The following is a 56,898-nucleotide window of genomic DNA, read 5'->3' as shown; positions in this document are numbered from 1 at the left end:
CCGAGCTTCGACCCGAGCTCTCGCCCGAGCTTCGACCCGAGCTCTGGCCCGAGCTCTTGGTATCGCGGCGCTTGACCGGCGACTTACGCGGCGTGCCGACCTTGCCGCCTGCCTCGGCAGGGATGCCGAGCTCGGCGTACAGGTGCGGTGAGTTGGAGTAGGTCTCGGCCGGGTCGGGGGTGTCCAGGCCCAGCGCCTTGTTGATCATCGACCAGCGGGGCAGCTCGTCCCAGTCCACCAGGGTGACCGCGACGCCGGCCTTGCCGGCGCGGCCGGTGCGGCCGATCCGATGCACGTATGCCTGTTCGTCCTCGGGAATCTGGTAGTTGATGACGTGGGTGACGTCGTCGATGTCGATGCCGCGGGCGGCCACGTCGGTGGCGACCAGCACGTCGATGTCGCCGGTCCGGAATGCCTTGAGCGCCTTCTCGCGCGCTATCTGCCCGAGGTCGCCGTGCACCGCGCCGACCTTGAAGCCCCGTTCGGCCAGCTCGTCGGCAACCTTCTGCGCGGTGCGCTTGGTGCGGGTGAAGATCATGGTGGCGCCGCGGTCGTTCGCCTGCAACACCCGGCTGACCAGCTCCACCTTGTCCAGCGCGTGGGCGCGGTAGACGAACTGTTCGGTGGTGTCGTGGGTGGCGGCCGAGTGCGGGGCCTCGGCGCGGATGTGGGTGGGCTGGTTCATGAACGTGCGGGCCAGCGTGATGATCGGGTCCGGCATGGTCGCCGAGAACAGCATCGATTGCCGGTCGGCCGGAATCTGGCGCAGAATGCGCTCGATGTCGGGCAGGAAGCCCAGGTCGAGCATCTCGTCGGCCTCGTCGAGCACCAGCACCGAGAGCCCGCCGAGCTGCAGGTGACCCTGCTGGCATAGGTCGAGCAGCCGGCCCGGGGTGCCCACGACGACGTCGGCGCCGGTGCGCAGCGCCTCGATCTGCGGCTCGTAGGCCCGGCCGCCGTAGATCGACACCACCGACAGCGGGCGGCCGCCTTCGGCGGTCAGGTACTTGGCCGCCGTGGCCAGGTCGCCGGTGACCTGCAGGCAGAGCTCGCGGGTCGGCACGACGACCAGCGCGCGAGGCGTGCCGTTGAGCGGCCGGGCTTGAGCGTTCGAGCCGCCGGCGGTGATCCGCTGCAGCAGCGGCACGCCGAACGCGAAGGTTTTGCCCATGCCGGTGCGGGCCTGGCCGATCACGTCGTCGCCGGCCAGAGCCAGCGGCAAGGTCAATTCTTGGATGGCAAAAGGACTTTCGATGCCTTCTTCGGCAAGCGCGCGCACGACTTCGTCGCGGACGCCGAGCTTGGCAAACGTATTTTGGGGGGTCAGTTCAGTTGCGCTTGTGAGTGCGGTCATACGGGGGTGTTGTGCCTTTCGGTGACGTCTTCGGTTGGTCGGTTTTTCTGTCGCGGTCACGCGCGCACGAATTCCGACTCCACGTCGCCGAGTCGCGGGCCCCTGCTTCGTTTAGGGCGGGCCAGCTGTGCACGCACATTTCGCCGGTGGCAACGGCAGAAGAAATACCGCCACCACCTCCAAGCATGATAGCTGGTCAACAGCCGGCACCCATCTTCCGCCAGGTCCGGCGACTAGAGTGTTGCCCATGTCCCCGCCCCTTCCCGGGCCCTCCTCCGCCGATCAGGTGGACGATTCGCCTACCCCACGCCTCACCGCGGACCACCCCGGCGTCAACGAACTGTTCGCGGTGCTCGCCTACGGCGAGATAGCCGCGTTCTACCGCCTGACCGACGAGGCTCGCATGGCCCCTGACCTGCGGGGCCGGATCTCGATGGCGAGCATGGCCGCGGCCGAGATGCAGCACTACGAGTTGCTGCGCGACGCCCTGGAAAGCCGCGGCGTGGACGTGGTGTCGGCGATGTCGAGGTACGCGTCGACATTGGAGAACTACCACCGGCTGACGACGCCGAGCACCTGGCTGGAAGCCCTGGTGAAGACGTACGTCGGCGACGCTTTGGCCGCCGACCTCTACCTGGAAATCGCCGACGTGCTGCCCGACGAAGTCGCCGATGTGGTGCGGGAGGCCCTGTCGGAGACCGGGCATTCCCAGTTCGTCGTCGCGGAGGTGCGCGCGGCCGTGACCGGCAGCAGCAAGCAGCGCAGCCGGCTCGCGCTGTGGGCGCGTCGCCTGTTCGGCGAGGCCATCACCCAGGCGCAATACCTGCTGGCCGATCACGACGAGCTGGTCGACCTGGTGGTCTCCGGTGCCGGCGGCCTGAGCCAGCTCGGCGCGTTCTTCGACCGGCTACAGCAAACCCACGACCGGCGGATGCACGAGCTCGGCCTCAGCTGACCCTCAACGGGTGCAGGTCGCCATGATCGAGTTGGTGGCCGACACCGCCACCGCTTGACCCTCGGCGTTGACGATCGAGCAATTCAGCCGGCCGTAAATGCTGGTCGCGACGACCGACTCGGTCTGCACGCCCGGATTCAATACAACGACCTTGGACCAGGGCAGCGACACGTTGAACTCGGTCTGCGGGTAGCCCTGGGCATCGGTGTAGACGACGTTCACCAGGTCGAGGAGCTGCTTCGTCCCGGTGACGGTGTAGAGGACGGTACGTGGGTTCACCGCGATCGGTGGCGGCGCGGCCGTGGCGGGCGGCGCGGCCGTCGGCGCCAGGGTCGGCGCGGTGGTCGGCGGCTGTGTCGGTGCCGCGCGGGGCGTCGTCACGGTGGTGACCGTTTCCTGCGGCAGCGGCGATTGGCTCGGCGCCGCGCTGGGCGGGCTCGTGGTCCGCGGCGCGGAGGTCAGCGTTTGCGGGGCGGGTCCCACCGTCGCCTTGGTCGACGCGCTGTCGCCGCTGTTGAGGACGACAGCGGTCGCGATCGCTCCGAGCGCGACCACGGCGGCGAGAATCGCCGTGACGGGGCGCACGCGAAAGTCGGCCGGCCAGCCCGTCCAGCTGTAGTCGCCGTCGGATCCGGCCCGGTACAACTCCTCGGTGTCGCCGTCGGCGTCACGGTCAAAGTCGTAGTCACGGTCGTAGTCACGGTCGTAGTCGTCGTATTCGTCGTAGTTCAGGTCGTAGTCGTCGCGGCCCGGGCGGGCGCGAACCCTGTCGATAGGGGGCAGTGTGGTACCCATGGTGCCGAAGTTAGCCATGTGAAAACACGGATCCGGCGTCGAACCCGGGGGTAGGCCCAGCTGGTAGCCAATCGTTACCTCTCCGCGATCGACGTTTCGCTCACCGCGTAGCCCGCCGTGGGCCCGGGGCGCGCCGCGCGCTTGGCGCATCCACTAGCCTGCTGCTGACACGCCTGCGACTTCACCGCTACCGCAAGCTGCTACTGGAACCGCTCATGGAAGGGGCCACTGTGGAGGTCAAAATCGGTATCTCGGACAGTCCGCGCGAGCTGGTCTTCTCCAGCGCGCAGACACCGGGTGAAGTCGAAGATGTCGTAGCCGCCGCGCTGCGGGAGGGCGCGGGCCTGGTCAGCCTGAGCGACGACAAGGGCCGTCGCTTCCTGGTTCAGACCGACAAGATCGCCTACGTCGAGATCGGCGCGGCCGACGCGCGCCGGGTCGGCTTCGGAATCGGGGCGGAGTCTGCCGCCAAAATCGTTGGGAAGGCCGCTAAGAGCGAGTGAGCGGCACGTGTGACAGACCGCCCCACGCGAACTGAACGGTGCCCTCGACGGCGTCCGACTTGGAGATCGGGCGATCGGAGTCCAGCCAGTACCTGGCGCAGTCCACGCTGATCCCGACCAGTCCCACCGCGATCATCCGGGCGCGGTGCGGATCGAGGCCGGAGTCCTCGCTGATCAGTGCGAACACCGCGTCGATGCACGACTCGGTGGCGACGCGCACCTGCGCGGCGACCTCGGGTTCGGTGACGTAGTCGTTCTCGAAAATCAGCCGGTAGCCCTGGCTGTCGTGCTCGATGAAGTCGAAGAACGCCTGCACCGCCGAATGCAGCCGCCGCCGGTTGTCGGTGGTGGTGCTCAGCGCCTGCTGCACTCCCGACACCAGGTTGTCCACGTGCCGATGAAGCACGGCGAGGTACAGCTCCAGCTTGCTTGAAAAATGTTGGTACAGAACGGGTTTGCTGACACCTGCCCGTTCGGCGATCTCGTCCATGCCGGCCGCGTGGTAGCCACGGTTGACAAAGACGTCGCTGGCCACGACGAGCAATTGGCCGCGACGCTCATCGCGGGGAAGCCTGTTGCCGCGCCGGTTCGGGGTCGCCACGCCGTCTCCCGGCCGAGGGGCGCCCGGTTTGACGGCACGTCGTGCCGCCGCCTTGGCGAGTTCGCTCATCGAGTCCTCATCTAGTTGGTGGCATCTCGTTGGTGGCAAATCTGTTGGGTGGCAACTGACTCCTCGGATGCCCCGGGTCAGCCGCGCGCGGCTCGTCGCACAGACATTACTACCCGTGGCGTCCCCGCGGCCGTCATCGGCGCCGCATTCGGGCGCGCCAGGGACAACCTCCGTGCGGGCTGTGCCATTCTGGGGCAATGACGTCCCAGCAGCCCGGGCGCGGCACCGGCCAGGTTCCCGTGCTGCGTGACGAGTGGCGAGAACCACTGCGGGCCCAGCGGGATCCGATTGGGCGCGATCCGATCGGGCGGGGATCCGGGCGGGCTCGGGCCGATCGTGGACGGCGCCAGTGGCGCAAACAAACATGGTTGGGACGGTTCGTGTCCACCTACGGCTGGCGAGCATACGCGCTGCCCGTCCTGGTGGCGCTCACCGCGGTGGTCATCTACCAGACGGTCACCGGCACGGGCGCGCCGAAGCCGACGGCGAGCCAGCCCATCCAGGGGCCGCCGGACATCGGCGCGGTGGGCACCGCGATCATCGACGCGCCGCCGCGCGGGTTGGCCACGTTCGACGCCGACCTGCCGGCCGGGACGCTGCCCGACGGCGGCCCCTTCTCCGAGGCGGGCGACAAGACCTGGCACGTCGTGCCCGGAACCACCCCGCAGCTCGGCCAGGGCACCGCGAAGGTGTTCAAGTACACCGTCGAGGTCGAGAACGGCATCGACCCCTCGATGTTCGGCGGCGACATGGCATTCGCCCAAATGGTCGACCAGACACTGGCCAATCCCAAGGGCTGGACACACAACCCGCAATTCGCGTTTGTCCGGGTCGACGGCGGCAATGGGGTCAAGCCCGACTTGCGGATTTCGCTGGTGTCCCCGGTGACCGTGCGCGAGGGATGCGGCTACGAATTCCGGCTGGAGACGTCGTGCTACAACCCGGTATACGGGCCGGAACGGCAGGCGCGGGTTTTCATCAACGAGGCGCGCTGGGTGCGCGGAGCCGTACCTTTCGAAGGCGACGTCGGCTCCTACCGGCAGTACGTGATCAATCACGAGGTCGGCCACGCCATCGGGTACGTGCGTCACGAGCCGTGCGACAAGCAAGGTGGCCTGGCGCCGGTGATGATGCAGCAGACGTTCTCCACATCCAACGACGACGCCGCCAAGTTCGACCCCGACTACGTCAAGGCGGACGGCAAGACCTGCCGATTCAATCCCTGGCCCTACCCGATCGCATAGTCGCGGGCGGGTACTGCGCGGCCCGGGGAAGCAACCGTCGGTGTTTGCCGTTGTTTCGGGCAACTGCTGTGATGGATAGAGCTAACGAAAGCCAACCGAGGAGATATTCGGTGTCGACGTCCCAGGCGTCCCAGACCTCCCAGGCGTCCCAGACCTCCCAGGCGTCGTTGCCGCCGCTGGTCGAGCCCGCACCCCAGCTGAGTCGCGATGAGGTGGCCCGCTACAGCCGTCATCTGATCATTCCCGACCTGGGCGTCGACGGGCAGAAGCGGCTGAAGAACGCGCGGGTGCTGGTGATCGGTGCCGGCGGGCTCGGGGCACCGGCGTTGCTGTATCTGGCCGCGGCCGGCGTCGGCACCATCGGCATCGTCGACTTCGACGTGGTCGACGAGTCGAACCTGCAGCGCCAGATCATCCACGGCGTCGCCGACATCGGGCGGTCCAAGGCCCAGTCGGCACGCGACTCGATCGCCGCGATCAACCCGCTCGTCGACGTGCGATTGCACGAATTCAGGCTGGAGCCCGACAACGCCGTCGACCTGTTCACGCAGTACGACCTGATCCTGGACGGCACCGACAATTTCGCCACCCGGTATCTCGTCAACGACGCCGCGGTGCTGGCCGGGAAGCCGTACGTGTGGGGCTCGATCTACCGCTTCGAGGGCCAGGTGTCGGTGTTCTGGGAGGACGCCCCCGACGGGCGTGGCCTCAACTACCGCGACCTGTACCCGGAGCCCCCGCCGCCCGGCATGGTGCCGTCCTGCGCCGAAGGCGGTGTGCTGGGCATCATCTGCGCTTCCATCGCGTCCGTCATGGGCACCGAGGCAATCAAGCTGATCACCGGAATCGGCGAACCGCTGCTGGGCCGGCTGATGATCTACGACGCGCTCGAGATGAGCTACCGCACGATCAACATCCGCAAAGACCCGTCGACGCCCAAGATCACCGAGCTGATCGACTACGAGGATTTCTGCGGCGTGGTGTCCGAGGATGCCGCCGAGGCGACCGCCGGCTCCACCATCACCCCGCGGGAATTGCGCGAGCTCCTCGACTCCGGCAAGAAGCTGGCGCTGATCGACGTCCGCGAGCCGGTGGAATGGGACATCAATCACATCGAGGGCGCGCAGCTGATCCCGCAGTCGTTGATCAACTCCGGGGAGGGTCTGGCGAAGCTGCCGCAGGACCGGATGCCGGTGCTGTATTGCAAGACGGGGGTGCGCTCGGCCGAGGCGCTGGCCGCCCTGAAGAAGGCCGGATTCTCCGACGCAGTGCATCTGCAGGGCGGAATCGTGGCCTGGGCCCAGCAAATGCAGCCCGACATGGTGATGTACTGACGCAATTCCGCAGGTGGGCTCGTTTAGGCTGGTTTGCGTGACCCTCGAGCCGCCGCCCGAACTTGTGCTGACGGCGTTCGGTTTGACCGGTGTCAAGCCCGTCGCCCTCGGCGCCGGCTGGGAAGGCGGCTGGCGATGCGGCGAAGTCGTGTTGTCGATAGTGGCCGACCACGCCCGCGCCGCCTGGTCGGCGCGGGTCCGCGAGACGCTGTTCGTCGACGGGGTGCGCCTGGCCCGGCCGGTCCGCTCCACCGACGGACGCTACGTCGTCTCGGGGTGGCGAGCCGACACGTTCGTCGCCGGCACACCGGAAGCCCGGCACGACGAGGTGGTCTCGGCGGCGGTGCGGCTGCACGAGGCCACCGGCAAACTGGAACGCCCGCGATTCCTGACTCAGGGGCCCACCGCGCCGTGGGGAGACGTCGACGTCTTCATCGCCGCGGACCGCGCCGCGTGGGAGGAGCGGCCGCTGGCCTCGGTGCCGCCGGGAGCACGCACCGCGCCGCCGAGCGCGGACGCCCAGCGGTCGGTCGAGCTGATTCACCAGCTCGCCACCCTGCGCCGGCCCACCAAGAGCCCCAACCAGCTGGTGCACGGAGACCTTTACGGCACAGTGCTTTTCATCGGCACGGCCGCACCGGGGATCACCGACATCACGCCGTACTGGCGGCCCGCGTCGTGGGCCGCCGGCGTCGTTGTCGTCGACGCGTTGTCCTGGGGCGAGGCCGACGACGGACTGATCGAACGCTGGAGCGCGCTGCCGGAGTGGCCGCAGATGTTGTTGCGCGCGTTGATGTTTCGCCTCGCGGTGCATGCCCTGCATCCGCGGTCGACGGCGGAAGCCTTCCCGGGCCTGGCCCGCACCGCGGCGCTGGTCCGGTTGGTGCTCTGAGTCTCTAACTCCCGGACGGGAAGTCGTAGCGCACCTCGCGCAACGGAATCTTGCCGTCGACGGCCAGAATCCCCTCGGCGCGCAGCAGTTCCAGCTGCCGGCTGGTCAGGTGCCGCGCGGGACGCCCGGATGCGGTGATCACGCGGTGCCAGGGCAGGTCGGAGGAGTCGATCCGCATGATCCACCCGACTATGCGTGGACTGGAAAGCCCTGCGACGGCAGCGATGTCGCCGTAGGTAGCCACTCTTCCGGACGGAATGGACGCGACCAGCGAGCGGACCCGCTCGACCTGCTCGTCGGTCACCTGCGCCATGATCAGCGACCTTCCAACTGCGCGCGGGCAAGCGCGGCCACTTCCGCGTGCTTGGCGTAGGGCACCATGTGATTGCACTCGAAATCGAGCAACCGGAAATCGGGTCCCAAACGTTGTCGAAGCCCCGCGATGAGTCGGTCGGTGACGTAGGGCGGCGTGGTCCACATCGCCCGCACCAGCGTCGTCGCCGTTCCCGCCGGCGGAAACACGATGTCGCGGGCCAACTCGCTCCAATACGACATCATCGCCGGCAGGCTGACGCGCCAGCCGTACCGTCCGCTCGGCAGTTCGACCAGGTGCTCGTCGAGCTCGGCGTCCAGCAGGGCGGGATCCACATCCGACCACGAGCCGGTCGTCTTTTCCATGCGGGCTTCGGCGGCGTCCGGATAGTCGGGCGAGGAAAGCATGGCGTCGGCGATCTCCCGCATCCAGGTTCCGTCCAGGCCGACCGCCGGATCGAGCAGCAGCAGGCCCGCTACCCGGTCGGGTCGGGCCGCCGCCAGATGCATTGCCAGCGCGCCGCCGAACGAGTGCCCGACCACCAGCACCGGCGCCCCACCTTTGGCGGCCTCGGCGTCGAGGAGCGCCGCGAACGCCGAGACGTTGGCCTCGATGTTCCACGGCGCGGCCCACGACGATCTGCCGTGGCCGAGCAGATCGGGTGCCGCGACGGCGATTTCGGGCAGCGCGTCGGCCAGTTTCTGCCAGCGCTGCCCGTGGCCGGTCAACCCATGCAGGGCGAGCATCCGCACCGGGCCGGCGGGGCCGTAGCGGTGCACGTGAAGGTCGCCGGTCACGCGTCGATCGGTCACGCGTCGATCGGTCACGCGTCGATCGGTCACGCGTCGATCGGTCACGCGTCGATGATGCCAGGCCGGACCGTCGCGGTCCGCGGGCGCGGCCGACTTGTCGGACCCTCGTGATCTCATGCCGCTATGTCGTTCACGTCGGGGTCATTCGCCTGGGACGCCGACGCGGGTGCCGTGCTGGCGCCCGGCGCACGCGGGGTGATCCGCGTCCTGGGCGGGCCCGGCACCGGCAAGAGCAGCCTGCTCGTCGATGCCGCGGCCGCTCGGATCGGCGCCGGTGCCGATCCGGAATCGGTTCTGCTGCTTACCGGTTCCGGCCGGCCGGGGATGCGGGAGCGCAGCACCTTGACGAGGGCGCTGCTGCGGTCGCATACCGCCGGCGCGCGCCGCGCCGCGGTTCGCGAGCCCATGGTCCGCACCGTGCACAGCTACGCCTACGCGGTGTTGCGCCGGGCCGCCGACCGTGCCGGCGACGCGCCGCCCCGCCTGGTTACCAGCGCCGAACAGGACGCCATCATTCGCGAACTGCTGGCCGGCGACCTCGACGACGGTCCGGGCGCCGCGGTCGCGTGGCCGGCGCACCTGCGGCCGGCGCTGCGCACCGCCGGCTTTGCCGCCGAATTGCGAAACCTGTTGGCGCGCTGCGCCGAACGTGGCGTGGACGCTCAGGAGCTGCAGCGGCTGGGCCGCCGGTGCCGGCGCCCGGACTGGAGCGCCGCCGGCCAGTTCGCCCAGCAGTACGAGCAGGTGATGTTGCTGCGGGCGGCGGTCGGGATGGCGGCGCCGCAGGCGACGACGCCGGCGCTGGGCGCGGCCGAACTCGTGGGTGCGGCGCTGGAGGCGTTCGCGGTCGATCCCGAGCTGCTGGCGGCCGAGCGCGCCCGGGTGCGGGTGCTGTTGGTCGACGACGCCCAGCAGCTCGACCCGCAGGCGGCGCGGCTGGTTCGGGTGCTTGCGGCGGGAACCGAGCTGACGCTGGTCGCCGGCGATCCCAACCAGGCGGTGTTCGGCTTCCGCGGCGGTGAACCGGCGGGCCTGCTCGACGGCGACACGCCGTCGGTGACGCTGACGGCATCGCATCGCTGCGCTCCCGCGATCGCGCGCGCCGTCAGCGGCATCGCGCGGCGGCTGCCCGGCAGCACCGGCGGCAGGCAGATCGACGGCACCGGGCCCGACGGCGGCGCGGTCGCGGTGCGCGTGGCCGCCTCGGCGCACGCGGAGGCCGCGATAATCGCCGACGCGCTGCGCCGCGCGCACCTCGTCGACGGCGTGCCGTGGTCGCAGATGGCAGTCATCGTCCGGTCGGTGCCCCGGGTCGGTGCGCGGCTGCAGCGTGCCCTGGCCGCCGCCGGGGTTCCGGTGGCGCTACCGGCGGTCGGCGGGTCGTTGTCCGAGGAGCCGGCGGCCCGGGCGCTGTTGACGGTGTTGGCCGCCACCGCCGAGGGGCTCGACGGCGACCGGGCGCTGGCGTTGGTGACCGGGCCGATCGGCCGCGTCGACCCGGTATCGCTGCGGCAGCTGCGCCGAACGCTGCAGCGCGGATCAGACGGCGCGGCAGGAAATTTCGGGGACCTGGTGGCGGACGCCCTGCGCAGCGATGCGCAGCTTTCCGGCGTGCACGCCCGCCCGCTGCGACGGGTCCGTGCGGTGCTGGACGCGGCCGCCGGCTGCCACCGCGACGGCCAGGATCCGCGCTTCACCCTGTGGGCGGCGTGGCATCGGTCCGGCTTGCAACGCCGCTGGCTCACGGCCAGCGAGCGCGGCGGTCCCGCCGGGGCCCAGGCCGCCAGGGACCTGGAGGCGGTCACGGCGTTGTTCGACGTCACCGATCAGTACGTGTCCCGCACGTCCGGCGCGTCGTTGCGCGGATTGCTAGAGCACGTCGAGGCGCTCCAGCTGCCCGGCGCCAACCCCGAGCCGGCGTCGACGGCGGAACAGGTCAGGGTGCTCAGCGCACACGCCGCGCTCGGACACGAATGGGATCAGGTCGTCATCGCGGGCCTGCAGGATGGGTTGTGGCCCAACACGATTCCGCGCGGCGGGGTGCTGGGCACCCAACGGCTGCTCGACGCGCTGGACGGCATCACCGAGGACGCCTCGGCCACCGCGCCGCTGCTGGCCGAGGAGCGCCGGCTGCTGGTCGCCGCGATGGGCCGGGCCCGGCGGGCGTTGTTGGTGACCGCCGTGGACGGCGACGTGGGCGGGGCGGGCGACGACGCCGCGCTACCTTCGGCGTTCTTCTTCGAGATCGCACAGTGGGCTACCGATGATCCCATTGCGGCGCAGCCGATTTCATCCCCGCGTGTGTTGTCGGCGGCCGCGCTGGTGGGACGATTGCGCGGCGTCGTGTGTGCACCCGACGGCGCCGTGGACGACGTAGCTCGCGATTGTGCGGCAACGCAATTGGCCCGGCTGGCGAAGGCGGGTGTGCCGGGCGCCGACCCGTCGGACTGGCAGGGCCTCACCCCGATCAGCACCGCCGACCCGCTCCGCGGCCCCGACGAGCCGGTCACGTTGACGCCGTCGACGCTGCAGACCCTCACCGACTGCCCGCTGCGCTGGCTCGCCGAACGGCACGGCGGCACCAACGCTCGTGATCTGCGGTCCACGATCGGCTCGGTGCTGCACGCGCTGATCGCCGAGCCCGGTAAAAGCGAAGCGCAACTGCTGGCCGAGCTGGAACGGGCGTGGGAGCAGCTGCCCTTCGACGCCCCCTGGCATTCGGCCAACGAGCTGGCCCGCTACCGCGGCATGATCCGGGCGTTCGTCGAGTGGCGGGCGCAGACCCGAGCCGAACTGAGCGAGGTCGGCGTCGAGGTCGACGTCGACGGAGCGCTTCCCGCCCGGTGCGACGGCGGCGGCGAAGTCCGGCTGCGCGGCCGGGTCGACCGGCTGGAGCGCGACGGCGCCGGCCGGCTGGTGATCGTCGACGTCAAAACCGGCAAAACCCCGGTCAGCAAGGACGACGCGCAGCAGCACGCTCAGCTGGCCATGTATCAGCTGGCGGTGGCCGAGGGCATGATCGGCGCGGCCGGCAGCGAACCGGGCGGTGCGCGGCTGGTCTACATCGGCAAGACCGGGGCAGGCGGGGCCGTCGAACGCGAGCAGGATCCGCTGACGCCGGCCGCGCGCGACGAATGGCGCGACCTCGTCCGCACGGCGGCCGACGCGACCGCGGGGCCGCAATTCATCGCCCGGCGCAACGACGGGTGCACGCACTGCCCGATGCGGCCGTGTTGCCCGGCCCATGTCGAGGGGGCAGCCCTGTGAACGCGCGCTACAGCCCGGACGAATTGGCCTGTGCGCTAGGGCTTTTCCCGCCGACCGCCGAGCAGGCCGCGGTGATCGCCGCCCCGCCGGGCCCGTTGGTCGTCATCGCCGGAGCGGGCGCCGGGAAGACCGAGACGATGGCCGCGCGCGTGGTGTGGCTCGTCGCCAACGGCTACGCCGACCCGGGCCAGGTGCTGGGCCTAACGTTCACCCGCAAGGCGGCCGGCCAGCTGCTGCGGCGAGTCCGCTCCCGGTTGGCCCGGTTGGCCGGCATCGGCCTGGGCCCGACAGGCCCGGCGGGCGTCGAACCGGCCGGCAGCCCGACCGTCGGCACCTACCATGCTTTCGCCGGCTCCTTGCTGCGCGAGTACGGCCTGCTGTTACCCGTCGAGCCCGACACCCGGTTGCTCAGCGAGACCGAGCTGTGGCAGCTGGCCTTCGACGTGGTCAACGGGTATCGGGGTGAGCTGCACACCGACAAGACCCCGGCCGCGGTCACGTCGATGGTGCTGCGGTTGTGGGGTCAGCTGGCCGAACACCTGGTGGACACCGACCAGCTGCGCGACACCCACGTGGAGCTGGAGCGGCTGGTCCATACCCTGCCGGCGGGCCCCTACCAGCGCGAGCGGGGTCCGAGCCAGTGGCTGCTGCGGCTGCTGGCCACCCAGACCGAGCGCGCCGAGCTGGTGCCGTTGCTCGACGCGCTGGCCCAGCGCATGCGCGCCGGGAACGTCATGGACTTCGGCATGCAAATGGCCTCGGCGGCCCGGCTGGCGGCGAGCTTCCCGCAGGTCGGCGTGGACCTGCGGAACCGTTACCGGGTCGTCCTGCTCGACGAGTACCAGGACACCGGCCACGCCCAGCGGGTGGCGCTGTCGGCGTTGTTCGGCGGAGGCTGTGATGACGGGTTGGCGCTCACGGCCGTCGGCGATCCGATTCAGTCGATCTACGGGTGGCGCGGCGCGTCTGCGACCAACCTGCCTCGGTTCACCACCGACTTCCCCCACGCCGACGGCACCCCCGCGCCGGTCCTGGAACTGCGCACCAGCTGGCGCAACCCGCCCCGCGCCCTGCAGCTGGCCAACGCCATCTCGGCGGAGGCGCGGCGGCGGTCGGTTGCCGTGCATGCGCTGCGGCCGCGCCCGGACGCGTTACCCGGCACCGTCGCATGCGCGCTGCTTCCCGACGCGCGGGCCGAGCGCGAGTGGATCGCCGAACACGTGCACCGGCATTACCAGCGGGCTCGCGCCGAGGGTGTCAGCCCGCCGACCGCCGCGGTGCTGGTGCGCCGCAACGCCGATGCCGCACCGGTGGCCGACGCCCTGCGCGCCCGCGGCATCCCCGTCGAGGTCGTCGGGCTCGCCGGTCTGCTGTCGGTGCCCGAGGTCGCCGACGTCGTGGCGATGCTGCGGCTGGTTGCCGACCCGACCGCGGGGGCGGCGGCGATGCGCGTGCTCACCGGCCCGCGATGGCGCCTCGGCGGGCGGGACGTTGCCGCGCTGTGGCGGCGCGCGCAGGCCCTCGCGGCGGGACTGGGGGCACCACCTGCTTGCGGGGGACGCCCCGACGACGCGCCCTCGGCCGAGTCGATCGCGCGGGCGGCGGGTCCGGACGCCGACACCGCGTGTCTGGCCGACGCGATCGGCGATCCCGGGCCGGCCGGGTCGTATTCGGTTGCGGGATATCGGCGCATCATCGCGCTGGCCGCCGAGCTGCGCGCCCTGCGCGCGCACCTCGGGCATTCGCTGCCCGACCTGGTCGCCGAGGTGCGGCGGGTGCTCGGCGTCGACTGCGAAGCCCGGGCCGCCGCAGGGGTCGGCGACGGCTGGGCCGGCGCCGAACACCTCGACGCCTTCGCCGACGTGGTCGCCGGCTACGCCGAGCGAACGCGGGCCACGGCGGCCGACGTGACGGCGGCGGCGTCGGTCGCCGGTCTGCTGGCCTACCTGGACGCGGCCGAGGTGGTCGAAAACGGCTTGGCCCCCGCCCCGTTGACGGCCGCCCGGGACCGGGTCCAGGTGCTCACCGTGCATTCCGCGAAGGGTTTGGAGTGGCAATTGGTGGCGGTGGCACACCTGTCGGGCGGAATCTTTCCGTCGACCGCGTCGCGCAGCAGCTGGCTCACCGACGCCGGGGAGCTGCCGCCGCTGCTGCGCGGGGACCGCGCTTCCGCGGGCACACTGGGCATTCCCGTGCTCGACACCTCGGACGTCACCAACCGAAAGCAGCTGTCGGACAAGATCTCCCAGCACCGCCGCCACCTCGAGCAACGGCGCGTCGACGAGGAGCGCCGACTGCTGTACGTGGGCATCACCCGGGCCGCCGACACCCTGTTGCTGTCCGGCCACCACTGGGGTCCCACCGGGATGAAACCCCGGGGCCCGTCGGACTTCCTGTGCGAAATCAAGGACATCATCGACCGTTCCACCGCAGCCGGCGAGCCGTGCGGGGTGGTGGAACACTGGGCGCCGGCGCCGCCCGATGGTGAGCGAAACCCGCTGCGCGACAACGTCGTCGAAGCGATCTGGCCCGCGGACCCGCTCGCCTCACGGCGCGGCGACGTCGAACGCGGCGCGGCGCGGGTGGCCGAGGCCATGTCGGCCGGTGCGGTCGCGGCCGGTGCCGACGTCGACGGCTGGGCCGCCGACGTCGATGCGTTGCTGGCCGAGCGCGCCCGCTCGGCGCGTCCGCCCGCCCGCGCCCTGCCCAGCCAGCTGTCGGTCAGCGGTTTGGTGGACCTGGCGCGCGACCCGCAGGGCGCGGCGCAGCGGCTGGTGCATCGGCTGCCCGCGCGGCCCGATCCACATGCCCTGCTGGGCAACGCCTTTCACGCCTGGGTGCAGCAGTTCTACGGCGCCGAGCGGCTGTTCGACCTCGCCGACCTGCCGGGTGCGGCCGACTCGGACGTCGGGGACACCCGGGAGCTGGCGGCGTTGCAGGCGGCGTTCACCAGCTCGCGGTGGGCCGCCCGCACACCGGTCGCCGTCGAGGTGCCGTTCGAGATGCCGATCGGCGAGACCGTGGTGCGCGGCCGCATCGACGCGGTGTTCGCCGACCCCGACGGCGGTGTCACGGTGGTGGACTGGAAGACCGGCCAGCCCCCGCGTGGGCCGGAAGCCCTGCGGCAGGCCGCCGTCCAGCTCGCCGTCTACCGTCTGGCGTGGGCGGCGTTGTCGGGATGCCCGGAATCGTCGGTGCGCACCGCCTTCCACTACGTGCGCACCGGCGTCACCCTCGTTCCCGATGAACTGCCCGAGCCCACCGAGCTGGCCGGGCTGCTACTGACCGGCTGACGTGGTTACATTTGAGGCGTGTACCAGGCCTGCGGGTGGGGTTGAGCGTGGGGTTAATCCAATTGACGGACCGCCGTGCAAAAGGGTAGGTCGCAGCGTCTGAGGGGGCTCGACGAGACGCTGACCGCCCAGCCCGGTCATCTGCTGGTCGGCGTTTTGCGCATCCCCGAAGAACACGGCAGTCCCGTGCGGGTCATCGCGCGGCGGGTGGCCATCGCGCTGGTGGTGTTGTTCGGCGCGGCCGTCATTGTCTACCTCGATCGCACCGGCTACCGCGACGTGCGCGGCGAGCCGCCGACATTCGCCGACTGCGTCTACTTCGCGGCGGTGTCGCTGTCGACCACCGGATACGGCGACATCACCCCCTACACCGAGACCGCGCGCCTGGTTCACACCGTGATCTTCACGCCGCTGCGAATCGCGTTCTTGGCCGTGCTGGTCGGCACGACGCTCGAGGTGCTCTCCGAGCGGTCCCGGCAGGCGTGGAAGATTCAGCGTTGGAGGAACAAAGTGCGCAACCACACCGTCGTCATCGGCTACGGCACGAAGGGGAAAACGGCTGTCGCCGCGATGATTAGCGACGACGAGGCCCAGGGCGAGGTCGTCGTCGTCGACCCCGATCGCAGCGCCCTCGAGCACGCCGCCACGGCCGGGCTGGTCACCGTGCACGGGGATGCCACCAAATCCGATGTGCTGCGGCTGGCCGGGGCCCAACACGCGTCGTCGATCATCGTTGCCACCGGCCGCGACGACACCGCCGTGCTGGTGACGTTGACGGCGCGGGAGATCGCGCCCAAGGCCAAGATCGTGGCTTCCATTCGGGAGGCCGAGAATTCACACCTGCTGCAGCAATCGGGTGCGGACTCGGTGGTCGTCTCCTCGGAGACCGCCGGCCGGCTGCTCGGGATCGCGACCACCACGCCGAGCGTCGTGGAGATGATCGAGGATCTGCTGACGCCGGACGCCGGGATGGTGATCGCCGAGCGCGAGGTGGAGCAGACCGAAGTCGGCGGATCCCCACGGCATCTGCGCGACATCGTGCTCGGCGTGGTGCGCGACGGCCACCTGCTGCGGGTCGGCGCGCCCGAGGCGGACGCCATCGAGGCCACCGACCGATTGCTCTACATCCGCGACGTGGGACGTTAGCGGCGGCTCGCCGCCAGCAGGCTCGGCAGGAGACTCGGCAGGAGACTACGTGGAGTTCCAGCTGCGGGACGTTCCGGTGCTCTCGCGCGTCGGCGCGGACCGCTCCGATCAGTTGCGCACCGATGTCGATGCGGCCACCGCGGGCTGGGCCGACGCGGCGCTGCTGCGGGTGGATTCGCGCAACCAGGTGCTGGTCGCCGACGGCCGGGTGGTGCTGGGCGCCGCGGCCGAGCTGGCCGACAAGCCCCCGGTTGACGCGGTATTCCTGGGCCGCATCGAGGGCGGCCGGCATGTCTGGGCGATCCGGGGCGCGCTGCAAGCGCCCGAAGACCCCGGCGTGCAAGCCGAGGTGGTGAACCTGCGCAGTCTCGGGCCTATCTTCGACGACACCAGCAGTCAACTGGTGTCGTCGGCCATTGCGCTGCTGAATTGGCATGACAGCGCCCGGTTTAGCGCGGTGGACGGCTCGCCGACCAGGCCGTCGCGAGGGGGCTGGTCACGCGTCAACCCGGTCACCGGTCACGAGGAGTTTCCGCGCATCGACCCCGCCGTGATCTGTCTGGTCCACGACGGGGCTGACCGCGCGGTGCTGGCCCGCCAGGCGGTGTGGCCCGAGCGGATGTTCTCGCTGCTGGCCGGATTCGTCGAGGCGGGCGAGTCTTTCGAAACCTGCGTCGCCCGGGAGATCAAGGAGGAAATCGGCCTGCACGTGCGCGAGGTGCGTTACCTGGGCAGCCAGCCGTGGCCGTTTCCCCGTTCGCTCATGGTCGGATTCCACGCGGTGGCCGACCCCGACGAGGGTTTCTCGTTCAACGACGGCGAGATCGCCGAGGCGGCATGGTTCACCCGCGACGAGGTCCGTGCCGCGCTTGCGGCCGGCGACTGGAGCAGCGCCGAGTCTCAGGAATCGAAACTGCTTCTGCCCGGGTCGATTTCGATCGCCCGCGTGATCATCGAATCCTGGGCCGAGATTACCGGCTAGGCGGGTTGAGCCCTAGCCGACTTCGGCGAGCTTGGCTTTCACCTCGGCGGCGCTCGGGTTCGTCAGCGTGGACCCGTCGGCGAACTTCACCGTCGGCACCGTGCGGTTACCGCCGTTGACCGAGCTGACGAATTCCGCCGCCGCCGGGTCCTCTTCGATGTCGATCGCGTCGTAGGGGATCCCATTGGACTTGAGCACCGTCATGAGCCGGTGACAGAAGCCGCACCATGACGTGGTGTAAACGGTAATCGCCGCGTTGGTCATAGCCCGTTAACGTAGCGCGGGGACGATGAATTCCGAAGCGACTCCCAGCGTGGCGATGCACCTGGTTTGTCGGCCATCGCTGCCAAAATGGACGCCATGCCAATGGTCCCCGTGCCGACCATGACCGACCCGTTGACCGCCGGGCTCGACGACGAGCAGCGCGAAGCCGTGCTGGCCCCGCGCGGACCGGTCTGTGTGCTTGCGGGGGCCGGAACGGGCAAGACTCGCACCATCACGCACCGGATCGCCCAGCTCGTCGCGAGTGGCCATGTCGCCGCGGGGCAGGTGCTGGCGGTCACGTTCACCCAGCGGGCGGCGGGGGAGATGCGGTCGCGGTTGCGCACGCTCGACGCCGCCACGCAGAGCGGCTGCGGCGTCGGCGCCGTGCGGGCCCTGACCTTTCACGCCGCCGCGCATCGCCAGCTGCGGTATTTCTGGCCCCGGGTGGTCGGCGGGACCGGCTGGCAGCTGCTGGACAGCAAGTTCGCCGTCGTGGCCCGGGCGGCCAGCCGCAGCAGGCTCAACGTCAGCACCGACGACGTGCGCGACCTGGCCGGTGAGATCGAGTGGGCCAAGGCGTCGCTGATCGGCCCCGAGGAGTACGCCGCCGCGGTGGCCGCCGCGGCCCGGGACATCCCGCTGGACGCCGTGCAGGTCGCGGCCGTCTACTCCGCGTACGAGGCGCTCAAGACCCGCGACGAGGCGGTCACCCTGCTCGACTTCGACGACCTGCTGCTGCACACCGCGGCCGCGATCGAAAACGACGCCGCGGTGGCCGACGAGTTCCGGGATCGCTACCGCTGCTTCGTGGTCGACGAGTATCAGGACGTCACCCCGCTGCAGCAGCGGGTGCTCTCGGCGTGGCTGGGAGACCGCGACGACCTGACCGTGGTCGGCGACGCCAACCAGACCATCTATTCGTTCACCGGGGCCTCGCCGCGCTTCCTGCTCGACTTCTCGCGCCGGTATCCCGACGCCACGGTCGTGCGGCTGGAGCGCGACTATCGGTCCACCCCGCAGGTGGTGTCGCTGGCCAACCAGGTGATCGCCGCGGCCCGCGGCCGCGTCGCCGGCAGCAAGCTGCAATTGTCCGGCCAGCGGGCCCCGGGCCCGGCGCCGTCGTTTCACGAGCATCCCGACGAAACGGCCGAGGCCACCGCGGTGGCGGCATCGATCACCAACCTGATCGAATCCGGCACGGCGCCCGCCGAAATCGCGGTGCTCTACCGGGTCAACGCGCAGTCCGAGGTCTACGAGGAGGCATTGACCGAAGCCGGCATCGCCTACCAGGTTCGCGGCGGCGAGGGATTTTTCAACCGCCAGGAGATCAAGCAGGCGCTGCTGGCCCTGCAGCGCGCGGCCGACCGCGGCTTCGAAAACAGCGAAGATGGACCGCTGCCCGACGTGGTGCGCGCCATCCTGGAACCGCTGGGCCTGACGGCGCAACCGCCGGTGGGAACGCGCGCCAGAGATCGTTGGGAGGCGCTGACCGCGCTGGTCCAGCTGGTGGACGACGAAGTGGCGCACAATCCGCAGCTGGAATTCCCCGGTCTGCTGGCCGAGCTGCGGATGCGGGCCGACGCGCGGCACCCACCGGTGGTGCAGGGCGTGACGCTGGCCTCGCTGCACGCCGCCAAGGGACTCGAATGGGATGCGGTCTTCCTCGTGGGGCTGGCCGACGGCACGCTGCCCATCTCGCACGCGCTGGCGCACGGCGCCGAGAGCGAACCCGTGGAGGAGGAGCGCCGCCTCCTCTACGTCGGAATCACCAGGGCCCGAATGCATTTGGCGCTCAGCTGGGCGCTGGCGCGGAACCCGGGCGGACGCCAGAGCCGCAAGCCGTCGCGGTTCCTCAACGGTATCGCGCCGCAGGCGCGGCCCGATCCCGCGCCGAGCAGATCACGGCGCAACAAGGGCGTCCCCACCCGCTGCCGGATCTGCAACAACGACCTGACCACCCCGGCGGCCGTCATGCTGCGCCGCTGCGAGACGTGTGCGGCCGACATCGACGAGGAACTGTTGCTGCAACTCAAGGCGTGGCGGCTGGATCTCGCGCGGGAACAGAAGGTGCCCCCATACATCGTCTTCAGCGACAACACGCTGATCGCGATCGCCGAGGCGCTGCCCGCCGATGAGGCGGCCCTGGTCGCGATCCCCGGCATCGGCGCACGCAAACTCGAGCAATACGGGCCGGACGTGCTGGGGTTGGTGCGCGCCCGCGGCTAAACACGCAGGTCAGAAAATCGGTTGTCACCGTCGTCGGCTACCATTTACCCTCGAAACACGCATTCTGCTGCCGGCTGAAGGCTGGTAAGCGTCCAAGCGGGAGGAGGTGGCCACGATGATCCACAACACGTTCGGTGTAGCCGTGGCCGGCGCGGTGCTGACCGCGGGGACCTCCCATGCCGCTCACACCGCTACCCAGGCGGCCGCGGTCAAGCATCGCGCCGCCGCCACCGCGACTGACGTGTCCGTGGATCGGGGTCATACGTAAGCGCAACGTAACCCGCCCGATTTTCGCCGAATGGCCACGGACCCGAAGTCACCAGGATCCGTGGCCACACTTGTAGGGTCGACAGCCTCCCTACCTGGTCCGGATCAATCCCAGACATCCACCAGACCAGGAAGCAGGTGAGAAGGACATGTCGGCATCGACAGTCCCCAGACCGCCGCGGCCGGCGTTGCCGTGTCACGCCGGAGATCCCGACCTGTGGTTCGCCGAGACGCCGGCCGACCTCGAGCGCGCCAAGGCGCTGTGCGCGAGCTGCCCGATCCGGCGTCAGTGCCTGACCGCGGCGCTGGAACGCGCCGAACCCTGGGGCGTCTGGGGCGGCGAGATCTTCGAGCGGGGCTCGATCGTGAGCTTCAAACGCCCGCGCGGACGCCCGCGCAAAGACGTTGCCGCTTAGACGACGGCCGCGTCGGGCTCGGCGAAACCCGGGACCAGTTCCTCCGACAGCGCCTTGATCGGCACATGGGCATCCAGCTGGCAGAGGATCGCGGCCACCGACATGATCACCCGCATCGGGATCACGAGCTTGGGCGGCAGGTCCATCTGCCGTGCCGTCCTGATCTGCGACACCGACTTGTCGATCTCGATGGCGCTCATGCGCTGCAGCCACTTCCGGGTGTAGTGGAACACCTCGACCTCGATGGGCTCGACGTACTGGCGCAACATGTCGTCGATGTCGCGCACCGACACCTGCTGGCCCTTCTGGATGAACCCGGCCTTCTCCATCGTCGGCAACAGCAAGTCGTAGTTCTTGTCGCGGGCCAACCGGATGGACATCCCGAGCTCGATCGGCAACCCGCCCGGCAGCGGCGCGACGGCGCCGAAGTCGATCACGCCCATCCGATCGTCGGGCAACAGCATGAAGTTGCCCGGGTGCGCGTCGCCGTGCAGCATCTGCAGCCGGCGCGGCGCGTCGAAGGTGAGCTCGAGCAGCCGGGTGCCGATCAGGTCGCGCTGCTCGGCGGTGCCGTGGCGGATGATCTCGGCCATCGGCACGCCCTGCATCCACTCCTGGACCACCACCTTGGGGGCGCTGGCCACGACATGCGGGATCGCGAAGTGCGGGTGGCCTTCGTAGGCCTTGGCGAACGCGCGCTGGTTGTCGGCTTCCAGCCGGTAGTCGAGTTCCATCTCGGTGCGCTCGATCAGCTCGTCGACCACGCCCTGGACGTCGGCTCCCGGCGCGAGCTGTTTGACCACCCCGACCATCCGCTGCATCGTCTTGAGGTCGGCGCGCAGCGCCTCGTCGGCGCCCGGGTACTGGATCTTGACGGCCACGTCGCGGCCGTCGGACCACACCGCCTTGTGCACCTGGCCGATGCTGGCCGAGGCCACCGGCGTGTCGTCGAACGAACTGAACCGGTCGCGCCACTTGGTGCCGAGTTGCGCGTCGAGCACCCGGTGCACTTTGGCGGCGGGCAGCGGCGGGGCGTCCTTCTGCAGCTTCGTCAACGCCTCGCGGTACGGTTCGCCGTACTCCTCCGGAATCGCGGCCTCCAGCACCGAGAGCGCCTGACCCACCTTCATCGCACCGCCCTTGAGCTCGCCCAGGACGGTGAACAATTGGTGGGCGGCCTTCTCCAGCAACTCGGCCTGGACCTCGTCCTTCGACTTGCCGGTCAGGCGTTTACCGAACCCGAGCGCCGCCCGGCCGGCGAACCCGACCGGAATGGTGGCCAGCTTCGCATTGCGCGCAGCACGGCCGCGTTTGATATCTGACACACCCCCATCATCCATGACGATTCGGGCCCCGCGGTGTTGATCTGGGTAACACCGGCGCTGCGTGTGGGAGATCCGTCAGCACGAGCACAGCGGATGCCTAGTCCACCGGCGCGCGACGATCGCGCCGGCATGCAGATCGAACTCGAGCGTCGCGTTGAGCGCCTGGGGCGGCTCGGGGTCCGGCGCCGCCTGCCCGCGCACGGCCGCGATCACCCGGTTCACCTGACTCAGCGCCAGCGCCGCGGTCGCGAGCAGCGTGGCCCGATCCGCCACGCCAACGGTCTCCCGCAGCTGAGCCGCGATCGCCGGCCACGCGGCGTCGCGGTCGCTGCGATGCAGATCGGCGCAGCCCAGGCAGCTGGTCACGCCGGGGATGACCAGCGGCCCGACCAGCCCGGTGCCGTCGCGCACCCGAACCGCGAGGTGCGGCACTCCCTGTAAGTGCAGGTCGCGCAGCATCCGGGGGTCGGCGACCAGGTAGTCCGACAACACCACCAGGTCGACGGCGTCGGGCGACACGGTCGCGTGCGGCTGGCTGCTGTGCGCAATGCGGGCCCCCGAGCAGCGCAGCGCCTCCACCAGCAGGTCCGACAGCGGGCCGCGACCGTGCACCCGGATCGACGCGGCCCGCCCGCCGGACTGCCGGCGGCCGCGGGTCGCCACACCCGCGCCGACCAGTTGCGCGACGAGGCTGGTCAGACCGTCGGCGTCGGTTAGCCCGCGGTCGGCGGCCTGCCGCTGCAGCTCGGCGATCGGTATCGGTGATCGCATGGACCGCAGTAGCGCGGCCAACTCGGCCGCGGCCAGGCCGTTCGGCGGGCGTACCAGCACGGCCCGGCGCGGGTCCCAGCCGACCTGAACCGCGCCGTCGGGCCGCAGCAGCACTGGCATCGCCGGGTCCAACGCATACAGAGAAGGCGCGGCCCGCGGCATGAGTTCAGACTGTGCCACGCCGGGAGCCAACGGCCGGCTCAGTTATCCACAGAACCGCCGCGCCACCGCGCTGTTGGTCTCCCGCCCCGGCTTCCGCCTCAAGCAGCTCGCAGCCGGATCGCTCGCGTCCGCGCTTCGACGGCCAGAGCGGCGGCTTCGGCGGCTTCGGCTCGCGCCCGGGCTTCGGCGTTCAGCGCGGCGGCTTCGGCGGCTTCGGCTCGGGCCCGCCTTTCGGCGGCCAGCGCGGCGGCTTCGGCGGCTTCTGCTCGCGCCCGCGCCCGCGTCCGTGCTTCAGCAGTCAGAGCGGCGGCTTCGGCGGCTTGCGCCCGGGCGCGGGCTTCGGCGTTCAGAGCGGCGGCTTCGGCCGCTTGTGCTCGGGCGCGGGCTTCGGCGGCCAGCGCTTCGGCTTCGGCTGCTTCCGCTCGGGCCCGGGCCTCGGCGGCCAGCGCGGCGGCTTCGGCTGCTTCCGCTCGGGCCCGCGCTTCGGCGGCCACCGCGGCGGCTTCGGCGGCCTCTGCCCGCCCCCGCGCTCGCGCCCGCGCTTCGGCGGTCAGAGCGTCGGCATCGGCCGCTAGTGCTCGCGCGCGTGTTTCGGCGTTCAGCGCGGCCGCTTCGGCGGCCTCTGCCCGTGCCCGCGCTTCGGCCTTGAGAGCCTCAGCGTTCAGAGCCTCGGCTTCGGCGGCCTCTGCTCGTGCCCGCGCGTCGGCGGTCAGAGCTTCGGCGGTCAGCGCTTCGGCTTCGGCGGTGACGGCTTTGGCTTCGGCGGCGATAGCTTCGGCTTCGGCGGACACGGCTTTGGCCCCGGCGGTGACAGCTTTGGCTTCGGCGGCTTGTGCTCGTGCCCGTGCTTCGGCGGCCAGGGTTTTGGCTTCCGTGGCCAGAGTTTTGGCTTCGGCGGCTTGGGCCCGTGTCCGCTCCTCGGCTTCCAACTCCGCTCGCGCCAGCTTTCGCTCGGCCCCTTTGTACAAATCCATCACGACGAAAGCCATGCCGGCCAGCACGGTCAGCGCCAGCGGCAGCACGAACACGAACAGAAATGGATGCCCGATCAATGCGCCTACGAGGAATATCGCCATCGGCACCACGAGCGCCACGGCGACCCACGGATCGCGATCCAGCCATCTAATAATCGCGCTCGGAGACCGCGTGATCCCTTTCCTTCGCGGAGGTACTGGCACAGCGTCGCCCGGCTCGATGGCAGCGTGTGGGCTCGCGTGCTTGACCACCTTCAGAGCTTCCCACTAGCTGGCGGTGGTCGTCCAGCGCTGCGTGCCGTGTCCTAGGGAGAGCATGGTCCCGCCTCGCTCGCGCGTTGGTCCGCGCGCCTGGCGGTAGCACGTCACCCCGTCGGCAGGGACGTCGGCAGGGACGTCCTAGGTAACGTCAATGCGGTACCAGCCGACTTAACGTCCATGATGCTGAGAAGGCTTATCTGGCTCATTGTTACGAGCTTCTCCTTTGCGTTCATCATGACCGCCGCAGCGGGGCCGGTGGTGTCCGTCGTGGCCTGCGCCGGGGTGTTGATATACGTGCTGGCGGTGGCTCGCGGGGACGCGGCGCACCGCGCCGAGGCAGCGAAAGCCGAGGCAGCAGAAGCCGAAGCAGCGGCAGCAGAAGCAGTCATTGTTGAAGCCGAGGCGGTAATAGCGGCGGCCCGACTACGCCTGCTCGGAGAGGCCGGTTCCTGACCCTAGCGGCCAGCACCGCCGCGGGGGTCTTCAGCGTCGGGGTCCTCGAGCTTGGCGATCGCCTCATCGATGCCGCTGGTGTCCCCGCCGATGACACGGTCGATGAAGCCGGCCGGCTCGTCGAGATCCTCCCCGCTGGGCAGCAGGTCCGGGTGTTGCCAGACGCCGTCGCGGGCGTCCACGCCGGCCGCTTGGGTCAGCCGCTCCCACAGCGCGGCGGCTTCGCGCAGCTTGCGCGGCCGCAGCTCGAGGCCCACCAAAGTGGCGAACGTCTGCTCGGCCGGCCCGCCGCTGGCCCGGCGCCGGCGCAGCGTCTCGGCCAGTGCGGCCGCGCCCGGAATCCGGTCGCCCAGCGCCGCGGTCACCACGACGTGCACCCAGCCCTCGATCAGCGCGAGCAGCGTCTCGAGCCGTTCCAGCGCCTGAGTCTGGGCGGGCGTCGCCTTGGGCTCGAATACGCCTTGGCCGAGCAGGTTTTCGATGGCGGCCGGGTCGGACAGGGTGGCCGGATTGAAGTCGCGCGCCAGCTCCTCGATACCGGTCATGTCGATCTTCATCCCCATGGCGTAGGCCTCCACGGCGCCCAGCAATTGACTGGACAACCACGGCACGTGGCTGAACAGCCGATGGTGTGCGGCCTCCCGTGCGGCCAGGTAGGTCAGGATCTCGCTGCGCGGTTGCTCCAGCCCGGCGGCGAACGATTCGACGGCATCGGGCAGGATCGCGGCGACGCCCTTGGGTCCCAGCGGTAGACCGATTTCAGTCGACGTCAGCACCTCACGGGACAACCGGCCCAACGCCTGTCCCAGCTGCGAGCCGAACGCCATGCCGCCCATCTGCGACATCATCGCCAGCAGGGGGCCGGCCATGCTCTTGGCCTCCTCGGGCAGCGCGGACGCCCACACCGTCGAAATCTGTTGAGCCATCGGGTCGCAGAGCCGCTTCCAGATGTCTAGCGTGTGGTCCACCCAGTCGCTGGGCGTCCAGCCCACCGCCTTAGTTGTGCCCGCGGGCAGCGCGGTGACGCCGTCCAGCCAGGTGTCGGCGAGGTGTACCGCGTCGGCGATCGCCGAGCTCGTCGTCGCCGGGATGGGCGCGACAAACCCGATCGAGCTTGTCGCCACGCGCCGGGCCAGTTCGTAGTTGACCGGACCCGCCGCTTCGCCGCCCTGTGTCATGGTGCCGGCGCTGGAGAACATCTGACCCAGCTGGGTGAAGATCTGCCCCAGGTCGCCCACGTTGAAATCGCCGCTCATGCCGAAGGCGCCCAGCGGGTTGGACGCGCCGGACTCGGGATCGTTCTTCCCGCGCTTCTCGGGGTCGGGGTCATCTCCAGAGGAGAAGCCGAAAGGCAGGTCAGCCATAACTCAACGGTACTCACCGGTCGAAGGGAAAGCGCGGTCTGCGGTCATGCTTACAGCTGAACCCGCCGCGGCAGGGCCCCGATAGTGTAGCGGCGTGAACAGGCGGATTCTGACCTTGATGGTCGCGCTGGTCCCGATCGTGGCCTTCGGTGTGTTGCTCGCGGTGGTGACGGTGCCGTTCGTGTCGCTGGGCCCCGGGCCCACGTTCGACACGCTCGGTGAGGTCGACGGCAAGCAGGTGGTCGCGATCGAGGGCACGCAAACACACCCGACGACCGGTCATCTCAACATGACGACGGTGTCGCAGCGCGACGACCTGACCCTGGGTGAAGCGCTGACCCTGTGGTTGTCGGGGCAGGAACAACTGATCCCGCGCGATCTCGTCTATCCGCCGGGCAAGTCGCGCGAAGACGTGGACAAGGCCAATAACGCCGATTTCAAGCAGTCCGAGGACAGCGCCGCCTACGCCGCGCTGGGATACCTGAAGTACGCGCCCGCGGTGACCGTCGCGACGGTCAACGATCCCGGTCCGTCGGCGGGCAAGCTGAAGGCCGGCGACGCCATCGACGCGGTCAACAACACCCCGGTCGCCAACGTCGAGCAATTCACGGGGTTGATGAAGAACACCAAGCCCGGCCAGGTGGTGACGATCGACTTCCGCCGCAAGAACGAGCCCGCGGGGGTAGCTCAGATCACGCTGGGCACAAACAAAGATCGCGACTACGGCTTCCTGGGTGTCGCGGTGCTCGACGCGCCGTGGGCGCCGTTTGTGGTGGACTTCAACCTCGCCAATGTGGGCGGGCCCTCCGCGGGACTGATGTTCAGTCTGGCGGTCGTCGACAAGCTCACCACCGGTGACTTGGCCGGTTCGACGTTCGTCGCCGGGACCGGCACCATTTCCGCCGACGGCAAGGTCGGCCAGATCGGCGGCATCACCCACAAGATGGTTGCCGCCCACGCGGCCGGCGCCACAGTCTTCTTGGTGCCCGCGAAGAACTGCTACGAGGCGAGTTCGGACAATCCGTCCGGCCTGCGCCTGATCAAGGTCGAGACCCTCAACCAAGCGGTGGACGCGCTGCACGCGATCCAGACGGGGGGTCAGCCGCCGACCTGCTAGGCGAGCCCGGGATCGCACGTCGCGCAATGCGTAGAGTTGTTGTCGCCACATCGAGTCGCCACATCGATCAGGGAGCGTAGCCAGTGGGGATGCGGCCCACCGCCAGAATGCCGAAGCTGACTCGGCGTAGCCGGATTCTGATCTTGATCGCGCTGGGTGTGATCGTTTTGCTGCTCGCGGGTCCCCGAATGATCGACGCCTACGTCGACTGGCTGTGGTTCGGTGAGCTCGGTTACCGGTCGGTGTTCACCACCGTGCTGGTGACGCGCATCGTCGTGTTCCTGGTCGCCGGTCTGCTGGTCGGCGGCATCGTGTTCGCCGGGCTGGCGATCGCCTACCGGACCCGCCCGGTTTTCGTCCCGAGCAACGACAACGATCCGGTGGCGCGGTACCGCACCGTCGTCATGTCGCGGCTGCGACTGGTGGGCATCGGAATTCCGGTGGCGATCGGCCTATTGGCCGGCATCATCGCGCAGAGCTACTGGGTACGGATCCAGCTGTTCCTGCACGGCGGCAACTTCGGCGTCAGGGATCCGCAGTTCGGCAAGGACCTCGGCTTCTACGCGTTCGACCTGCCGTTCTATCGGCTACTGCTCAGCTACATGTTCGTGGCCGTGTTCCTGGCGTTCTTGGCGAACCTGTTGGCGCACTACATCTTCGGCGGCATCCGACTGTCGGGTCGTACCGGCGCCCTGAGCCGCTCGGCGCGCATCCAGCTGGTCAGCCTGGTCGGGATGCTGGTGCTGCTCAAAGCCGTCGCCTACTGGCTGGACCGCTACGAGCTGCTGTCGCACACGCGTGGCGGTAAGCCGTTCACCGGGGCCGGGTACACCGATATCAACGCGGTGTTGCCGGCCAAGCTGATTCTGCTGGCGATCGCGCTCATTTGCGCGGCCGCGGTGTTCTCGGCGATTACCTTGCGGGACTTGCGGATTCCGGCGATCGGCCTGGTGCTGCTGCTGCTGTCGTCGTTGATCGTGGGTGCGGGCTGGCCGTTGATCGTCGAGCAGATCAGCGTGCGACCCAATGCCGCGCAAAAGGAAAGCGAATACATCAGCCGCAGCATCGCCGCGACCCGGCAAGCCTATGGGCTGACGTCCGACGTGGTGAGCTACCGCAACTACACGGGTGACGCGCAAGCCACCGCCCAGCAGGTCGCGTCCGACCGCGCGACCACCTCGAACATCCGGCTGCTCGACCCAACCATCGTCAGCCCGGCATTCACCCAGTTCCAGCAGGGCAAGAACTTCTTCCACTTCCCGGACCAGCTGTCCATCGACCGCTACCTCGACCGCAACGGCGCCCTGCGCGACTACGTCGTCGCGGCCCGGGAACTCAACCCGGACCGGCTGATCGACAACCAACGGGACTGGATCAACCGGCACACCGTCTACACGCACGGCAACGGATTCATCGCGTCGCCGGCCAATACCGTGCGCGGGATCGCCAACGACCCCAACCAGAACGGTGGCTATCCGGAATTTCTGGTCAACGTCGTGGGCGCCAACGGCAGCGTCGTCTCCGACGGGCCGGCGCCCCTGGACCAGCCCCGCATCTACTACGGGCCCGTCATCTCCAACACGTCCGCCGACTACGCGATCGTCGGGCGCAACGGCAACGACCGCGAATACGACTACGAGACTTCCACCGAGACCAAGAACTACACCTACACCGGGCTCGGGGGCGTTCCCATCGGCAGCTGGATATCCCGCAGCGTGTTCGCGGCCAAATTCGCCGAGCGAAACTTCTTGTTCTCCAACGTGATCGGCTCCAACAGCAAGATCCTGTTCAACCGCGACCCGGCGCAGCGGGTCGAGGCGGTCGCGCCGTGGCTGACGACGGACAGCTCGGTGTACCCCGCGATCGTCAACAAGCGACTGGTGTGGATCATCGACGGCTACACCACATTGGACAACTACCCGTACTCCGAACTCACCTCGCTGTCGTCGGCGACGGCCGACTCCACCGAGGTGGCGTTCAACCGGCTGGCGCCCGACAAGCAGGTCTCCTACATCCGAAATTCGGTCAAGGCCACGGTCGATGCCTACGACGGAACCGTGACGCTGTATCAGCAGGACGAGCAGGACCCGGTGCTCAAAGCCTGGATGCGGGTGTTCCCGGGCACGGTCAAACCCAAGAGCGACATCACGGCCGAGCTCGCCGAGCATCTGCGCTATCCCGAGGACCTGTTCAAGGTGCAGCGGATGCTGCTGGCCAAGTATCACGTCAACGACCCGGTGACGTTTTTCTCCACGTCGGACTTCTGGGACGTGCCGCTGGACCCGAATCCGACCGCGAGCAGTTATCAGCCGCCCTATTACATCGTTGCGAAAAACATTGGCAAGAACGACAATTCGTCCTCGTACCAGTTGATCAGCGCGATGAACCGATTCAAGCGCGACTACCTGGCGGCCTACATCAGTGCCAGCTCCGATCCCGCGACGTACGGCAAGATCACCGTGCTGACCATCCCGGGCCAGGTCAACGGTCCCAAGCTGGCCAACAACGCGATCACCACCGACCCGGCGGTGTCGCAGGACCTGGGCGTGATCGGGCGCGACAACCAGAACCGTATCCGGTGGGGCAATTTGCTCACCCTTCCCGTCGGCCAGGGCGGGCTGCTCTACGTCGAACCGGTGTATGCCTCCCCGGGGGCCAGCGACGCCGCCTCGTCGTACCCGCGCCTGATCCGGGTGGCGATGATGTACAACGACAAGATCGGATACGGCCCGACGGTGGGTGACGCGCTGACCGGCCTGTTCGGGCCCGGTGCGGGGGCGGCGGCGACGGGGATCCAACCCACCGAGGGCGGTGCGCCCGCCAACCCACCCGCGAGCCCACCGCCGCCGGCCGGCTCGCCGCCGGCACCGGCGCCACCGCCGGCAGTGGCGGCAGTGCCGCCCTCTCCCGACGGGTCGGTGACGTTGTCGCCGGCCAAGGCCGCCGCGCTGCAGGACATCCAGACGGCGATCGGCGCCGCCCGCGACGCGCAAAAGAAGGGCGACTTCGCCGCCTACGGCGCCGCGCTGCAGCGGCTCGACGACGCCATCAACAAGTACAACGCCACCAAGTAGCTTTCAGGCGTAGGCCGTTCGGAACCTGTCTCGATAGGCTTTCGGGCTGATGCCCAGGTGGCTGACGAAGACCCGTCGCAGCGTTTCGATGCTGCCGAAGCCCGCCATGCCCGCGGTCTCGGTGACGGACCGCCCGGATTCGAGTGCGTTGCGGGCGAAGTCGATTCGGACCAATTCGACATAGCGTGCCGGACTCATCCCCAGCTCGGATTGAAAGAGGCGGGTCAGCTGGCGGGTGCTCAGGAATGCAAGGGCCGCAAGGGATTTCACGCTGTGGTTCGCGCCCGGATCGGCCGCGACCGCATCGATCACCGCGCGCAGCGGCGACTGCGGCGGCGGATCGGCCTCGACCAGCACCGAGAATTGTGATTGGCCGCCGGCGCGTTTGAGGTAGACGACCAGCCACCGGGCCACGTCGCGGACCAGTTCGGTCCCGTGATCCATTTCGACCAACGCCAGCGCCAGATCGATGCCCGCCGAAATCCCGGCCGAGGTGAAGACGTCGCCGTCGCGGACGAAGATCGCGTCCGGCTCGACGGTGACGTCCCGAAAGGCCCGGGCCAACAACCGTGCGTCGTGCCAGTGCGTGGTGGCGCGACGACCGTTGAGCAGGCCCGCCTGCGCGAGGACGAACGATCCCGTGCAAATGGATGCCATCCGTCGGGTTCGCGCCGATAAAACCCTGATCGCCTCGATCAGCTCGGGGTCGATCGGCCGTCGGGGCAGGTTATCGCTGCCGGCGACCAGGACGGTGTCGGCCGACTCGATCGAAGAAAGGGCGTCCGTGACGCCCAAGCGCGTGCCTATCGAGGTCGTCACGTCGCGTCCATCCACCGACGCGATCTTGAGCCGGTAGTCGGCGCCGAACCGGTTGGCCTCGGCGAAGACCTCACCTGCGCCGGCGACGTCCAACATCGTCACGTCGTCGAAGACGACGATCACCACCACCCGCGAATCCGTCACGCAAGCCATTGTGTCGCTTTCTGTGGAGAGGACGGCCCGAACGCCCACGGTCGGGAAGACCGTGCCGCCGCAGACTAACTATCACCGCCACCGAAGGAGACGAGATCATGACCACGTCGATCGAAAGCATCGCCGGCATCCAAATCCCGGATTCGCCGCTGGTGCGCGAGGCCACCGAATTCATTCGCCACGCCGAGGACGACCTGCTGTTCGACCATTCGCGGCGGGTATTCCTCTTCGGCGCGCTGCAGGGCCTGCGCCGCGGACTGCAACCGGACCTGGAGCTGCTCTACCTCGCGGCGATGTTTCACGACCTCGGCCTCACCGAACGCTACCGCAGCTCCACCGTTCGCTTCGAGGTCGACGGCGCCAACGCTGCCCGGGACTTCCTGGTTGGCCACGGCGTCGACAAAGCCGACATCGACAAGGTGTGGCTCGGCATTGCCCTGCACACCACCCCGGGCGTGCCGGAATTCCTCGCGCCCGAAGTCGCCTTGCTCCAAGCCGGCGTGGAAGTCGACGTGGTCGGCGTCGGGCGCGAGCAGTTGTCGCCCGGCGCGCTGGCCGCGGTGACGGCCGCTCACCCGCGGCCACAGTTCAAACAGCGCATCCTGGCGGCGTTCAACGACGGCATGAAGCATCGACCGGAAACCACCTTCGGAACGATGAACGACGACGTGCTGGCGCACTTCGATCCCGCCTTTAGGCGTGTCGATTTCGTCGACAACATCCTCAACAACAGCTGGCCCGAATAGCTGGCCCGAGTAGCGGAAGGGAGCGGACAGATGGATATTCATGAAGCGCTGTACACCACCCGGATGATGCGGCGGTTGCGGCCGGACCCGATACCGCTGGACGTGCAGGCCCGCATCCTCGACGCGGCCGTGCGTGCCCCAAATGGGGGCAACACCCAACGCTGGCACTTCGTCGCCGTCGACGACCCGGCACTCATAGGCGAGTTCGCTCAGCTGTTCCGGCAGGCCCGCGCCCTCGAATACGAGAAGTTCAGGACCGGAACGGGACCGATGGTCGCGCCGGGGCCCGGCCTGGACCCGGCCGCTCACGCCGAGACGATGCGCCGAATCAAAGGCTCGGGGGACTACCTGGCCGACCACTTCGAAGAAGTTCCCCTGCTGCTCTTCGTCTTCGCGATCGACGACCTCGGGGGCGCCAACATCTACCCGGCGATCTGGAGCATCTTGCTCGCGGCCCGTGCCGAGGGCGTCGGCGGTGTCATGACGATGGTGCTCAACAATTTCCGGGACAGGGTGAACGAGTTGCTGGGCGTGCCCGTCGAGGAAGGCTGGAAGATGTCGGCCATGCTGACCCTCGGGTACCCGCGGGGCAAATGGGGTGTGGCAGCCAATCGGCGTCCCGTGCAAGAGGTTTCATCCCGAAACGGCTGGGGCAAGCCGTTCGGTATCGAAGTGCCGCAGCCACTGTGGCCGCCTCTAAGCGAGACGACTACAGGGCCTCAATAGTTGGCCGGAATAGCGGCCGAAGCCTTGCGGCGCAACGGTATTGCGAGGAGCGTGTATCAGATGACGGAGCACAACGAAATCGGGGTCACCGTCGTGCGGCCGGGGGAGGGCGAGCACGTCACCCTTCCCGGGTTCGGCGCGGTGTTCAAGCTGTCCGGCAAGAGCAATGGGGGCGAGGTGTCCATCGTCGAGCATCCATTCGAGGTCGGCTTGCTCACCGCGGCGCACCGGCATACTCGCGAGGATGAGCATTCGTTCGTGTTGGCGGGTGAGATCGGCTTCCGTTCCGACGACAGCGAGGTGGTCCTCGGTCCGGGTGGCTACATCACCAAGCCTCGCGGGCAGATGCACGCCATGTGGAACGCGGGCAGCGAACCCGGTCGCATCGTCGAGATCATCACGCCGGGCGGATTTGAGAACTACTTCCGGGAACTCGGCGAACTGCTCGAAGCGCATGGCTCGGTGGACAAGTCACTTCATGAGCTGCCCGAGTTCGGCGAACTCGCCGAGAAGTACGGGCTGACCTACGGCGACCCGGAATGGATGGACGACATCGCCCGGCGATACGGGCTCAACTCGCCGTCGCACTGACAACGGGGAACGTGCCTGGTCCGCGCGCGATTTGGAGGCGCCACCCGGCGTTCGGTAACCTGGCATTTACCGACGCGGGGTGGAGCAGCTCGGTAGCTCGCTGGGCTCATAACCCAGAGGTCGCAGGTTCGAATCCTGTCCCCGCTACTAACGAAACGGCCCCCGGAGACTTCTCTGGGGGCGTTTTTCATGCCCGATGGTCCGCCGCCTTTCCCTCCCCCAAGGATGGTGTCGCCGGACGTTGCGGGGCGGCTCATCCACCACCGCCATGACCCTGGTCTCTTAGGGTGAACGGATGACCGCCCCGACCGAGGCTGATGGCGGCGGAGGAGAAATTGTGGGTCAACTGGACGACAGGACGGCGCTGGTCATCGGAGGCAACTCGGGCATCGGACTCGCGGCCGCGCAGCGGCTGGCCGCCGAGGGCGCCCACGTGTTCCTCACCGGACGCAACCAGGACACGATCGACGCTGCGGTGGCCTCGATTGGGGCGAACGCGAGCGGCATCCGCGGCCGGGATGTCGCCTTGGCCGTCGCCGCGAGGGGCGGATAGCCGTCTCATAACTGGTCGGCTGGCCGATGACATAATTCCTCTGTGGCAAGGAAGCCGAGGTGGTGGCATGTTCTACAAGACTCAAAAAACGAAGTTCGACTGGCGGTCGACCTTTATAACCGTTCGGGCATGGAGCGACAGCTAGAAGCTTTTATTGTCCACATGTCGATGGGGTGGCTGAAATTACTCCAGTCGCACTTCGAGAAGGTCGGCAAAGACATTTATATCCGTGACAAACGTGGTTGGCGGATTAGGCACCCGGACGATGGAGGGTTCAAACACCGTGGCCTACGAGACCTGAGCGATGAGTTCTTCGATGCACGCGATCCGCGCAAAGCAAGTCTAGCTTTTTTCATGGGACTGCGGAATCAGATAGAGCATCGATATGAACGGGATATCGCTGCGTTGGTGGCCGGGAGGACGCAAGCATATCTTCTAAATTATGAGAAGACACTTGTCGATTTATTTGGCGTAGAGGAGGGGCTAGCGGATGAACTGCGCTTCCCGCTTTTTCTTTCCTCGATTACCGGTGAAGGTGTCGACGCGATCAAGAAGGTTCGCGAACGCGTTCCCAAAGGCGTTCTTGAATGGGTCCAGGATTTCGATACAAGCATTGAGGCTGACGTCGCTTCTGACCAACAGTTTGACTTCAAGGTGTATCTCATACCCTTCAAAGGATCAAAAACCGAGGCCGATGCTGCAATGACCTTTGTGCGGGAAGATGAGCTTACAGACGACCAGAAGGCACTCATGGACCAGGTTCGGACTATTATTCGCGAGAAAAAGGTGCTTGTTGGAGGCGCTGATGAGTTCCTTCCCGGTCAAGTGGTAGAGCAGGTCAATTCTCAGATTGAGCGAGAATTTACTATGCATATGCACACCCAGGCGTGGCGGTATTTCGGCGTGCGTCCCCCGTTGAGTTCGGGAAATCAATACAATACCAAGAGCGAGTTTTGCTATATGAATGACCTCGTTGGCAGGCACGTGTATACACCGGCGTGGGTTGACTACCTCGTCAGGAAGCTGTCTGATCCCGAGGTTTACGATGAGATCGCAGCCCTGAAGTGATACCCGATTACTCAGCAAGCTTGCGCGAATTGTCCATGCGGCGGTTCCGAAGCCTGAATTATCGATAGATCGCGATCGGCCGGGCAACTAGCGCGGGACCGCTAAGTTCAGCTTCGTTGTCGCTCCATTCCAATCCAAAGGACTCCGCCGGCTCACCAAAATTCGCTATTGCCTCCTTGAGAGCATTAATTTCCAGTTGCGTGGGAGGTACCTCACGTGTAAAACGTAAAGCCGGAAGGGAGTCGCCTTCGGCCAAGATTGCGTCGGCCTGGCCGATCAGCGTGAACGTTCCCGCAAGGTCGCCCAGCCCGCCTATCAGAAAGTTCGGATTCAGCGGAATAAAAATTGGTGGGCCGGAGTCGCCCTCTGGAGTTGCTTTCGCGTAAACACCTTGGACGTCGTCGCCCATCATCCACTCCATATTCCGCGCGATTCGCTTGACCTCTTTTAACGCAGCACCTTCGAGGAAGAAAGGGCTGTCCTGCCGGGCGGCTTGCTTAGAATACCACCTGTACATCCGTGTAAGAATCTGGAATGGTACGATTTGGATCTCGGCACGGACTTCGAACGTGTCACCCGCCGTTACATCATCCAATGCGCCCTGTCCCCAGTTTGTGAATGTGCCGATCGCTTCTTTGTCAAGCAGATTCTGATACCACAACTCGAATATCGAGAATCTCGTTCTAACCTTAACGATTTCCTCTTCTAGTTCAGTCGACGATTTCTTGCCGCCCTCGATCGATGCGCCGGAATAACCAACACTTCCACCCAGACCGCCTTCCTTCGACGATCCGATCTTCGAGACAACCTCATCAACTTTCCCTGCCTCCACGGCCGATAATGAGTTGACAACCGTTTCGTCGTCGAGATACTGGAACCCACGGTGAATCCGGCGCTTAGGCTTCTTGTATATGGCCATCGATTGGACCTCCTGCACAGCGGTCTTAGCACAGCATGAAGTTGTGTAGTCGCTGTGCGACGTCACCAGACTACGTGGACTTACGTATGTGTGATTTGGAGCAACATTGAGGTCCCCGCTACCAGCCGAAATGGCCCCCGGAGATTGCCTCCGGGGGCCATTTTCATGGTCACCGTCGCTACGGAGCCTTCCTCAGATCGGCGAGCGAGTTTTTCAGCCCGCTGTCCAGGCGGACCTGTACGGCGGCCACCGCAAGCATCACCGCCGCGGTCACCAAGTGCACCACTGCGTCGGTCGTGTTGTTGGGAAAGCTGAAAACGAAGGCAACCTGATGCGAGAAGAAGGCCCAGATGCCGGGCAGCGCACCGGCGATCGCGGCGAGGATCAGATACAGCACGGACCATGACTTGCGGATCGCGAACACCAGGCCCGGGCCGAATAGGGCCAGGCCGGCGACGGCGTGCCACCCGTTGTAGTCCATACCGAGCAGTTGCACCGTCGGCGCGTTGGGCCCCGTCGCAAAGCTGGGCTCGAGGATGAAGCCGATTACCGCCTGAAGGACATGTAAAACGCAAATGATCAGCAGCCCGATCTGGGCGAAACTCCACCTCACGCCGCACCTCCTTGTGCACGGTGGGGAACAGCCCAAATACTACGCTAGGTAGTAGACGTACGGAAGCCGTCTTACTTCCGGCCGGGAAGCTTCATCACCGTCCGCACGATCGGCAACAGGGACTTTTGCCATAACGTCGCTGGAATGCCAAAGGGCGGATCGAGATTGAACACCCGGGCGGTCGCTATCGTCTGCGATTCCGTGTACTTCAGGAGGCCCTCCGGACCGTGTCTGCGGCCGACGCCGGAGACGCCCATCCCGCCCATCGGGGCGCCGAGGCTGCCCCACGCGAACGCATAGCCCTCGTCGACGTTCACCGTCCCCGACCGCAAGCGGGCCGCGATCTTCTGACCCGCCGCGGGGGAGCTGGCCCAGACGCTGGCGTTGAGTCCGTACTCGGTGTCGTTGGCCTTCTCGACGGCTTCGTCGACGTCGGCAACGGGGTAGATCGACACAACTGGCCCGAACGTCTCGTTGGCCGCGCACTCCATCTCGGGCGTCACGTCGGTCAGCACCGTCGGCTCGTAGAACAGTGGCCCAATGTCGGGTCGAGCTTTGGCGCCCGCAATCACCTTGGCGCCCTTGGCAGTTGCGTCGTTGACGTGGTCGGTGACCGTATCCAGCTGATCCGCGGAGATCAAACTGCCCATGTCGATCGAGAAGTCATATGCGGTGCCCAGCTTCATGTTGCGCACCGCGGCGCCGAACTTGCTGATGAACTCGTCGGCGATGTCCTTCTCGACGTAGATCCGCTCAATGGAGATGCAGAGCTGGCCCGCGTTCGAAAAGCATGCGCGGGTGGCCGCTTTCGCGGCCTTGTCCAGGTTGGCTCCCCGCGCGACGATCATCGCGTTTTTACCCCCGAGTTCGGCCGAGAAGCCGATCAGCCGACGGCCCGCGTGCTCGGCGAGCCGGCTGCCGGTTGCGGACGAGCCGGTGAACATCAGGTAGTCGCAGTTGTCGGTGATTGCGGTGCCGACGACCGAGCCGGGGCCAGGCACGACCGCGTACAGGGCGCGCGGCAGGCCGGCCTGGTACAGCAGCTCGGCACACGCGAGTGCGCAATACGGTGTCTGACTGTCCGGCTTGAGCACCACCCCGTTGCCGGCGATCAGGGCGGGGACCGAGTCGGAGGCCGTGAGCGTCATGGGGTAGTTCCACGGCGAGATCACGCCGACGACGCCCTTCGGCTGATAGCCGACCGTGGTTTTGCCGATTCCCGGGAGCAGCGCCTGCACTTTGCGCGGCTTGAGCAGGTCCGCGGAGACCCTGACGTAGTAGTTCGCGTTCGCCATCAGGTCGACGATCTCCTCCTGCGCCGCCCATCGGGCCTTGCCCGCCTCGGCTTGCAGCAGGTCCATCAAGAACTCACGGTTCGCGACCACCAGGTCGCGATAGCGGCGGATTACCTCAACGCGCTCGCTGACCGGGCGTTTCGCCCAGTCGATCTGTGCCGTGCGAGCCTCGGCGAACGCCGCTTCGACGTCTTCGGCCGTGCCGACCGGGATCGTGGTCAGCGGTTTGCCGGTGAACACCTCTTCGATGGTTTTGGTCTCGCGCGCGGTGACGTCTTTGATCGCCGCCAGCTGACGCAAGCGATCGAAGACCTCGGCTGACGGTGCGGGCATGTCGTTCTCCTCCCAGCAGCAAGGCGGCTGGGTCCAGACTATTCGTCCTCAGAATCGGCGTCGTCGGCCTCGTCGGCCTCGTCAGTGTCGTCGGCGCCGTCCTCGGGCGAATCGACGGATGCGGCTTGTGGGGGTTGTTTGTCCCCTTCGGGCGGCGGTTGTTCAGCGGTGGTCATTGCGTCTCCATCCGGACAGTTGTTCGCGTAGTCAGCTACCCCGGTTTGCGCGCGGAAAACCGAACCGAAGTCCCGTCGTCTGGGCGTTGGGTCGGATAGATCGTCTCGGGAATACCGCCCCGCCGCTACAGCGTTCAAGCCCGCCATGAAGCCTTTCACCGAAGCCGAACGTCAGGAGTTCCTCGCGGCGAAGCACGTGGGGGTGTTGTCCGTCGATGCCGCCGACGGCCGGCCGCCGGCCAGCGTCCCGATCTGGTACGACTACACCCCCGGCGGAGACATCCGGTTCAACACCGGTCCGGGGACCCGCAAGGCCAGGCTCATCGAGCGGGCCGGCGCGGTGACGTTGGTCGTCCAGCGCGAGGAGCCACCGTATCAATATGTGGTCGTCGAGGGCACCATCGTCGAGAACACCTCGCCGGCCCCGCTCGAGGCAAGGGAGGCCATCGCGATCCGTTACCTCGGCGATGAGGGTGGGCGCCAGTTCGTCCGGAGCATGGAGGGTCAGGACAGCGTGTTATTCACCATCCGCCCCGACCGATGGCTCACCGCCGATTTCTCCGACGAGCTCTGAGCGGCCGGGCAACCGTAGGTCCCATAGCAAACAGGCCATGGAGACAAAAGGCGACCAAATCATCGCCCTGAGTTAATGCAAAGGCGTGCGGCTTTCACGTCTTTCGAACATGGGCGCGCCCCCAATCGCGGTTTGATCCGCCACGGGACGGGTATCACCCTGAAGCCCCCATCAGAAAGGCCTCACATGTTGCACTCGGTGATCTTGGCGAGTTCGGACCCGGTTGCCGCGGGAATGATTCTCCGTGGAATCAAGGGCATATTCGTTGCCATCGGCAGTATCATTGCGGCCTTCGTCTGCGCGATCATCGCGGCAACCAAGGGCCGGAACCCTTTGGGTTGGGGAATACTCGGACTGTTCTTCTCCATCCTGACGTTAATCGTCGTCATCGTCATTCCCAGCAAGAAATGACGGCCTTGGCGGCAATTGGCGACCGGTGACCGGTTAGGAATCCGGCGCACCCATCAGCAAATTCGCGCAAGCGGCCCTGACTATTCGACGGGCTGTTCGTCGGGGTCGACGCGCGAATGCGCGGTCATCAACAAATGGTCGAACTCCGATTGGGAGGTCAGCGTCGGGCCGATGGCGCGGAAGTCTTCGGTGATCCGTTCGGCCAGCAGCCGCAGCTTGATGTTGGTTTCCTGCGACAACCACTTCAGTAGATCGAACGCGGCGTCGTCGCCGATGCCGTAGATCAGCATCAGCATCCCCTTGGCCTGTTCGATGCCCGCGCGGTGCTCCGTGATTTCGGCCAGCTTCGCCGTGACCCACTCCTCGCGTTCCCGGTCGGCCACCGGGGAGACATCGACGTAGAAACCGTGGGTGCCGATCACGTCGCCGTGGTCGTCGTGGAGTTGGTCGCCGACCACGACCACGGAGCGCACTTTTCCGCTGGTGTCGACGATGCGATGGCGGGTGCTGAACGCCTTGTGGGTGTGCAGGATCTGGTCGATGGTGGCCGCGACCTGTCCGCGGTCGTCGGGGTGTTTGTGGGAGAGCACCAACTCTGTCGTCGGGGTAACGCTCCCGGGCTCATAGCCGTGCATGCGCTGCACCTGTTCGGACCATTCCCAGCGCTGATCGGCGAAATAGAACCGGAACCAGCCCGCGCGCTGCAGCGACCCGCCGGCGAGCGCCTGTTCGACGGTCTCGTCGTCAGGATTCGAACCCATCGCATCTCCTCGGGGCAGTTCAGGGCTAAACGGACCGCCGTCATGCGCGCATCATCGGGCCCGATCGAGTGGCGGCAGATGCGACGTGCGGTGTCGTGGGATTTGGCGCTACCTCTTGAACGCCGAGGACAGGCTGGATACGTTGCCACACTACCGGTGGCGGTAGCGATGGCGGTGGCCGCCGGCGCGAGTCGCAGGCCGCGCCGGCCAGGCCGCCGCCGCCAGTGATCAGGCGTCGATCACCTCTCGCTTGCCGGCGTTTTCATTGATCGCCTTGTGGCCGTTGCCGTGCGCGACGGAAATCTTGCGCGGCTTGGCCTTTTCGGCGACCGGGATGCGCAGGCTCAGGACGCCCTCGTTGTAGGAGGCCTCGATCCGGTCGGTGTCGAGGTTTTCCCCGAGGACGAGCTGACGGCTGAACACCCCGCGGGATCGCTCCGCGGCCAACATTTCGCGGTTGGGGTCGACGGCCGGTCGCTCGGCACGCACGGTCACCACGTTGCGCTCGATGTCGATGTCCAGCGAGTCGGGGTTGATGCCGGGCATGTCGAACTCGACGACGAATTCCTCGCCCTCGCGCCAGGCATCCATCGGCATCACCGCAGGCCGTGCTGCCGTGCCTAGTACTTGCTGAGCGAAGCGGTCCAGGTCGCGGAACGGGTCGGTACGCATCAGCATGGCGGTCACCTCTCACTCCAATCTGTTGTGATGCGGCTATTACCTATGTCTAATGACATAGATTTGGTATAGCACTATCGACACATCATCGCAAGTGTGGTAAACAGGTTTTCTATCCGAATCAGTTGAGGAGTTGACCAATGGCCGACACGCCTGGTGATACCGGTGGGCCGGCATCCGATCATGGGGTGTACGGCATTTCCGTGGCCGCCGAACTGTCCGGCATCCCGGTACAGTCGCTGCGCCTTTACGAGCGTCACGGGCTGCTGAGCCCGGCGCGAAGCGACGGCGGCACCAGGCGCTACAGCGCCGACGACCTGGCCCGGCTACAGCGCATCAGCGAGCTGGTTGCCTCCGGGGTCAACCTGGCGGGCATCGCCCGCATCCTCAGCCTGGAGGACGACAATGCCGCGCTCTCCGCGGCCAACACGGATCTGCGTTCCACGAATCGCGCCTTGCGGGGCGCCGCGAAGAGATCGAACGACAAAGCGACCTAGGAGTCACAGCTAGGCCGCGACCACCCGGAACTGTTGTGCGTTCGCGTCGACGGGGTCGGGCAGCGTCATGCCCGCTTCGACACCCGACCGCAGATAGTCGATCGCGGCCTCATTGAGACGTTCGCCGGGCACCACCGCGGGGATGCCGGGCGGATACGGGGTGATCAGCTCGGCGGCAACGCGGCCGGCGGCCTTGGCCGCGGGCACCATTTCGGTGGGCCCGAAGAACGCGTCGCGAGGTAGGCAGACGGTCTGAAGTTCCAGCTCCTCCGGCGTGGGCAGCTTGATCGAAGGCGGCGGGTCGAAGTCCTCGGCCGCCTTGCGCCACTTGTGCATCGCGTCCACCAGGCGATCCGCCGTTTGCTTGTCGTCGGCGAACGACATCGTTGCCAAAAGCCGACGGTGATCGCTGAGGCCGAGATCGAGATTGCAGTGCTCGCGCAGCCAGTCGGCGGCTTGGTATCCGGACGTTCCGGTCGCGGAGACATCCATCAACACCTGGGTGATGTCGAGATCGCTCGACGCCTCCTGGCCCAGCAGCTCGTCCTCGAGGACCTCGACGTCGTCGATCTCGTCCAGGCGTGCGCGCAGATAGCCGGCAAGGTCGAGTTCGGCGCCGAGCAGATCGTGGCCGCGCTCGACCATCTGGCGTCGCCAACCGTCGAGCGCGGTGTACACGAGGACGTTCGGGCTGGTGGTCATCAGCAGGTCGGCGCATTTCGAAAGGCGGTGCGGGTCAACCAGATCCCCCTGCAGGTGAAACACGGATCCCTGCTCGAACCCCGCGCCCATCTTGTGGACGCTGACAACGCAGACATCGGCGTCCGCGTCCATCGCCCACGTCGGCAGGTCCTCGTGGAACGGAAGGTGCGCTCCCCAGGCCTCGTCGACTATCAGCGGCTTGCCGCGCTCGTGGCAGGTGTCGGCGATGGCTCCAATGTCGGCGCATGTGCCATACGGGCTCGGGCTGACGATGAGGGCTCCAGCCGCGTCGGGATATTTCTCCCATGCCGCCCGCACCTGCTCCGGTGAGGGCGGATGAGAAAAGTGCCGTTCGGTATCCCACTGCGGGGTGATCCACCTCGGCCGGACGCCGGAGAAGATCAAGCCGCCCACGATCGATTTATGGCAGTCGCGGGTGACGAGCAGCCCACCATCCGCCCCGCCCGCCACGGCCATCGTCGCGGCCCGCACGGACATCGAGCTGCCGCACGTGGAGAAGAAAGCCGCCTCCGCGCCGACGGCGTCGGCCATCAAGTCCTCGGCCCTGGCGAGAAACTTCCCGCGGGACATCCGATCGTCGAGGCCATTGGTGGCGAGCACGTCGTTGCGAAATGGGTCCTTACCCATGACGGCTAGGACGCGCTCGTCGACCCCGGCGCCTTGCCGGTGACCCGGCGGTGTGAAGCCGTAGCGGTTGCTGCGGTGGTAGTCGGCCAGCGCGTCCAACAGTGGTGCTTGCGACTGATCCATGGCGGATCGGGTACCCGGCGTGTGAGGGCGCCAATCGGCGCTCGCCCGCTTGTCAACCGGGACCGGGAGTGACAACTGCTATCCGACGACTTTCCCCCACACGTATTGCGGCAGTACGCATTGCTCGCGGACGGCGAACGCGGAGTTGTCGTCGGGCCGCGCGGTGACTATTGCTGGATGTGCCTGCCGCGCTGGCACGACGGTGCGGTGTTCAATTCCTTGCTCGGCGGCGGCGGCGTGTATGCCGTCGCTCCCGATCTGTCGCGATTCGTCTGGGGCGGCTATTACGAACCGCGGTCGTTGATCTGGCGTTCACGATGGGTCACCACCGACGGGATCGTCGAGTGCCGCGAGGCGCTGGCGCTGCCCACCGACGCGCACACCGCGGTGTTGCTGCGCCGCATCCACGTCATCGACGGGCCTGCGCGAATGCGCATCGCGCTCGACATCCGCGCCGACTTCGGCGCGCACGCAATGTCGGACGTCTCCTGCCACGAAACCGATGGCGGCCGGGTGTGGACCGGGAGGTCGGGACCCCACCGATTCCGTTGGGCGGGAAGCGAAAACGCCGAACTCGCCGAGGACGGTTCGCTGCACGCGGTGCTGGATGTCGCCGCGGGACGCGACCACGACCTGGTTCTCGAGCTTTCCGACCAGGAACTGGACGCGGAACCGGCACGGGCGCAGGACGCCTGGCGAGCCACCGAACATGCCTGGGCGCAAGCGGTTCCGGCGATCAACGACACCCTGGCCGACCGCGACAGCGAGGTCGCGTACGCGGTCCTGCGCGGTTTGACGAGCAGCGGCGGCGGCGGGATGGTCGCCGCGGCGACCACATCGTTGCCGGAACGCGCCGAGCAGGGCCGCAACTACGACTACCGGTACTGCTGGATCCGCGACCAGTGCTATGCGGGGCAGGCGATGGCCGCCGCCGGGGGTTACCCGTTGCTCGATGACGCCGTTCGCTTTGTCAGCGAGCGGGTGCTCGCCGACGGCCCGGGGCTGCGGCCGGCCTATGCGGTCGACGGGAGTCCGCCGCCGCGTGAACGCGATCTTGACCTGCCCGGCTATCCGGGCGCCGCGGTGAAGACCGGCAATTGGGTGGCGGAGCAATTCCAGCTCGATGCCCACGGCGAGGCTCTGCTGCTCTTTGCCGCAGCGGCCCGCCTCGACCGCCTCGACAGCCTGCACTGGGAGGCGGTCCATACGCTGGTGCGCACCATCGAGCAGCGTTGGCGTGAACCCGATGCCGGGATCTGGGAATTGAACGACCGGCGCTGGGCCCATTCCCGCCTGACGTGCGCCGCGGCGCTGCGCAGCATCGGGGCGGTGGCGCCGCCGCGGCTGGGTGCCGAGTGGCAGCACCTGGCCGATCAATTGATCGCCGACGCCGACGCGGATTGCCTGCATCCGTCCGGGAGATGGCAACGGGCACCGGGGGATTCGCGGATCGATGCGGCGCTGGTGCTGCCCGCGATTCGGGGCGCGATCCCGGCGAATGACCCGCGCACCGTCGCCACCCTCGAGGCGGTGCGATCCGACTTGGCCCAGCAGGGCTTCGTGTACCGGTTCCGTCCGGACGACGGGGCGTTGGGGGACGACGAAGGGGCCTTTCTCCTGTGCGGGTTCCTGATGGCGTTGGCGGATCACCAGCAGGGCAACGATCTGCGGGCGGTCCGTTGGTTCGAACGCAGCCGGACGGCCTGCGGGCCGCCCGGATTGTTCGCCGAGGAATTCGACGTCCAACAGCGTCAGCTGCGCGGGAACCTCCCGCAGGCCTTCGTCCATGCGTTGCTGTTCGAAACCGCGCATCGTCTCGCGGGTCGTGGGCTCGGCGAAGACGGTTCATGAAGCCAGCACCGGGTATCCGGCCTGCTGGAGTCGCCGATCCGAGCGGCCCTGAAGGAGTTGCAATGAGAGACGTCACGCAGGCCGGTGCCGAGAACGCGGCCGAGGACGTGGCCGACGCCGCACGGCACGAAGCCGCCGCCTACCGCGGCGACAATCCGCGCCCGCTGGCGGGGTATCTGGCCGTTTTGGGCATATACGGCGCGGTGGTGGCCGTCGCGGCGGTATGCGCGGCACTCACCGGCCGCACGTTGCCGCCGCGCTGGCGCGTGCAGGACCTGGTCACGGTGACGCTGGGCACCCACAAGCTTTCCCGAATCCTGTCCAAGGACGCGGTGACGAGCCCGTTGCGGGCACCGTTCACTCATTACACGGGCACCGCCGGCCCGGCGGAGGTCAATGAGGAAGTCCGGCAGGACAGCCAGTTGCGGCACAGCCTGGGGGAGCTGTTGACCTGCCCGTTCTGCCTGGACATGTGGGTCGTCACCGCGTTTGCCATCGGATTGATCTTCGCGCCCAGGCTCACCCGCCTGATCGCCGGCAGCTTCTCCGCGCTGGCCGGCGCCGATTTTCTGCAGCTTGCCTACGCGATGGCGCAACAATCAGCGGAAGGCTAGGCGGCACAAGGCATTTCGGCACACGTGTCGAACAGTGTCGAACCGGGTCACTCCTGAACATCGAAGAACGATTCGCCGTCCTCCGGCGTCCCGCTGACCTGGCCGCGGTCGCGACCGTGGGCGTCAGGGTCGACGTCGTCCAACTCATCGCGCTCCGATAGGTCGTCGCGTGGCCTTTCTGAAGTCTCTGCGGCGAGCTTCTCGTCGAGAGACTCGCTCTCGTCAGCCTTGACCCACGTGTCGGGCGGATCGACCACGGTGTCACCGTCGTCGTTGCGTACCTCGTCGGAGTCCAGGCTCTCGGACTGCTCCAGCATGTCGTCGTCGAAGTCGTTTCCCACGAACTGCCGATTGCCCGTCGCCGTGCGAATTAAACGGGCGAGTTAAACGGCCCCAGTTAAACGGCGGGTCAGCTCGTCTTGGGCATCGGGATGCCTTCGCTGGCCGCGAACTGCGCGTCCTGCAGGGAAGGCAATCCGAACGACACCACCGAGCGGTCGAACATCGTGTCGGTCAGGTACGCCAGCGACACCGCCCACCGGTTGAGTAGCCGTGGGATCGCATACAGGTGGTATGCGCGAGTCACGGCCTTGGCGGGCAATCCCGACAGTTGCACATTGAGCGGATTGGCCACGGCATACCGGGGTCCCAGGTCGACGACTAGCCCCAGGTTGCCGTGCTTGTATTGCTTGGGATTGCCGTAGCCGAGGCTGGCGGCCACGTTGCGGGCGAGCACCTTGCCCTGTCGGGTCGCGTGCTGTGCGGTGGGCGGGGTGATCTTGCCGGGTTGCGTCAGGTCGGGAACCGCCGCGGCATCACCGGCCGCGAAGACGCCGTCGTGCTCGGGCACCTGGAGGTCCGCCTGAACTTTGACCCTGCCCTTCTCCGTCGGCAATCCGAGCTCCTGGATCAACGGCGCGCCGGTCACCCCGGTCACCCACGCGATCGTGCGTGTGTCGATGCGCGAATCATCGCTGAGCACAACGTGATCCGCGTGTGCTTCCTTCAGCGTCATGCCCAGCCGAACATCGATGCCGCGTTTGCGAAGCACCTTGAGGGCGGCGTCGCCGAGTCTCTTGCCCACCTCCGGCATCACCTGCTCGGCCGTATCGAGCAACAGAAACTTCACCTCCGCGGCGTCAAAGCCCATCTGTTTGGCCGCGGCGTCCGCTAGGGCTCGTAGCTGCGCGACCAGTTCGGTGCCCGAATACGACGCGCCGACGACCACGACGGTGCGCCGCGCCGCCGCCACTTTCGGGTCGTCCTCGAGGCCGGCCAGCTCCAGCTGCTCGATGATGTGGTCCCGCAGGTAGAGGGCCTCGACCGTGGATTTCAATCCCAGCGCGTGGGTCGCGATTCCCGGCACATCGAACAAACGCGTGACCGACCCGGGGGTGAGCACCAGGCGGTCCCAGGACATGTGGTGGGCGCGTTCCTCGGGATCGCGGTAGGTCAGGGTCCGTTGCGCGAAGTCGACACCATCCACCCGGCCGCGCACCGCACGAACGCCTTTGAGCGTGTTGGCCAGCGGCACCGCGACAAAGCGAGCGTCGACGACGCCGCCGGCGACGTCGGGCAGCAGCGGCGTGTAGAGCATGTAGTCGACCGGCGAAATGATGGTGATGTCGACGGGCGCGCGCCGTCTTCGGAGGAGCCGCGCGAGGCGGCGGGCGCAGGTGAATCCGGTGAAGCCGCTGCCGACAATGACGATTGAGGTCATCAACCCGAGTGTAGGGCGGACGCCGGCGAGGGCGGTAGCTGGCACGAAAGCCGTTGGCCACCAAGAGAATACGCGGCAGGGGCCCTGGGAGCCCGGGTCGGCCGCTTCCGGCACTTCGTTTTCTGGATGGCGAACTTCGTTTTCTGCGTAGCCACCCCGCCCAGCGAGGTCCACGATGACATCGTGAACCCGCGGCACTCCCGAGGGGCGAGGGCATGTCCGACAGCAACAACACGGTCGTCGCTCAGTTAGCGGAATTAGTCGCCAGTCTTGACCGGCAAGGGACCGAAACCAGGGCCGGCCTGCGCGAACTCATCGAGAGTGGCACCCAGCACGTGCCGGGGTCACACTACGCGGGGATTACCCTGGCCGAGCGGGGCCACGCGATCACCAACGTGGTGGCCACGCACCGCTACCCGGTGGAGTTGGACGAAATCCAGAACCAATTCGGCGAAGGCCCGTGCGTCGCCGCCGCTTGGCAGCACCACGTCATGCATGTTGCAGACTTGGCCGTCGACGAGCGTTGGCCGCGCTATCAGAAGTATGCGCTCGCGAACACACCGATCCGGTCGATCCTGTCGTTCGAATTGTTCGACGGCCACGACATGACGGCGGCGCTGAACTTCTTCGCCCACCATCCGCACGCGTTCACCGACGAATCAATCGAACTCGGCGGCATTTTCGCCACGCACGTCGCGTTGGCGTGGTCGATGATGCGGCGCCAGGATCAGTTCCGCAGCGCCCTGGCGTCGCGCGACATCATCGGTCAGGCCAAGGGGGTCATCATGGAACGCTTCAACCTGGATGCCGTCGAAGCCTTCGATCTGCTCGCCCGGCTCTCACAGCAATCCAACACGAAGTTGTTCGATGTCGCCCGGGCACTGATCGAGAACGAGCATCCGATCAAGTGCCTGCAGCACTGATCCAGTTTCGCCCGGCGCGCCGCGGGTAGCCAGCCGTTCATGAAGGCTGTCACTTGGCACGGGAAACGCGACGTGCGCGTGGAATCGGTTCCCGACCCGAAGATCGAGCTGCCCACCGATGCCATCGTCGAGATCACCTCGACCAACATCTGCGGCTCGGATCTGCACCTCTACGAAATCCTCGGGGCCTTCATGAAACCCGGTGACATCCTCGGGCACGAACCGATGGGGGTGGTCCGAGAGGTCGGTGACGAGGTGGACGAGCTGCGGGTCGGCGACCGGATCGTGATCCCGTTCCAGATCTGCTGCGGCAGCTGCTATATGTGCCGCAAGCAACTTTTCACGCAATGCGAAACCACCCAGGTGCGCGACCAGGGCATGGGGGCGGCGCTGTTCGGTTACTCGGAGCTCTACGGCGAAATTCCCGGCGGCCAAGCCGAATTGCTTCGGGTACCCCAGGCGCAGTTCACCCACATCAAAGTCCCTGTGGGACCGCCGGATTCGCGATTCGTCTATCTGTCCGACGTGCTGCCGACGGCTTGGCAGGCGGTGGCCTACGCCGACATCCCGGATGGCGGCACGGTAGCCGTCCTGGGCCTGGGTCCCATCGGGGATATGGCCGCGCGCATCGCCGATTACCTCGGCTACCGGGTGATCGCCGTCGACCTGGTGGCCGAACGTCTGGCCCGCGCCGCCCAGCGCGGCATCCACACCCTCGATCTGGGGCGGCTCGACTCGTCGCTGGGGGATGCGATTCGGGACCTGACCGACGGGCGCGGCGCCGACTCGGTGATCGACGCCGTGGGCATGGAGTCGCACGGTTCCCCGGCCGCCAAGCTGGCCCAGCAGGCGACCGGTGTGTTGCCCGATGCGGTGGCCAAGCGGCTGATGCAAACCGCGGGAGTGGACCGGCTCAACGCGCTCTACTCCGCGATCGACGCCGTCCGGCGCGGCGGAACCATCTCGCTGATCGGCGTCTACGGCGGGATGGCCGACCCGCTGCCGATGCTCACCCTCTTCGACAAGCAAGTGACGCTGCGGATGGGTCAGGCCAACGTGAAGAGGTGGGTCGACGACATCATGCCGCTGCTTACCGACGACGACCCACTCGGCGTCGACACCTTCGCCACCCACGTGCTGCCCCTCGACGAGGCGCCGCACGGCTACGAGATCTTCCAGAAAAAGCAGGATGGGGCCGTGAAGGTGGTGCTCAGGCCGTAATACATTGTCCGCCAAGCGGTTTCGGACTCGTGTTTGACCACCTCACCGCTCGGGTATCAAGTGCGCCATGACCGCAGCACCCTCCGCCCCCACGCCCACCGGTGAATTGTGGCCGGGCAAGGCGTATCCGCTGGGCGCCACGTACGACGGAGCGGGGGCCAACTTCGCGGTGTTCAGCGAGGTGGCGGAGCAGGTCGAGTTGTGCCTGTTCGACGACCGGGATGTCGAGACACGGATCGCGCTGCCCGAGGTCGACTCGTTCGTCTGGCATGGCTATGTGCCGGGCATCGAGCCGGGCCAGCGCTACGGCTATCGCGTGCACGGTCCGTACCAGCCGGAAGCGGGACTGCGGTGCAATGCGAACAAGCTACTGCTGGACCCGTATTCGAAGGCCATCGACGGCAGCTTCGACTGGAACCAGTCGCTATTCGGCTACGACTTCGGCGACCCCGATAGCCGTAACGACGTCGACTCCGCGTCCAGCATGCCCAAGTCGGTGGTGATCAACCCCTTCTTCGACTGGGGCTACGACCGCCCGCCGGATCACGAGTACGCCGACACCGTCATTTACGAGGCGCACGTCAAGGGCCTGACCGAGACGCACCCGGACATCCCCGAACAGATCCGCGGCACCTACGCCGCGGTGGCCTACCCGGCGATCATCGAGCACCTCAAGAGCATCGGCGTCACCGCGATCGAGCTGATGCCGGTGCACCATTTCGCCAACGACTCCACCCTGATCGAGAAGGGCCTCAACAATTACTGGGGCTACAACACGATCGGCTTCTTCGCACCGGACACGAAGTATTCCAGCGCCGCCTCGCCGGGCGGGCAGGTGCAGGAGTTCAAGGCGATGGTCCGCGATCTGCATGAGGCGGGGATCGAGGTCATCCTCGATGTCGTCTACAACCACACCGCGGAGGGCAACCACCTGGGCCCGACCCTGTCGATGCGTGGGGTCGACAACCCGGCGTACTACCGCCTCGTCGACGACGACAAGCGCTACTACATGGACTACACCGGCACCGGCAACAGCCTCAACGTCGGGCATCCGCACTCGCTTCAGCTGATCATGGATTCGCTGCGCTACTGGGTGACCGAGATGCACGTCGACGGTTTCCGGTTCGACCTCGCCGCGACGCTGGCCCGGGAGTTCTACGACGTCGACCGGCTGGCGGCGTTCTTCGAACTCGTGCAACAGGATCCGACGGTCAGCCAGGTCAAGCTCATCGCCGAACCGTGGGACGTCGGGCCGGGCGGCTACCAGGTGGGCAACTTTCCGCCGCAGTGGACCGAGTGGAACGGCAAGTACCGCGACACCGTCCGGGACTTCTGGCGCGGCGAGCCCGCAACGCTCGACGAATTCGCCTACCGCCTGTCCGGGTCGGCCGACCTCTACGAGCACACCGGGCGCCGGCCCGTCGCCTCGATCAACTTCGTCACCGCGCACGACGGCTTCACGCTGCGCGACCTGGTCTCCTACAACGAGAAGCACAACGAGGCCAACGGCGAGGACAACAACGACGGCGAAAGCCACAACCGGTCGTGGAACTGCGGTGCGGAGGGGCCCACCGACGACGCGCGAATCAACGAACTGCGTTCCCGTCAGCAGCGCAACTTCCTGACCACCCTGCTGTTGTCCCAGGGTGTGCCGATGATCTGCCACGGCGACGAGCTCGGTCGCACGCAGCGTGGCAACAACAACGGCTACTGCCAGGACAACGAGCTGACCTGGATCGATTGGGCCAACGCCGACGCCGGCCTGCTGGAGTTCACCCGCGCGGTGTCGGCCGTCCGTGCGAACCACCCGGTTTTCCGCAGGCGCCGGTTCTTTTCCGGCAAGCCTGTCGGCCGCCGCGGCCAGGACGGCCTGCCCGATATCGCCTGGTTCACCCCCGACGGCGACGAGATGACCGACGAGGACTGGGCCGCGAGCTTTGCCAAGTCGTTGGCGGTGTTCCTCAACGGCGACGGCATACCCGACCGCGATGCCCGGGGTCAGCGCGTGTTCGACGACTCGTTCTTGCTGTGTTTCAATGCCCACTGGGAGTCGATCGAATTCACCCTTCCGCCAAAGGAATTCGGCTGTGCGTGGCGCCTGGCGGTGTACACCGGGCCCGAGGAGGAGACGCCCGCGGAGGAAGTGCCCGGGGGAGGCACGCTCACCGTGGACGCGCACACCGCCGTGGTGCTGCGCGCCGAGCGGGAACCCCCGGTGGCCTGAACCCACGCTGATACGCTGTGCGTGCATCGGCTGCGTTACAGAAGTGGGTGAATATGTCAAGGACAGTGGTGGTCGGCGCCTCGAGTGGACTCGGGCGCTGCATAGGCGTTGGCCTGGCGCAACGGGGTGATCAAGTCGCGCTGCTCGCCCGGCGCCGGGAGCGCATCGAGGCCGCCGCGAAGGAGGCGGGGTCGGGCGCGATCGCCGTCGAATGCGACGTCACCGACGAGGCTTCCTGCCGTTCGGCGATCGCCGGTGTCGCGGACGCGTTCGGCGGCATCGACAACCTCGTGTACACACCCGCCATCGGCCCGCTCGTCCGCATGGTCGATACCGATGCCGAGACGTGGCGGCGCGTCTTCGACACCAACGTGATCGGTGCCGCGCTGGTCACGGCGGCGGCGATGCCGCACCTGACCGAGTCGACGGGCAAGGTGGTCTACCTGGCCTCCGACGCCGGCACCTTCGGGCCGCCCTGGCCGGGGCTCGGCGCCTACGGCGTCAGCAAGGCGGCCCTCGAACGATTGGTGGAGGCCTGGCGGGCCGAACACCCCGACGTCGGATTCACCAACCTGATCGTGGGGGAGTGCGGCGGCGGCGACGGCGACGCGGCGACGGGAATGACGACCGGCTGGGACATGGACCTCGCCTTGAAGGCCGCCCCGCTGTGGGCCGCGCGCGGCTGCATGCCTGGCAAGCTGATGCCGGTCGAGGACCTCATCGACGTGGTGCACACGATCCTGCGCACCAACGCGACGACGTCGATGCCGCTGGTGGTGGCGCGTGGCGCCCCGGCCAGCCCGCCGGCGTTCGCGGAAACGGCGCCGTCCTGACCCGTCCTACACCCCCAACTTTTCGCGGGCCTTGTCGAGCAGAAATCGCCCGTTCGACACCGGCCGGAACGCGCGCGCCGCGTCGGTGAGGGCGTCGCGGGAATCCGGGGGCAGCTCGATGTCGGCGGCGGCGACGTTGAACTCGAGCTGCTCGACGCTGGAGGCGCCGGGGATGGCCACGACGCCCGGCAGGCTGATCAGCCAGGCCAGCGCCACCTGCGCCGGCCTGGCGCCGACCTGCGCCGCGACGTCGCGCAACGTCTGCATAAGCGGCTCGATGCGGCGCAGGTTCTCGGTGCCGAAGTAGCGGTTCACCGCGCGGACGCCGGCGGGGCGGTTGTCCAGGCCGTACTTGCCGCCCAGCAGCCCCTGCTCCAGCGGTTGGTAGGCGATCACGATGCGGTTCTCGCGCTCGGCGAAGGGCACCAGGTCCTCCAGCGCGCCGGAGTGGGCGAGCGAGAAATGCACCTGGTTGCTGATCACCGGCCGCCCGAGCGCGGCGTCGGCCTTGCGCCAGCGCGCCAGCGAGTAGTTGGAGACGCCGGCCGCGCCGATCTTGCCGTCGTCGAGCAGGTCGCGCATCCCGGGCATGATCACCGAATCGGGGACCACCGGGTTGGGCTGGTGGATCTGGTAGAGCGGGATGCGGTCGAGTCCCAGCCGCTGCGCGCTCGCCCGCTCGCGTTGCTTGATGACGGCGGGGAAGGGGGCCACGGGCATGATCTTGCTGGCCACCGCGACCTTGGCACGCTCGTCGCCGAGCGCCTCGCCCAGGATCCGCTCGCTCTTGCCCAGCCCGTACACCTCGGCGGTGTCGAACAGCGTCACCCCCAGCTCGAGCGCCCGCCGCACGATGTCCCGCGCGGCTCCGGAGGCGTAACTGTCGCCGTAGCCCCACTCGCGCGAGCCGAACTGCCACGTCCCCAGCCCTATCCGGCTGACCCGTCCCACTCCGTCGACGTCGAGATACTTCATGGGTTCACCCTAGGGCTTCGAGCGTGGCCCCTAGCCGGGGATCTTGGTCAGGATGTAGTTGGCGATGCTCACGACCGTCTGCCGAGCCGTGTCGGCGTCGGTGGTGCCGAGGCTGGTTACCTCGAGGTCGACGACGACATTGGCCTTGGCCGCGAGGCCGCGGACGAAGCGCACTTTTAGTCCCTTGGGTGTCAGGTCCATCGTCGTGATGCCGTTGCCGGCGTCGGCGGGGGCGCTCAGGGAAAGGGGATACGACGGCCCGCTGCGATCCGTCACCGTCACGGTTGTCCCGCCGCACTGCCGCCAACCGTCGAGCAGTTTCGCCAGTTGCGATTGCGCGGCGGGCGGATCGGCAAAGGCGGTGACCGCTTGCATGACTTGGGTCGACTTGAGAAAGCTTCGGGTGTCGTCGAATTCGGCCGCGTGGTACCCGCGGATGGCGCCCAGGGGGTAGGCCTCCGGAGCCCCGGGGGTGACGCTTTCCCAGCACTCCGGGCGGTCGATGCTCGCGTCTGTGCCGGACCCGACGGGATGGTCCCAGGTTCGTCCGGCCTCCAGGTTTTCGTCGGCGGTGATCTGCTTGAGGGCGGCGAGATCGGGCAGCAATGCGCCGATGTTGTCCGGCGCTACCGTCGGTCGCGGAGGCGCCTCGCTGGTGGTGGTTGTGGAACTCGCCGGTGCCGCGTTCTGGCGTGACGGGAACGCCGTCAGGGTGGCCCATCCGACGAGGGCGAGGATCGCCGTCGTGATGAACGAATACGACAGCACCACCCCGACCAGGGCGCGGTCACGGCCAAGCTCACCGGTGCGCCGGATTTGCGCCAGCCCCAGGTGCCCCAGAATCGCGCCCGCGGGGGCGAACACGAACGCGAACACCACGGACAGCGTTGCCAAGGCGTTGACGCGGGGCGGGTACGGCGGTTGCGTCGGCGGTGGCGTGAAGATTGGCGGCGGGAAGCCCGGGGGCGGGGCGGGCGGGCCCGTGAACGGGACGCGACCCAGCGGGTCGTACGTAAAAGGGTTGTCCCCGAACGGATCCTGAGGGTCGGTCACCCCAGCTGCCTCCTCAACGCTCCTTAACGCGGCCCGGCTATCCGGTCAGCATGCGATATTGGGCTGCGATCTGTTGATGTGCGGTATCGAGTTGGCGGGCAACGGCTTTGATGGCGTAGCGGCCGGCGGCCGCCAGGCACCAGAAGTGCGGCACCAACCCGCTGGCCCCGGCGACCCTGGTGCAGCGGCTCTGCGGTAGCCCCGGCACCGGTGCGGCGCCTTGCGCCGCGGTCGTCGCCGCCACGGTGTCGCTGTAGTCCTGCGACAGGGTCTGCGCGCTCGCGGCGTCCTTGGCTTGATACACGGTCGTCAGGCTGGTCGACACGAGATCGACACCCGCGGTGGTCAGGGCGGGACCGATTCGCGCCGGGTTGTCTTCCAGATGCAACGCGCCCGCTACCTGGTAGGTGGCCCCAGTCGTGGACGTGCCCTGATCGGGCGGCAGCGGCAGCGTGCGGGCGACCAGCCCGGTGGGATCCCTTGGCAGCGCCGCGAACTGGTCGGCGGAAGTCGGCGAGAACTTGTCGATCAGTGGAATCTCAAGGTCCAGCGTGCGTGCGGCCAGCGGAGCTTCGCAGTCGGCGCCGGCGGCGCACCGCGCGACCTGGACCAGAACATAGGGGCCGTGCGCGGTGAAAACGCTCAGTTCGCGTACGGTCTGGGGGCCTTCCTGGAACGTCAGCAGCGCCGCAGTGGCATCGGGATGGCCGGGGATCGGGACCGCGCGCTCGGGTTCGGTCACGATCGGCGTGGCGCTGGGAACGCGGGGCATCGCCATCGCCTTCCCGTACATCCCTTGGGCGGCAGTCGATGCCGCGGCCGGGCCCGCAAACCGCAGCACCGCGTTGCGCAGCAACATCTGTGAATCCGGGCCCGGGCCTTGGCGCTCGGACATGAACCCGACCACGAAAGGCAGGCCATAGGCGCCGCCCAGGATCGGCGTCCACATCACGTGGGAGAGCTGCTGGTAGTCCTCGATCACTACGGCCGCGCTGCTGGATCCCCGGGTGGACAGCCCCTCGTCGGCCTGCCACGGACCGACCACATAGTCGGCCATGCGCCTGCCCTCGATGAGCCGGCCATCGTGGTCGGACCCGGCATTGCCCAGCGGCGACTGCGGGACGATCGGGTAATTGCCCGGGTCGAGCAGGGACACGTTCACCGATGCCGAAGGGCCCGAAGGCGATTGGGGCGCCGGACGCGCGGTGCCCTCCGTGGTCGTGTGGCTGCAGCCCAGTAGCGCGACGGCGAGCAGTGCCGCCATCGGTTTCCCGTGTTGCAGTTGGCTGGTCCGCATTGGGCTCATCACGTTTTGCAGATCTTCCAGCCGTCCTCGAGTTTCAAAGGCAGGCTGACCGTGCGGCTGCCCAAGGCCTCGTTCTGGGCGTCCATCGTTGCCGTGGCGGTATCGCCGGTGATCGCGACCGAGATGTTTTTGACCGAGGTAAGGCCCGTTTCGGCTCGGCCCTTCTTCACGTAACCCATTACCGGCCCGACGAATTGGGCCCGCATCGCCGAGCACATCAGCTCGGTGTAGGCGTCCCAGTTCTGGGTGTTGTAGGCGTCTTGAAACGCCATGACCGTCTGGCGGATCTGGTCTTCCGCCGAGGGCGATGCGGCGAGCGATGTGGTGGGGGCGGGCGCTGGAGCCGCCACCGGGGTGCCGCCGCCGTGCTGGGCCACGGGGGTGCCGCCGATGACGTTCGAACACGAGGCGGTGACCGCGGCGACGGCCAGCGCGGCCCCCACGGTGGCGAGAATCGACGTGGATGCATTCGATGCAGTCATGGATTCGACCTCTCTGTCACCCCAGTCACTGCCGGGGCACTTTTGCGGCCGTCGCGGTGACGAGCGCGGCGACGTCGGCGCCGCCGCCGGCATGGCACTGGACGATGTCGATGATCACGTTGCCGCGCTCCATCATTCCGTGCTGGCAGGACGCGTTGCCTCCGCGCAGGCCGGCCGAGATCGTCAGCACGCCGGAGGTGGTGAACGGCTGGCCGAATTCCCACACCTGCGGTCCCTCACCGGGCGGGGTGATCGTGACGGGTTTGCCGCCGCACAGCCCCCACTGCTCGCGTTGGGAGATATACGACAACCCGGCCTTGTCCTGGGACGGGAAGGCGATGACGGCCTGGGTGATGCTGTCTTGCCACGCCTTTTGGTACATGGCACGCAACTCCTGCGCGGCCACGCCGGTGTAGGCACTGTTCGCGTAGACCGATTGTTGCGCGGGGGCCCAGGCCGGCAGGCACTGCTGGTTGTCGATCGTCGCGGCGTCGTCGAGCACGACGGCGCCGTCACGCTCGAGGGTGACGGTATCGCCATGTGCGACGCCGGCGATCTCCGCGGTGGTGAGCAGGATCGGGCGTAGCTGCGCGGCGGTGATATCGGTTGCCGGCGGCCCGTCCGCCAAAGCGGGCACGGATCCCTGGAGCCCGGATCCCGTCCGGGAGGCGCCGCCGGGGTTGTCGGTCGAGTCGTTGGGCCAGGCCAGGACGGCGACCGTGCCGACAACGAGCACCACCACCGCGGACAGCGCGAGGGCGATCAGGGTGCGCCGGCGCCGCCGGGCGGGCGGACCCGGCCCGGGGGCCATGGTGCGCGGACCGTTGTGCTCCCATCCCGGTCGTGCCGGAGAGTCGGTTCGCGGATAGGAGCGGACCTCGCGGCTGGGCACGGGCGGCAACGGCGCGCTCACCGTGCGATCGTGCAACGCGGCCGCCGCCGCTTCGGCCAGCGCGCCGGCCGAGGGGAAGCGGGCCGCGGGATCCTTGGCCATCGCGGTGGCAACGACGTGGTCGAGCGCGGCCGGCAGCCAGGGCATCGGCTCGGTGACCCGGGGCGGCGGGGCGAACAGGTGG

The 56,898-nt window shown here is 67.7% G+C and carries 52 protein-coding genes, 1 tRNA gene and 2 pseudogenes (2 of these 55 cut by a window edge); 30 read left to right on the top strand and 25 right to left on the bottom strand.

The window, feature by feature from the left end:
* Positions 1–1,354, bottom strand: partial view of a DEAD/DEAH box helicase gene (locus tag A5745_RS15125; protein WP_076116974.1) — the 5' portion only. 218 nt of this gene lie to the left of the window's left edge; only the first 1,354 of its 1,572 coding nucleotides appear in the window; its start codon is at positions 1,352–1,354; the stop codon falls past the left edge of the window.
* 247 nt (positions 1,355–1,601) lie between these two features.
* Between A5745_RS15125 and A5745_RS15120 the strand changes: the two genes are divergently transcribed.
* Entirely contained in the window at positions 1,602–2,309 is a 708-nt protein-coding gene (locus tag A5745_RS15120) for a ferritin-like fold-containing protein (RefSeq protein ID WP_076064524.1), read from the top strand.
* 3 nt (positions 2,310–2,312) lie between these two features.
* Here A5745_RS15120 and A5745_RS15115 read toward each other — a convergent pair whose 3' ends face one another.
* A complete protein-coding gene (locus A5745_RS15115) occupies positions 2,313–3,104 on the bottom strand; it encodes an MmpS family transport accessory protein (protein ID WP_076117004.1) in 792 nt (263 codons plus the stop codon).
* 215 nt (positions 3,105–3,319) lie between these two features.
* On the opposite strand from A5745_RS15115, the gene A5745_RS15110 reads away from it, so the two are divergent.
* Positions 3,320–3,607, top strand: coding sequence for a DUF3107 domain-containing protein (locus A5745_RS15110; RefSeq protein ID WP_170874559.1), 288 nt, complete (start codon positions 3,320–3,322; stop codon positions 3,605–3,607).
* Here the strand turns inward: A5745_RS15110 and A5745_RS15105 are convergent.
* On the bottom strand, positions 3,594–4,277 hold the full coding sequence (locus tag A5745_RS15105; protein WP_076064523.1) for a TetR/AcrR family transcriptional regulator: 684 nt from the start codon (positions 4,275–4,277) through the stop codon (positions 3,594–3,596). The genes A5745_RS15110 and A5745_RS15105 overlap by 14 nt on opposite strands.
* Before the next feature lie 197 nt (positions 4,278–4,474).
* Between A5745_RS15105 and A5745_RS15100 the strand changes: the two genes are divergently transcribed.
* The 3 genes from A5745_RS15100 (at position 4,475) to A5745_RS15090 (ending at position 7,747) form a co-directional block, all read left to right on the top strand.
* Entirely contained in the window at positions 4,475–5,521 is a 1,047-nt protein-coding gene (locus tag A5745_RS15100) for a DUF3152 domain-containing protein (protein ID WP_076064522.1), read from the top strand.
* A gap of 110 nt (positions 5,522–5,631) precedes the next feature.
* A complete protein-coding gene (gene moeZ, locus A5745_RS15095) occupies positions 5,632–6,855 on the top strand; it encodes an adenylyltransferase/sulfurtransferase MoeZ (RefSeq protein WP_076116973.1) in 1,224 nt (407 codons plus the stop codon).
* Positions 6,856–6,892: 37 nt separating this feature from the next.
* Complete coding sequence (locus A5745_RS15090) at positions 6,893–7,747, top strand: TIGR02569 family protein (protein WP_076064520.1); 855 nt, start codon at positions 6,893–6,895, stop codon at positions 7,745–7,747.
* A gap of 4 nt (positions 7,748–7,751) precedes the next feature.
* Here A5745_RS15090 and A5745_RS15085 read toward each other — a convergent pair whose 3' ends face one another.
* Both A5745_RS15085 and A5745_RS15080 read right to left on the bottom strand, forming a co-directional pair.
* Positions 7,752–8,060: an MGMT family protein gene (locus A5745_RS15085; protein ID WP_076116971.1), complete on the bottom strand. Its 309-nt coding sequence runs from the start codon at positions 8,058–8,060 to the stop codon at positions 7,752–7,754.
* Positions 8,061–8,062: 2 nt separating this feature from the next.
* Positions 8,063–8,857 carry an alpha/beta fold hydrolase gene (locus A5745_RS15080; protein WP_076117003.1) on the bottom strand — a complete coding sequence of 265 codons (795 nt, stop codon included), beginning with the start codon at positions 8,855–8,857 and terminating at the stop codon, positions 8,063–8,065.
* A 138-nt stretch (positions 8,858–8,995) separates the two neighbouring features.
* Here A5745_RS15080 and A5745_RS15075 point away from each other — a divergent pair, with 138 nt between their 5' ends.
* From A5745_RS15075 to nudC, 4 genes are all read left to right on the top strand, one after another.
* Positions 8,996–12,139: an ATP-dependent DNA helicase gene (locus A5745_RS15075; RefSeq protein WP_076116969.1), complete on the top strand. Its 3,144-nt coding sequence runs from the start codon at positions 8,996–8,998 to the stop codon at positions 12,137–12,139.
* Positions 12,136–15,432: an ATP-dependent DNA helicase gene (locus tag A5745_RS15070; RefSeq protein WP_076116967.1), complete on the top strand. Its 3,297-nt coding sequence runs from the start codon at positions 12,136–12,138 to the stop codon at positions 15,430–15,432. The genes A5745_RS15075 and A5745_RS15070 overlap by 4 nt, the downstream gene beginning before the upstream one ends.
* Before the next feature lie 75 nt (positions 15,433–15,507).
* Positions 15,508–16,578, top strand: coding sequence for a TrkA family potassium uptake protein (locus tag A5745_RS15065; RefSeq protein WP_076064517.1), 1,071 nt, complete (start codon positions 15,508–15,510; stop codon positions 16,576–16,578).
* 49 nt (positions 16,579–16,627) lie between these two features.
* On the top strand, positions 16,628–17,560 hold the full coding sequence (nudC, locus tag A5745_RS15060) for an NAD(+) diphosphatase (protein ID WP_076116966.1): 933 nt from the start codon (positions 16,628–16,630) through the stop codon (positions 17,558–17,560).
* A 12-nt stretch (positions 17,561–17,572) separates the two neighbouring features.
* Here nudC and mrx1 read toward each other — a convergent pair whose 3' ends face one another.
* On the bottom strand, positions 17,573–17,824 hold the full coding sequence (mrx1, locus tag A5745_RS15055) for a mycoredoxin Mrx1 (RefSeq protein WP_076064515.1): 252 nt from the start codon (positions 17,822–17,824) through the stop codon (positions 17,573–17,575).
* 120 nt (positions 17,825–17,944) lie between these two features.
* On the opposite strand from mrx1, the gene A5745_RS15050 reads away from it, so the two are divergent.
* From A5745_RS15050 to A5745_RS15045, 3 genes and pseudogenes are all read left to right on the top strand, one after another.
* Positions 17,945–20,050: an ATP-dependent DNA helicase UvrD2 gene (locus tag A5745_RS15050; protein ID WP_371336957.1), complete on the top strand. Its 2,106-nt coding sequence runs from the start codon at positions 17,945–17,947 to the stop codon at positions 20,048–20,050.
* A gap of 115 nt (positions 20,051–20,165) precedes the next feature.
* Positions 20,166–20,470, top strand: a pseudogene (locus tag A5745_RS24735) (hypothetical protein); the annotation flags it as partial.
* Positions 20,467–20,733 (top strand): WhiB family transcriptional regulator, encoded by a 267-nt coding sequence (locus A5745_RS15045; RefSeq protein WP_076064513.1) that lies wholly within the window; start codon positions 20,467–20,469, stop codon positions 20,731–20,733. The pseudogene A5745_RS24735 and the gene A5745_RS15045, both read left to right, overlap by 4 nt.
* Here A5745_RS15045 and A5745_RS15040 read toward each other — a convergent pair.
* The 3 genes from A5745_RS15040 to A5745_RS24730 form a co-directional block, all read right to left on the bottom strand.
* Positions 20,730–22,073, bottom strand: coding sequence for an AarF/ABC1/UbiB kinase family protein (locus tag A5745_RS15040; protein WP_076064512.1), 1,344 nt, complete (start codon positions 22,071–22,073; stop codon positions 20,730–20,732). The two genes, A5745_RS15045 and A5745_RS15040, sit on opposite strands and share 4 nt — an antisense overlap.
* 60 nt (positions 22,074–22,133) lie before the next feature.
* Positions 22,134–22,991: a cyclodehydratase gene (locus tag A5745_RS15035; RefSeq protein WP_076116962.1), complete on the bottom strand. Its 858-nt coding sequence runs from the start codon at positions 22,989–22,991 to the stop codon at positions 22,134–22,136.
* A 98-nt stretch (positions 22,992–23,089) separates the two neighbouring features.
* A complete protein-coding gene (locus A5745_RS24730; RefSeq protein ID WP_076116960.1) occupies positions 23,090–24,085 on the bottom strand; it encodes a hypothetical protein in 996 nt (331 codons plus the stop codon).
* A 318-nt stretch (positions 24,086–24,403) separates the two neighbouring features.
* Here A5745_RS24730 and A5745_RS15025 point away from each other — a divergent pair, with 318 nt between their 5' ends.
* On the top strand, positions 24,404–24,679 hold the full coding sequence (locus A5745_RS15025; protein ID WP_076116959.1) for a hypothetical protein: 276 nt from the start codon (positions 24,404–24,406) through the stop codon (positions 24,677–24,679).
* Positions 24,680–24,681: 2 nt separating this feature from the next.
* Here A5745_RS15025 and A5745_RS15020 read toward each other — a convergent pair whose 3' ends face one another.
* Positions 24,682–26,043 carry a zinc-dependent metalloprotease gene (locus A5745_RS15020; RefSeq protein WP_076116957.1) on the bottom strand — a complete coding sequence of 454 codons (1,362 nt, stop codon included), beginning with the start codon at positions 26,041–26,043 and terminating at the stop codon, positions 24,682–24,684.
* Between the two features lie 94 nt (positions 26,044–26,137).
* Between A5745_RS15020 and A5745_RS15015 the strand changes: the two genes are divergently transcribed.
* Positions 26,138–27,160, top strand: coding sequence for a PDZ domain-containing protein (locus tag A5745_RS15015; protein WP_076064507.1), 1,023 nt, complete (start codon positions 26,138–26,140; stop codon positions 27,158–27,160).
* A gap of 83 nt (positions 27,161–27,243) precedes the next feature.
* Positions 27,244–30,234 carry a UPF0182 family protein gene (locus A5745_RS15010; RefSeq protein WP_076064506.1) on the top strand — a complete coding sequence of 997 codons (2,991 nt, stop codon included), beginning with the start codon at positions 27,244–27,246 and terminating at the stop codon, positions 30,232–30,234.
* A 3-nt stretch (positions 30,235–30,237) separates the two neighbouring features.
* On the opposite strand, the gene A5745_RS15005 is transcribed toward A5745_RS15010, so the two are convergent.
* Positions 30,238–31,206, bottom strand: a complete 969-nt coding sequence (locus tag A5745_RS15005) for a GlxA family transcriptional regulator (RefSeq protein WP_175879826.1) — start codon at positions 31,204–31,206, stop codon at positions 30,238–30,240.
* A 98-nt stretch (positions 31,207–31,304) separates the two neighbouring features.
* Here A5745_RS15005 and A5745_RS15000 point away from each other — a divergent pair, with 98 nt between their 5' ends.
* From A5745_RS15000 to A5745_RS14975, 6 genes and pseudogenes are all read left to right on the top strand, one after another.
* A complete protein-coding gene (locus A5745_RS15000) occupies positions 31,305–31,952 on the top strand; it encodes an HD domain-containing protein (protein WP_076116955.1) in 648 nt (215 codons plus the stop codon).
* Between the two features lie 30 nt (positions 31,953–31,982).
* A complete protein-coding gene (locus tag A5745_RS14995; protein ID WP_076116954.1) occupies positions 31,983–32,678 on the top strand; it encodes a nitroreductase family protein in 696 nt (231 codons plus the stop codon).
* Between the two features lie 60 nt (positions 32,679–32,738).
* Positions 32,739–33,269 carry a cupin domain-containing protein gene (locus A5745_RS14990; RefSeq protein WP_076116999.1) on the top strand — a complete coding sequence of 177 codons (531 nt, stop codon included), beginning with the start codon at positions 32,739–32,741 and terminating at the stop codon, positions 33,267–33,269.
* Positions 33,270–33,342: 73 nt separating this feature from the next.
* Positions 33,343–33,416: transfer RNA gene (locus A5745_RS14985), tRNA-Met, on the top strand.
* Between the two features lie 190 nt (positions 33,417–33,606).
* Positions 33,607–33,816, top strand: a pseudogene (locus A5745_RS14980) (SDR family NAD(P)-dependent oxidoreductase); the annotation flags it as partial.
* A gap of 48 nt (positions 33,817–33,864) precedes the next feature.
* Entirely contained in the window at positions 33,865–34,890 is a 1,026-nt protein-coding gene (locus A5745_RS14975) for a DUF3644 domain-containing protein (RefSeq protein ID WP_139329627.1), read from the top strand.
* A 58-nt stretch (positions 34,891–34,948) separates the two neighbouring features.
* Here the strand turns inward: A5745_RS14975 and A5745_RS14970 are convergent, their stop codons facing one another.
* The 4 genes from A5745_RS14970 to A5745_RS24725 form a co-directional block, all read right to left on the bottom strand.
* Complete coding sequence (locus A5745_RS14970; protein WP_139329626.1) at positions 34,949–35,809, bottom strand: hypothetical protein; 861 nt, start codon at positions 35,807–35,809, stop codon at positions 34,949–34,951.
* A 178-nt stretch (positions 35,810–35,987) separates the two neighbouring features.
* Complete coding sequence (locus tag A5745_RS14965) at positions 35,988–36,422, bottom strand: DUF4383 domain-containing protein (RefSeq protein WP_076116949.1); 435 nt, start codon at positions 36,420–36,422, stop codon at positions 35,988–35,990.
* A 71-nt stretch (positions 36,423–36,493) separates the two neighbouring features.
* Positions 36,494–38,050, bottom strand: coding sequence for a succinic semialdehyde dehydrogenase (locus tag A5745_RS14960; RefSeq protein ID WP_076116948.1), 1,557 nt, complete (start codon positions 38,048–38,050; stop codon positions 36,494–36,496).
* A gap of 38 nt (positions 38,051–38,088) precedes the next feature.
* Positions 38,089–38,226: a hypothetical protein gene (locus tag A5745_RS24725; protein ID WP_175879825.1), complete on the bottom strand. Its 138-nt coding sequence runs from the start codon at positions 38,224–38,226 to the stop codon at positions 38,089–38,091.
* Positions 38,227–38,371: 145 nt separating this feature from the next.
* On the opposite strand from A5745_RS24725, the gene A5745_RS14955 reads away from it, so the two are divergent.
* Complete coding sequence (locus A5745_RS14955) at positions 38,372–38,800, top strand: TIGR03618 family F420-dependent PPOX class oxidoreductase (protein ID WP_076116947.1); 429 nt, start codon at positions 38,372–38,374, stop codon at positions 38,798–38,800.
* Positions 38,801–38,998: 198 nt separating this feature from the next.
* Complete coding sequence (locus tag A5745_RS14950; RefSeq protein ID WP_254848590.1) at positions 38,999–39,211, top strand: deoxyribodipyrimidine photolyase; 213 nt, start codon at positions 38,999–39,001, stop codon at positions 39,209–39,211.
* 80 nt (positions 39,212–39,291) lie between these two features.
* Here the strand turns inward: A5745_RS14950 and A5745_RS14945 are convergent, their stop codons facing one another.
* Both A5745_RS14945 and A5745_RS14940 read right to left on the bottom strand, forming a co-directional pair.
* Complete coding sequence (locus A5745_RS14945) at positions 39,292–39,972, bottom strand: PAS and ANTAR domain-containing protein (protein ID WP_076116946.1); 681 nt, start codon at positions 39,970–39,972, stop codon at positions 39,292–39,294.
* A 228-nt stretch (positions 39,973–40,200) separates the two neighbouring features.
* A complete protein-coding gene (locus tag A5745_RS14940) occupies positions 40,201–40,650 on the bottom strand; it encodes an Hsp20/alpha crystallin family protein (RefSeq protein WP_076064549.1) in 450 nt (149 codons plus the stop codon).
* A gap of 140 nt (positions 40,651–40,790) precedes the next feature.
* Here A5745_RS14940 and A5745_RS14935 point away from each other — a divergent pair, with 140 nt between their 5' ends.
* Complete coding sequence (locus tag A5745_RS14935; protein WP_076116945.1) at positions 40,791–41,147, top strand: helix-turn-helix transcriptional regulator; 357 nt, start codon at positions 40,791–40,793, stop codon at positions 41,145–41,147.
* Between the two features lie 9 nt (positions 41,148–41,156).
* Here A5745_RS14935 and A5745_RS14930 read toward each other — a convergent pair whose 3' ends face one another.
* Complete coding sequence (locus A5745_RS14930; protein WP_076116944.1) at positions 41,157–42,620, bottom strand: aminotransferase class I/II-fold pyridoxal phosphate-dependent enzyme; 1,464 nt, start codon at positions 42,618–42,620, stop codon at positions 41,157–41,159.
* A gap of 75 nt (positions 42,621–42,695) precedes the next feature.
* Here A5745_RS14930 and A5745_RS14925 point away from each other — a divergent pair, with 75 nt between their 5' ends.
* Both A5745_RS14925 and A5745_RS14920 read left to right on the top strand, forming a co-directional pair.
* Entirely contained in the window at positions 42,696–44,471 is a 1,776-nt protein-coding gene (locus A5745_RS14925) for a glycoside hydrolase family 15 protein (RefSeq protein WP_076116943.1), read from the top strand.
* Positions 44,472–44,533: 62 nt separating this feature from the next.
* Entirely contained in the window at positions 44,534–45,085 is a 552-nt protein-coding gene (locus A5745_RS14920; protein ID WP_076116941.1) for a DUF1360 domain-containing protein, read from the top strand.
* Between the two features lie 47 nt (positions 45,086–45,132).
* Here the strand turns inward: A5745_RS14920 and A5745_RS14915 are convergent, their stop codons facing one another.
* Complete coding sequence (locus A5745_RS14915) at positions 45,133–45,402, bottom strand: hypothetical protein (RefSeq protein ID WP_076064548.1); 270 nt, start codon at positions 45,400–45,402, stop codon at positions 45,133–45,135.
* Positions 45,403–45,494: 92 nt separating this feature from the next.
* Positions 45,495–46,805 (bottom strand): NAD(P)/FAD-dependent oxidoreductase, encoded by a 1,311-nt coding sequence (locus tag A5745_RS14910; protein WP_076064493.1) that lies wholly within the window; start codon positions 46,803–46,805, stop codon positions 45,495–45,497.
* Positions 46,806–47,020: 215 nt separating this feature from the next.
* On the opposite strand from A5745_RS14910, the gene A5745_RS14905 reads away from it, so the two are divergent.
* The 4 genes from A5745_RS14905 to A5745_RS14890 all read left to right on the top strand — a co-directional run bounded on the left by A5745_RS14905 (position 47,021) and on the right by A5745_RS14890 (position 52,006).
* On the top strand, positions 47,021–47,728 hold the full coding sequence (locus A5745_RS14905) for a GAF and ANTAR domain-containing protein (protein ID WP_076064492.1): 708 nt from the start codon (positions 47,021–47,023) through the stop codon (positions 47,726–47,728).
* A gap of 39 nt (positions 47,729–47,767) precedes the next feature.
* Positions 47,768–48,949, top strand: coding sequence for a zinc-dependent alcohol dehydrogenase (locus tag A5745_RS14900; RefSeq protein WP_076116940.1), 1,182 nt, complete (start codon positions 47,768–47,770; stop codon positions 48,947–48,949).
* A 67-nt stretch (positions 48,950–49,016) separates the two neighbouring features.
* Positions 49,017–51,173: a glycogen debranching protein GlgX gene (gene glgX / locus A5745_RS14895; protein WP_076116938.1), complete on the top strand. Its 2,157-nt coding sequence runs from the start codon at positions 49,017–49,019 to the stop codon at positions 51,171–51,173.
* Positions 51,174–51,238: 65 nt separating this feature from the next.
* Entirely contained in the window at positions 51,239–52,006 is a 768-nt protein-coding gene (locus A5745_RS14890) for an SDR family oxidoreductase (protein WP_083662940.1), read from the top strand.
* Between the two features lie 6 nt (positions 52,007–52,012).
* On the opposite strand, the gene A5745_RS14885 is transcribed toward A5745_RS14890, so the two are convergent.
* The 5 genes in view from A5745_RS14885 to A5745_RS25245 are tightly spaced (at most 37 nt apart) and all read right to left on the bottom strand, a layout consistent with a single transcriptional unit that may run on beyond the window.
* Positions 52,013–52,981, bottom strand: coding sequence for an aldo/keto reductase (locus A5745_RS14885; protein WP_076116934.1), 969 nt, complete (start codon positions 52,979–52,981; stop codon positions 52,013–52,015).
* Between the two features lie 30 nt (positions 52,982–53,011).
* Entirely contained in the window at positions 53,012–54,034 is a 1,023-nt protein-coding gene (locus A5745_RS14880) for a sensor domain-containing protein (protein ID WP_076116932.1), read from the bottom strand.
* Positions 54,035–54,071: 37 nt separating this feature from the next.
* Positions 54,072–55,331, bottom strand: coding sequence for a hypothetical protein (locus A5745_RS14875; protein WP_076116996.1), 1,260 nt, complete (start codon positions 55,329–55,331; stop codon positions 54,072–54,074).
* An 8-nt stretch (positions 55,332–55,339) separates the two neighbouring features.
* Positions 55,340–55,822: a nuclear transport factor 2 family protein gene (locus A5745_RS14870; protein WP_139329624.1), complete on the bottom strand. Its 483-nt coding sequence runs from the start codon at positions 55,820–55,822 to the stop codon at positions 55,340–55,342.
* A gap of 25 nt (positions 55,823–55,847) precedes the next feature.
* Positions 55,848–56,898 carry the 3' portion of a serine/threonine-protein kinase PknH/PknJ gene (locus A5745_RS25245; protein WP_076116930.1) on the bottom strand. Its footprint extends 677 nt past the window's final position, so 1,051 of the gene's 1,728 nt are visible here — the last part of the coding sequence; its start codon lies beyond the right edge, outside the window — the gene reads right to left on this strand; the stop codon is at positions 55,848–55,850.

Origin of the sequence: Mycobacterium sp. IS-2888, assembly GCF_001954215.1 — a bacterium.
Taxonomy (GTDB): domain Bacteria; phylum Actinomycetota; class Actinomycetes; order Mycobacteriales; family Mycobacteriaceae; genus Mycobacterium.
This window is presented reverse-complemented; position numbering and strand designations above follow the sequence as displayed.

Bases quoted from the DNA above. Each gene is read 5' to 3' on its own strand.
- A5745_RS15120 (WP_076064524.1), top strand. From the start codon at position 1,602: ATGTCCCCGCCCCTTCCCGGGCCCTCCTCCGCCGATCAGGTGGACGAT.
- A5745_RS15115 (WP_076117004.1), bottom strand. From the start codon at position 3,104: ATGGGTACCACACTGCCCCCTATCGACAGGGTTCGCGCCCGCCCGGGC.
- A5745_RS15110 (WP_170874559.1), top strand. From the start codon at position 3,320: ATGGAAGGGGCCACTGTGGAGGTCAAAATCGGTATCTCGGACAGTCCG.
- A5745_RS15105 (WP_076064523.1), bottom strand. From the start codon at position 4,277: ATGAGCGAACTCGCCAAGGCGGCGGCACGACGTGCCGTCAAACCGGGC.
- A5745_RS15100 (WP_076064522.1), top strand. From the start codon at position 4,475: ATGACGTCCCAGCAGCCCGGGCGCGGCACCGGCCAGGTTCCCGTGCTG.
- A5745_RS15085 (WP_076116971.1), bottom strand. From the start codon at position 8,060: ATGGCGCAGGTGACCGACGAGCAGGTCGAGCGGGTCCGCTCGCTGGTC.
- A5745_RS15075 (WP_076116969.1), top strand. From the start codon at position 8,996: ATGTCGTTCACGTCGGGGTCATTCGCCTGGGACGCCGACGCGGGTGCC.
- mrx1 (WP_076064515.1), bottom strand. From the start codon at position 17,824: ATGACCAACGCGGCGATTACCGTTTACACCACGTCATGGTGCGGCTTC.
- A5745_RS15050 (WP_371336957.1), top strand. From the start codon at position 17,945: ATGACCGACCCGTTGACCGCCGGGCTCGACGACGAGCAGCGCGAAGCC.
- A5745_RS15045 (WP_076064513.1), top strand. From the start codon at position 20,467: ATGTCGGCATCGACAGTCCCCAGACCGCCGCGGCCGGCGTTGCCGTGT.
- A5745_RS15040 (WP_076064512.1), bottom strand. From the start codon at position 22,073: ATGGATGATGGGGGTGTGTCAGATATCAAACGCGGCCGTGCTGCGCGC.
- A5745_RS15035 (WP_076116962.1), bottom strand. From the start codon at position 22,991: ATGCCGCGGGCCGCGCCTTCTCTGTATGCGTTGGACCCGGCGATGCCA.
- A5745_RS15025 (WP_076116959.1), top strand. From the start codon at position 24,404: ATGATGCTGAGAAGGCTTATCTGGCTCATTGTTACGAGCTTCTCCTTT.
- A5745_RS15020 (WP_076116957.1), bottom strand. From the start codon at position 26,043: ATGGCTGACCTGCCTTTCGGCTTCTCCTCTGGAGATGACCCCGACCCC.
- A5745_RS15005 (WP_175879826.1), bottom strand. From the start codon at position 31,206: ATGGCTTGCGTGACGGATTCGCGGGTGGTGGTGATCGTCGTCTTCGAC.
- A5745_RS15000 (WP_076116955.1), top strand. From the start codon at position 31,305: ATGACCACGTCGATCGAAAGCATCGCCGGCATCCAAATCCCGGATTCG.
- A5745_RS14995 (WP_076116954.1), top strand. From the start codon at position 31,983: ATGGATATTCATGAAGCGCTGTACACCACCCGGATGATGCGGCGGTTG.
- A5745_RS14990 (WP_076116999.1), top strand. From the start codon at position 32,739: ATGACGGAGCACAACGAAATCGGGGTCACCGTCGTGCGGCCGGGGGAG.
- A5745_RS14970 (WP_139329626.1), bottom strand. From the start codon at position 35,809: ATGGCCATATACAAGAAGCCTAAGCGCCGGATTCACCGTGGGTTCCAG.
- A5745_RS14960 (WP_076116948.1), bottom strand. From the start codon at position 38,050: ATGCCCGCACCGTCAGCCGAGGTCTTCGATCGCTTGCGTCAGCTGGCG.
- A5745_RS24725 (WP_175879825.1), bottom strand. From the start codon at position 38,226: ATGACCACCGCTGAACAACCGCCGCCCGAAGGGGACAAACAACCCCCA.
- A5745_RS14955 (WP_076116947.1), top strand. From the start codon at position 38,372: ATGAAGCCTTTCACCGAAGCCGAACGTCAGGAGTTCCTCGCGGCGAAG.
- A5745_RS14945 (WP_076116946.1), bottom strand. From the start codon at position 39,972: ATGGGTTCGAATCCTGACGACGAGACCGTCGAACAGGCGCTCGCCGGC.
- A5745_RS14940 (WP_076064549.1), bottom strand. From the start codon at position 40,650: ATGCTGATGCGTACCGACCCGTTCCGCGACCTGGACCGCTTCGCTCAG.
- A5745_RS14935 (WP_076116945.1), top strand. From the start codon at position 40,791: ATGGCCGACACGCCTGGTGATACCGGTGGGCCGGCATCCGATCATGGG.
- A5745_RS14930 (WP_076116944.1), bottom strand. From the start codon at position 42,620: ATGGATCAGTCGCAAGCACCACTGTTGGACGCGCTGGCCGACTACCAC.
- A5745_RS14920 (WP_076116941.1), top strand. From the start codon at position 44,534: ATGAGAGACGTCACGCAGGCCGGTGCCGAGAACGCGGCCGAGGACGTG.
- A5745_RS14915 (WP_076064548.1), bottom strand. From the start codon at position 45,402: ATGCTGGAGCAGTCCGAGAGCCTGGACTCCGACGAGGTACGCAACGAC.
- A5745_RS14910 (WP_076064493.1), bottom strand. From the start codon at position 46,805: ATGACCTCAATCGTCATTGTCGGCAGCGGCTTCACCGGATTCACCTGC.
- A5745_RS14905 (WP_076064492.1), top strand. From the start codon at position 47,021: ATGTCCGACAGCAACAACACGGTCGTCGCTCAGTTAGCGGAATTAGTC.
- A5745_RS14900 (WP_076116940.1), top strand. From the start codon at position 47,768: ATGAAGGCTGTCACTTGGCACGGGAAACGCGACGTGCGCGTGGAATCG.
- glgX (WP_076116938.1), top strand. From the start codon at position 49,017: ATGACCGCAGCACCCTCCGCCCCCACGCCCACCGGTGAATTGTGGCCG.
- A5745_RS14885 (WP_076116934.1), bottom strand. From the start codon at position 52,981: ATGAAGTATCTCGACGTCGACGGAGTGGGACGGGTCAGCCGGATAGGG.
- A5745_RS14875 (WP_076116996.1), bottom strand. From the start codon at position 55,331: ATGCGGACCAGCCAACTGCAACACGGGAAACCGATGGCGGCACTGCTC.
- A5745_RS14870 (WP_139329624.1), bottom strand. From the start codon at position 55,822: ATGACTGCATCGAATGCATCCACGTCGATTCTCGCCACCGTGGGGGCC.